The sequence below is a fragment of the Rhodococcus sp. PSi06 genome (assembly GCF_054960675.1).
This window is the reverse complement of record NZ_JBHNYO010000013.1, coordinates 56,993-114,663: the sequence shown is the minus strand read 5'-3', so window position 1 is coordinate 114,663 and position 57,671 is coordinate 56,993. Positions and strand designations below refer to the sequence as shown.

The window sequence follows — 57,671 nt, the reverse complement described above, 5'->3', positions numbered from 1 at the left end:
CGATCGTGTGCTGTCGGAACACCCCGACCTCGACGTCGTCGTGACGATGGCAGGAGTGATGATCCCCGAAGACATCCGAGATCCGGCACACCTGGCAGACGCGGAGACCACGATTCGAATCAATCTGCTGGGCACCATTCGAGTGGTCGATGCCTTTCTCCCCCCACCTGATGTCTCGCGCCGACGGTGACATCGTCACCGTCTCCTCAGGAATTGGTTTCCTCCCGTTCCCGCTGATGCCGACCTACGGGGCGTCCAAAGCAGGCGTTCATTCGTACACCGAATCTTTACGAGCACACCTGAACGGCACCGGCATTCGAGTCACCGAACTCATCCCACCCGCAGTCGCGAACGCGGGACAGGAGAAGCTGAACCCGGCTGCATTGCCACTGCACGATTTCCTGGACGAAGTCATGGCAATCTTCGCAGAGAACCCACAGCCGAACGAGGTCATCGTCGAAGCTGCCGAACGACTGCGGTGGGCAGAACGCGATGGGATCTACCCGGAGTTGCTGCAGCAACGATCGCGGTCGCTCGATACTCTCGCCGGGCACCAGTAGGTGTTCCTGAGTTCCGGTGTCGGTTTCCGCGGAGTGGCAGCATCTCGGTTGGCGAAATCTAACCTACGACACAGCGTTTCATTCGATCGAATGTCACCCAGGTTCTTCTCCAGCGCGTCGATCACGGCGCTGTTGCCCAGGATCAACCAGCGTTGCGGCCGGTCCTGGGCAGTGAGGACCACACGGTCCCCGCCTCCAGCGCTGCTCGGCGCACGCCATTTCGGAGCCGACGGGTGTACCGCCGGTGATGAACCATCGTCTGGTCATGGCTCGATCACCAACCGGTCGATCAGAGCGCCATCCAGAGTGAAGCGGTAGTGCAGATCTGCAACTCCCCCAGGGAAATTGCCTTCCAGGTGCTGTGTGAGGTCGACAGTCGTCCCGGTCATGGTCGCTCCGGTGAACTGTGTTGTGTATGTGTACTCGCTCTCACTGACCGAAGCGGTCAGCCAGGCCTCGATCTCGTCGCGGCCCGAGTGGTCACGGCCCTCATCCGTCACCACGGCATCGACGGTGAACACGGTCAGGGCTCGAGCACCGTGACGGGCGTCGAGTGCTGTCATGAAGCGCTGTACGTTATCCGGGAGGCTGTCCCATTCTGTGGTCATGGCATCACGATGGAGCTTCCCCCAGGGGGAGGGTCAACACCGAGTGGGCACACTGATGTCCTCGGCCGACAAATGCCTTCACGTGCTCTTGTAGATGCTCACCGGTGTAGCCGGGACAGACCGCAGGAAGCACCGAGCGGACTCCAGCCGATCGGCATCGTAGTAATTCCATTTCGCAGCAGGCACATCCTGGCGCGATACCTCCGCGAATCCCCGTCGCACGAAGAAATTTGCAGCTTCGCCGCTGACGGTTACCGCAAACAGGTTCGCGATCTCCCGCTCGCGACAGAGATCCAACAATCCGTCGATCAGCAGGCCACCAGCTCCGAGGCCTGAAAACTCCGCGACCGTGATCAAGCCCGAGACCTCGCCGAATCCCGTGCCGGCATATCGGTCGACCTCGAGTCCGACGATGCCGGCCAGGTGTCCGGTGCGTAGGACCCGAGCGCCGAGACCACCGGCAGCCATCCTCGCGATCTCGATTCGGCTGCGCCGCTTCAGAACGCCTTCTCGAACTCCCTGAGCGACCAGCGCCTCGATTGCCGGAAAATCGTCCACTTGAAGCGAGGCCAGGTGAAGGTATCTCCCCTGGGTCAGTACGGTACCGCGACCATCGAAGGTGAACAGCTCGAATTCGAGATCCTCTGCGCGGCAAAGGTTCACGCTGTATGCGCCACCCGCGAGAGCTACCTGCGCCGCGTGCGGAAATTCGTCCAGGCCGCGTGTTGTCAGATGACGGGAGAGCCGCTCACGGTGCACGTCGATATCCGCGAAGCTACGAGTCGGAGTCCCCCAGCCGCCGCCCGGATCGGTGAGCACCATCTTGGACGCTCGAACGCTTGCCGCTACCGACCCGGCGGTGCGTGCGACGCCGGAGGCATCGGTTCCGATCACGACGCATTCCGAGTCCGCGATGGCTAGCCACAGACGAGCAACCGCCTCGCCGGTCCACGCCGTCGAACCGTCCATAGTCAGTCCACCGACCGCAAGGGTGGTTTCCGGAACGTATTCGGACGGCACGACGAAGATGAACCGCGTGTCCCCCGCACCGAACTGACCTACCGTGCGGCTGACGGCGTCCAGGCCATTGGCGCTCACTACGGGTAGCGCGACCACGATGGTGACCCCGCGGAACTCTTCGATGAAGAAGTCCCGCTCGGAGACAGGCACGCCACTGGCAGTCAGCTCGACCGCCGCTTCCAGCGGTGCCGTCCGCCTCGCCCTCGCGGTGCGTGGATTCGCTCGAAAGTCATCGTTCGTCATGATCGCTTCAGTCTTTACTGTTTTTGTCGGACACCGCAACGCGCACGAAAGTCAGGTGCCGCGTTCGCGATGTCTCGATCGATCACTGCACCACCCCGGCCTGGCTATGCTCCGCTGATGACGACACGCGGGATCGTGTTCTTCGACATCGACGGGACGCTCGTCCCAGCGATGTCCAGCAGTAGTTTTCTCGCGTCACGCCTCGGCCATCAGCGAGAACTCGATCGTGCAGAGCAGCGGCACGCCGTCGGTGAGCTGACCAACGAAGAGGTGAGTGTCATCGACGCCGCAGGGTGGCGTGGCATGAACACCAGGACGGTCGACGGGTGGCTCGATGACCTCCCGCTGATCGACGGCATCGAAGAGGTGATGTCCTGGTGCCATGACCACCGGATCGAGCCGGCCCTTGCCTCGCTGGCGTGGCAACCCGTAAGTAGTTCGCTCGCACGACGGTACGGCTTCACCACCACGGGCGGACCGCAAGTCGGCAGCGTCGAAACCGTCTACGACGGGACTGTGGCCCAACACTTCGACGAATACGACAAACGCGATCGTGCGCTCGCTCTCGCGGCCGAGCGACGCATCTCACTGCAGCAGTGCTGTGCGATCGGTGACAGCCGGTCGGATGTTCCGTTGTTCGAGGCTCTTCCCGCGGCGCTCGCCCTGAACGCGAGCCCAGCCGCGCGAGAGGCTGCTACCGCTTCGATGACCACCCAGAATCTGATCGCAGTCATACCGTGGCTGGAGGAGTGGCAGCACGGATTCGACCGCCGCGGGGACACCCGATCGTGAGTCTGGACCGCCTATCAGTGATCGACCCGCTGTCGGACGGTGACTCTCAGCGCGAGGTGTTACGCCGCAGCCTCCGCTCGACCCGACCCGATGCCGCGTCGACCTGGGTCAGGTCCGTTTTGCGCCATCCTGCGCCTTCGTACACGCCGATGGCGCGTTCGTTGTCGTCGATCAGCCACAGCTCGCACGTCTCGCAACCGAGGGAATTGGCAAGTCCGTCGTCTGCGTGCAACAGGCCTGTAGCAATACCCCTGCCCCACATCTCCGGATCGACGGCAAGATAGAACACTTCCAAGTGATCGCTTCGAGCTGCACACAGTACGAAACCGACACTGTCTCCGGCACACTCGGCCACGAGTACACGGGCACCGTCCAGTTCGCACCGCCGCCGGATACCGTCCACCGCCGAGGACACGGAAGTCGGAAATATACGTCCGTCGCGCAGGGCCGTCGATCGAACCCAGGTAGACGCCAACTTCTCAAAATTGACGACATTCTCGGCGTCGACAGTGCGGATGACGACGTCGACGGATTCCATAAGGTGAGAATAGGTGCCGCTGACGCGGCCTGCGCGATACTCTCGGGCAATGGCAATCGATCACGCAGTCAGAATCTCCCGGCTGCGAACGTTGATCGATCACCCTCGTACGGGCATCTCGGAACGGGACACAGCGCAGCGCATGCTGAATCGGATGCTACGAACGTCGCGGCCGATCTCGGACGCTCGTCGACAGTCGGTTCCAACCACGGCCGTGTCGGTCGGCATTCGAGCCTGGGCAGCATCGCCGAGATGATTCGCAACGACATCGCGATGGCCCGTGCCGACAGTCCGTCCACTGCCGAATCCGTCGATGTTGCCACTATCGATCCAATTGCAAACTCACCCAAAGACATTCGGATCGACGTCGACGTACACCATGGCTGCGAGATCGTCGTCGTCATCAGCTGCATCCCACCCGCGTCGGGTTGGATTCGCGACGGCGGAATCGAGGTCCACTCCCCTGCGCTCAACGCTCTGGTGGACGAGCTCACCGTGATCGTCCGCAGCTTCGACCATTCCGGGGACGACATCACGAACAGATTCTTCGGTCGAGTTCGCGTCGAGGACACAACTGTGGTGTGGTGACAGTCCGTAACTCCCGGATGTTCTGAGAGGCGCCCGACCACATGACGACGCTGTCCACCCGAGCCGGTGCTGCTCCGTACAGCAGACTGTTCCTCAACGTGTACGACCTGTGGGTCGTGAAAATCTCGAATAGCTTTGGATGGCGTTGCAACAGAAAACATTTCGTCGATCTCTACCGGCAGTACATCGGGCACCGCCATCTCGAGGTCGGCCCTGGATCGGGCTGGGCCCTCGCGAACATCGACCTGCCCGCCGATATCGACCTCACCCTCCTCGATCTCAACGCCAACTCGCTCACGCATACGGCGTCCCGACTGGATGTCGCGGTCACTCGGATCCAGCACGACGTGCTGGCACCGCTGCACACGCGCGTCGACACGTTCGATTCGGTATCGATCAACTACGTTCTGCATTGCCTCCCCGGCGACTGGTCCACCAAGGCTGCTGCTCTGACGAACCTTGCGCGGATGCTGAAGCCGGAGGGCGTCTTGTTCGGATCCACCGTTATCGGTGTCGACCAGAGCTTCACAGTCCTCGGTGCCGCGCTGATGTTCGCGTACAACAAGATCGGAGCGTTCGATAACCGCCGCGACGACGTGCCCGGTCTTCGTCGGCTTCTGTCCGACGGATTCGAACACGTCGAGGTGACGATGGTCGGCAATGTCGCGATTTTCGTTGCTCGACGGCCGCGAACGACGACGTCGACACAGTAGGTTCCCCACGACACCGGCAGGCCGACTGTTCGCGGGCCGACCCGTCCCGCTGCGCCATTCGTGCACACGGATCGCACCTGCGGAATAACATCGGACCGGAGCCGCTCACATGACGAGCGAGTTGGATCGGAGGACCGGTGAACGATCTCACGGGCGATCCGGTGAGCCTACGGTTGTTTCTCGATCGCTTCCCGGACTTCGTTTCCCTCTCCGACTTCTCGGGAACGGTCCTGTACATCAATCCTGCCGGCTTGGACCTCATCGGATCGACAAGTCTTTCCGCTGCACTGGAAATGAGTGCGCTCGACTTCCTCACGCCGGGCGGTCTCGATCTCGCGGCGGATATAGGTACGGGTCTGCGCGCCGATGGAAAGTGGGAGGGTTACTGCGAATTACGCCATCAAGTGACCGGTGCAGGAATTCCGGTGATAGTGACCGCCTATTCGATCGATTCCGACGACGGCGGGCCCGAGGTGATTGCTTCCACCATTCGCCATCGTCACACCGCTGAACAACGCAATGCTCGGATGGCAGCCGATGCACTCGTTGCAGACAGGCATGCGCTCGAGCAGAAGGCTCTGGCCGATCTCAGTCGATTCGCCGTCATCGCCGAGCTACCGAAGCTGCTCACGGCCGCTACCGACACCGCAGCAACCCTGATCGGTGTCGGAAACTCCGCCATTGCCCATCTCGAGCGCCCTGACGATCCTTATCTCACCATGGACGCCGCAAGCGGTGTCCTCGGCAAACGGCGCGACGTTCCATCCGGAGACGGTTCGTTGATGGGATACGTACTGGCGAACTCCGAGCCCGCCGTGTGCAACGACCGCACTGTGGAGACTCGTTTTCGCACCGAGACGATGGCTGCTTTCGGGCTCCGCAGCGGAGTCGGAGTTCCGATCTTCGACGTCGCCGGCGACGCTTGGGGAGTGCTCTCGATCCACAGCGTGGAGGACCGTCTCTACCGCGACGAGGAAGTGTCGTTTCTCGGTTCCGTCGCCGGGATCGTGTCCGCGGCGGTTCGAAGAATCGATCTGGAACATCAGTTGAGACGACGCAGTACCCATGACGACCTCACCGGTCTGCCGAACCGCACGCTGGCCTACGACGTCATCGACGCTGCGCTGGCCCGCGCCCGTCGACAGATCGGCACCGTCGCGCTGCTGTTGCTCGATATCGACGACTTCAAGATCATCAACGACAGCCTGGGCCACGAAGCCGGCGACCGCGCATTGGTCGCATTCGTCGACCGACTCGCCTCGGCAATCCGCGATGCAGATACCGTCGCGCGCCTGGGCGGAGACGAATTTCTGATCGTCTGTGAGGGCGTGGACAGCGTCGAGCATGCGGAAGAACTTGCGCGGCACATCTCGAGTACGATCGCGGTCCCGTTTTCTGCCGTCGATGTTCCGATCCCGCTCAGCGCGAGTATCGGCATAGCTGTGTCCGATCGAAATTCGACACGACAGGACCTCATTCACCGTGCGGACCTCGCCATGTATCGCGCGAAGGACAGCGGTACGGGCGGCCATGCCGTCTTCGATCCCACCGATCTCTACGATGCAGATCGCATCAGGTCGCTCTCGATAGATCTCAGAGCGGCCCTCAAAGCGAACGAACTCACGCTGGCCTATCAACCGCTGGTGGAAATCTCGACTCGGAAGATCGTTGCAGTCGAGGCGTTGGCCCGTTGGAATCACCGTCACCTGGGTCCGATCGAACCCAGCGAATTCGTCAGCGTTGCCGAACGAACCGGACTTGCAACACCATTGGGTACATGGGCGCTTCGCACCGCATGCGCTGCCGCGGCGCGATGGCGAGCGTTCTCGGACATCGTCGTACGCGTCAACGTCAGCGCACTACAACTTCGCGATCCGGATTTTCCGAAGGAGGTTGCGTCCGTGTTGTCGGACTCCGGCCTTCCTGCTCACGCCCTCGGTCTGGAAGTCACCGAAACCGTCTGGGTCGCGGACACCGAACGAGTCGCCGACACCGTCTCCGCCCTGCATTCGATGGGGGTCGCTCTGCTGCTCGACGACATGGGAAAGGGTCACAGCTCCATGTCGTATCTCGACCGCTACCCCATGTTCGAGAGCTTCAAGATCGACAGGTCGTACATCGCCCGACTACCGGCTCCGCGGGCCTGCGCCATCATCGCGGCGATCGTTGCGCTCGCTCGAGCATTCGACGTGACCGTCGTCGGGGAAGGGGTCGAGACCGAGGACCAACTCGAGGCATTGGCCGCCGCGGGATGCGACTTCGCCCAGGGCTTCTTGTTGGGACGACCGGTCGACGCCGGCGCGATCGAGAGTCTGCTGCTCACCGATCGCTAGCCACTCTCTCGTGGGATCAATGAGAAACCGAATCAGTTCTCCGAGAGGCTATTTCGACGATAGTCCCTACCGACGACGACCAGTCCTGGGATTCCGGCCACTGTCCATGGCACCACTGCGCCCAGCGTCGACACGACCTGGACCACTCCGAGACCGCAGAAATCGGACGAGTTGTCGCACACGATTGCGTCGTACGGAGCTGCCGCCAGAAAGACGAACAGGGCCGTGGTCAGAAATGACAGCACTGCCGTCGATGCTGCGGCTCCGATCGCTATCCGCGGGGCGGACAATCTCGACCAGCACCAGGCGAGTATCGCCGTGCAGCCGCTGAGACCGATGACCGCGATAACAGCACCGACTTCGCCGCCGTGGCCGTCGACGGTCGGGCCGAGAAGAAAGCCCAGTTGGACTGCGCCACCGGCCAGCACGCCGGTTCCGGCGAGAGGAATACATCCACGCACGAGCACAATGTTGCGATCGAACGAAGGGGGCGGAAAGCGACGGCGACCTCTTTCCACTTTCAATGTATAGCGCACCCCAGGGCTTGCGGCAAGACCCCGTACCGGGCTCAGAATGGCTCGCTGTAGTTGGGAATCAATCGATCGGAGTTCTGTGAAACCTGAACACCCGTCCGTCTGCCACCTGCCGGAAACCCTTGCTCGCAAGCGCGATCCCGTTGCGATCGGACATGACAGAGAACAGTTTTCGGCTATCCGTTCCAGCATCGAGCAGTCTCGAGCCGACACGATCGAACGGCTGACCGCCATGCAGAAGTCATCGGGCCGGATGGGCCAGGAGGTGATGGAGCGCGACTTCGAGATCCATCGCCTCAACGGGCGACTTCGATCATTGGGTCGTTTCGGTGTCGATCTGTGCCTGGGTCGAATGGTTCCCGCCGGCTCGGCCAAGCCGGTGTACATCGGACGCCTCGGGCTGCTGGGAAGCTCGGGCGAGCAACTTCTGGTGGATTGGCGCTCCCCCGCTGCCGAACCCTTCTTCGGTGAGACTCACGCGAAACCCATGGGATTGACGAGTCGGCGACGCTACCGCTGGACGAACGGCCTCATCACAGACTATTGGGACGAGGTGTTCGACTCGGCGGAGCTCGCAACCGATGCTGCACTGGACGATCAGTCGGAATTCATCGCCAGCTTGGGTGCCGATAGGTCGGCGCGAATGCGAGATGTGCTCGGTACGGTGCAAGCAGACCAGGACGCAATCATTCGAGCCGATGCGCGCGGAGCTCTCGTTGTCGACGGAGGGCCGGGTACCGGGAAAACAGTTGTGGCGCTGCATCGTACGGCGTACCTCCTGTACACGGATTCACGGATCGGACACAATCGCGGTGGAGTACTGTTCGTGGGCCCGCACGAGCCGTACCTCGCCTATGTCTCCGACGTCCTGCCGACTCTCGGCGAAGACGGCGTCCATACCTGCACACTCCGGGACCTCGTCGCAGAAGGAACGGACGCCACAGAAGAGTCCGATCCCAGGGTGGCGCAACTGAAGTCCACTCTCGATATGGTCGACGCGATCGACGCGGCCGTCGCGTTCTACGAGCAGCCGCCCAACCAGACCACGATCGTGGAAACAGAATGGGGCGACCTGCGACTGACCCCGGACGATTGGATCGACGCGTTCGGGGCAGCGGACCCCGGCACTCCGCACAACGAGGCTCGCGAACAGATCTGGGACCTACTGATCACGATCCTCACGGAGCGATACAACGGCGGCGAGTCCACCCGAGAAGTACGACAGTCTCTGCAGCGCAACAAGTATCTACGTCGGATGCTCGAAACGGCCTGGACAATCATCGACGCCGCCGACCTCGTCGGCGACTTGTGGACCGTGCCGGCGTATCTCCGCCGTTGCGCACCCTGGCTGAGCGCCGAGGAGGTACGCATGCTGCAACGAACCGACCCGACGCGATGGACACTGGCAGATCTACCCCTGCTCGATGCCGCGCGCAGACGGCTCGGAGACCCCGGACACGAGCGGCGCATACGGCGTCGAGAACGTGCCGCGACAAGCGAGCGGACTCGGATGGATCGCGTCGTCGAGGAACTCATGGCTGCCGACGACGACGACATGATGGCCTCGCAATTTCGGCAGGAAGCGATTCGCGATGCCCTCGTCGATCACTCGGGATTCGAGGAGGTGTCCACCGATCCTCTGGCCGGCCCGTTTGCACACATCGTCGTGGACGAAGCGCACGAGCTGACCGACGCGCAGTGGCAGATGGTGCGGCAACGCTCCCCGTCGGGCAGCGTCACAGTCGTCGGAGACCGCGCACAGTCGCGTCGGGGATTTTCCGAATCCTGGACCGACCGGCTCGGACGAGTGGGATTCGACCGGGTCGACATTGCCACACTCGGCGTGAACTACCGCACGCCGCGAGAAGTGATGGCAGTGGCCGAGCCGGTGATCCGAGCAGTGTTGCCGGACGCCAACGTTCCGGTGTCGATCCGCAGCACCGGTGTGCCTGTCGAATACGGAAACTCCGCGGATCTGTCGTCGATCCTCGAGCGGTGGTCGACGTCGAACATCAACGGAATCGGATGTGTCATAGGCGATCCTACGTTCTCGGGTTCGGAGAGAATCCGCTCTCTGACTCCGCAACTGAGCAAGGGACTCGAATACGACCTCGTCGTTCTCGTCGACCCGGATTCGTTCGGGTCCGGCATCGCCGGCGCCGTCGACCGGTACGTAGCGATGACGCGAGCAACGGGACAGCTTGTCGTTCTGACCTAACGGGCCGACGCCGGGCAGAGGACATCGAGCACCGCATGAATTGCCGGGCTTGCGTCAGCGCTGTGCCTCCAGGCCGCATGCACCTCGCGCACCGGAATGTGCGCAGGTGCAACGGCGACCAAACCCGCAGGGAGGACGGGCCGCGCGAGACGAGGAACGAGCGCGAGTACATCGTCCCCCGCGACCAATGCGAGCTGGGTGGAGAAGTCGTCGACCAGATGGCGAACATCGGCCTCGGTGGGTGACTCGGCGAACAATCGGCGGAACCATTGATGACACACCGTTCCGGCCGGACTGGTGACCCACGGATAGCGGGCGAGGTCGGTATGGGTCGGTGCTCTCCCCAGCGCGGCCAGGGGGTGGCTCCGTTTCATGATCACATCGCCGTGATCGGTGTGGATCGGTCGCTGGACGATCGAGGGCGGTGCCGTCGCCGGTACGCCATCGGCATCGTGCACCAATGCCACGTCGGCCGCACCCGCGTGGACACTGTGCAAGGCGCGGTCGGGATCCTCCTCGCTGATACGAACGGTCAGCTCGGGGTACTGCCGGTGCAGCCTGTCCATGGCCGGTGCAATCAGACCGCGAAGGGCAGTGGAGAAGCCGACGACGCGAACGACACCACGTGCCACACCCTCGTCCGCGGATCTTGCCGCCTCCACACAGCGTTCGAGGGCCTGGAACACCTCGTCCGCCGACTCGACGACCGCGCGACCGGCCGGGGTGAGTACGACGCCTCGGCCGGCCTGCGCCAGAACAGAGGTTCCGACCTGTCGTTCGAGTCGTTTGATCTGCTGGGAGATCGCCGACGAGGTGTATCCGAGCTCGTCGGCTGCTCTGGCCAGGGTGCCCAGCGCAGCCACGGCGCGCAGCGCGTGTAGCGCACTCACATCGATCATGAAGCAACACTACGTAATAATGCTGAAATTGCGTCGCTGGACCGAATGTTTCCGACGGTTCACACTCGGCTGGTGACCATCACCGCGACCACGCCCTCGTCGATTTTCGGAACCAACCTCGTCGCCATGGCAACCCCGATGCAGCCCACCGGAGCAGTCGACCGGCGCGGAGTCGACGCTCTGTTGGCGCATCTACTGTCGACCGGTTGCGACGGAGTCGTCGTCGCTGGCACCACCGGCGAAGCACCGACCCTGACCTCCCACGAGATTTCGGAGCTGATCACGGTGGCCCGAGGGCACTCGGACCATGCCCTTCGGGTGATTGCCGGGATCGGTACCAACGACACGGCGGCGGGTGAGGACATGGCTCGGTCCGCCGCGGCGGGCGGGGCCGATGCCCTTCTGATCAGCGCTCCCCACTATTCGCGTCCCACCCAGGCAGGAATTGCGGCGCACATCGTCGACATCGCGGAGGCCGGTGGGCTTCCCGTCATGGTGTACGACGTCCCGGCGCGCACGGGCGTCGCGATCGAGGGGGCGACGCTGATCGAATTGGCCCAATATCCCTCGATCATGGCTGTCAAGGACGCGAAGGGCGACCTCTACGAGGCCATGACCGTCATGGCCTCGACAGAGCTCGCATACTACTGCGGGATCGACGAGCTGGCGCTCCCCTATCTCTGTTGCGGTGCAACAGGGTTGGTCAGCGTCACCGGCAACGTTGTGGCCGAACGCTACGCCGAACTGATCGATGCGGTCCGATCCGGCGACCTGGATCGGGCGAAGGCAGTGCAGCGATCCTTGCTGCCGCTTACCGACGCCATCATGCGCACGACGCAGGGCGCCATCATGGCCAAGGCAGCACTGGCCCGAATCGGCATACTGTCCCACGCAACCGTGCGCCGTCCACTTCTCGAGTCCTCGGCGGCAGACCTGAGCCGACTGGACGAGGCGCTGTGCGCCACCGGAATCGATCAGGAATCGAGAAGCACAGGTGTCCCGGTGCGACTAGCCTGACTGCTCATGGCGACGAAGAAGGTCACGCAGGTCTCCGAACCGCATGCTGCCGACAGTCACGATCTGATTCGCGTGCAGGGCGCGCGGCAGAACAATCTCCAGGACATCAGTGTCGATCTGCCCAAGCGACGCCTCACCGTGTTCACCGGAGTGTCGGGCTCGGGCAAGAGCTCGCTGGTCTTCAGCACTATTGCCGCGGAGTCACAGCGGATGATCAACGAGACCTACAGCGCCTTCGTTCAGGGTTTCATGCCCACACTTGCACGACCGGACGTCGACGTCATGGACGGGCTCACTACTGCGATCATCGTCGATCAGCAGCGTATGGGTGCCAATCCTCATTCGACGGTCGGTACCGCCACCGATGCCAACGCCATGCTTCGCATTCTGTTCAGCCGAGTGGGTAAGCCGTATATCGGCTCGGCGCAAGCATTTTCGTTCAATGTGGCATCGGTCTCGGGTGCGGGTGCATACAAGGTGGACAAGGGCGGCCGCCAGACCACCGAGAAGAAGTCCTTCTCCGTCACCGGCGGCATGTGCCCACGCTGCGAGGGCCGAGGTTCGGTCAGTGACTTCGATCTCAGCGCCCTATACGACGCGAGCAAGTCCCTCAACGAGAACGCCATCACCATTCCCGGCTACAGCATGGAAGGGTGGTACGGCCGAATTTTCCGCGGCTGCGGTTACTTCGACCCGGACAAGCCCATCGCGAAGTACACGAAAAAGGAACTCGACGACCTCCTGTACCGCGAACCGACGAAGATCAAGGTCGAAGGCATCAACCTGACCTACTCGGGACTCGTACCTCAGATTCAGAAGTCGTTCCTGTCCAAGGACGTCGACGCGATGCAGCCGCACATTCGCGCCTTCGTCGAGCGCGCGATCACCTTCACCACCTGTCCGGACTGCGACGGCACCCGACTCAACGAGGGAGCGCGGTCTTCGAAGATCAAGGGCATCAACATCGCCGATGCGTGCTCGATGCAGATCAGCGATCTGGCCGCGTGGGTCGCAGGCCTGAAGGAACCGTCGGTGGCACCACTCCTGACGACGCTGAGCGAAACGCTGGACTCCTTCGTGGAAATCGGACTCGGATACCTGAGCCTGGATCGTCCGTCGGGAACGCTGTCGGGTGGAGAAGCGCAGCGCACCAAAATGATTCGCCACCTCGGCTCCTCGTTGACCGACGTGACGTATGTGTTCGACGAGCCCACGACCGGCCTGCATCCCCATGACATCGAACGGATGAACAATCTGCTGTTGCAGTTGCGGGACAAGGGAAATACGGTCCTGGTCGTCGAGCACAAGCCCGAGACGATCGCCATCGCCGATCACGTCGTGGATCTGGGCCCGGGTGCCGGCAGCGCAGGCGGGCATGTCTGCTTCGAAGGCACCGTCGAAGGACTGCGCCACAGCGACACCGTCACCGGTCGACATTTCGACGATCGCGCGTCGCTCAAGCTGTCGGTGCGTGAGTTCTCGGAGGTGCTCGAAATTCGCGGAGCGGACTCACACAACCTGCGCGATGTGGACGTCGACATTCCACTGGGGGTGTTGGTCGTCGTCACCGGCGTCGCCGGCTCCGGCAAGAGCTCGTTGATCCACGGGTCGCTCTCGGGCACGGACGATGTGGTGTCGGTGGACCAGGGTGCAATCCGCGGTTCGCGTCGAAGCAACCCCGCGACGTACACCGGGCTGCTGGAGCCGATCCGGAAGGCCTTCGCCAAAGAAAATGCTGTCAAACCGGCACTGTTCAGCTCCAACTCCGAAGGCGCGTGCCCGACATGCAACGGGGCAGGCGTCATCTACAGCGATCTCGCCATGATGGCCGGGGTCGCCACGCCGTGTGAAGTGTGCGAGGGCAAGCGGTTCCAAGCTTCGGTGCTCGAATACCACTTCGGCGGTCGCAACATCGACGAAGTGTTGTCCATGTCGGTGGCCGAGGCCGAGGACTTCTTCTCCGATGGAGCAGCGAAATTGCTGCCTGCACACAAGATTCTGCAGCGCCTGAACGACGTCGGACTCGGTTACCTCAAGATCGGCCAACCGCTGACGACGCTCTCGGGCGGCGAACGCCAGCGCCTCAAGCTCGCCACCCATATGGCAGGCAAGGGTGGGGTCTACGTATTGGACGAACCCACTACCGGGCTGCACCTGGCCGATGTCGACAAGCTGCTCGGGCTCCTCGACCGGCTGGTCGACTCGGGCAAGTCGGTAATCGTCATCGAGCACCATCAAGCCGTCATGGCACATGCCGATTGGATCATCGATCTGGGGCCCGGTGCCGGGCACGACGGCGGGCTGGTGGTGTTCGAGGGAACGCCGTCCGATCTGGTGGCGGACGGCTCCACTCTGACGGCGCAGCATCTGGCCGCATACGTCGCGAACTGATCCAAAGGCATTCGGTCGAAGCAACTTTCGGAAGGAGTCGGCGTGACTACCCTGCCCGACCGGCCCGCAACAGCTCTACTCGTCGTCGACGTACAGAAGGACGTGATGATGGGCGTGCACGAGCGAGAACGAGTGATCGACAACATCGTGTCCCTGGTGACCCGAGCACGCGAGACGGACACACCGGTCATATGGGTGCAGCACTCGGCCGACCACGAACTGCGCTTCGGCACGGACGGGTGGGAGCTTCACGATGCATTGCCTACTGCTTCGAGCGATCCGGTCGTGCACAAGAAGCACGGGGACGCCTTCGAGGACACGACGTTGGAGGAGGAACTGACAGCGGCCGAGGTTGGGCATCTCATCGTTGCAGGCGCACAAACCGATTTCTGCGTGCGATCCACCCTTCACGGTGCTCTCGTCCGCGGATACGACGTGACGCTCGTGAGCGACGCGCACACGACCCAGGATCTCACGCAATGGGGAGCTCCACTCCCCGAGCAGGTCATTGCACACACGAACATGTACTGGGACAACCAGACCGCGCCCGGACGCACCGCGGCGGCGGTAGCGACGGTAGATATTCGATTCACCTGACCGACACTCCGTCGCCGTAAGATCCTGCGCATGGCACTCGATCACGGCGACCCCGGTGACGCTCCGTCCGTTCCCCCGCCCCTGTCCCCGGTCGTCGACGACCGGAGGCCCTCGGCAGCGGAAGAGGCACGCACGATCGCCGCGTCCACCAATATCGCGACACTTGCGAGCCTCACCGCGGACGGCGATCCCTGGGCATCGTTCGTCACCTATGGACTGCACGGCGGCGCTCCGGTCCTGTGTGTCTCACGGATGGCCGAGCACGGTCGCAACCTCGCGGGTGATCAGCGCGCAAGCCTGTCGATCGTGGCACCGCAATCGCAGACCGATCCGCTCGCGTCGGGCAGAATCACTCTGGCCGGCGTGGTCGAACGGCCCGAGGGAGACGAGCTGGCGGCGGCGCGCGAAGCGCACTTGGCAGGGGTGCCCGCGGCGAAGTACTACGTGGACTACAGCGACTTCACGCTGTGGGTCATGCGCGTACAGCGGGTCCGATGGGTCGGCGGATACGGACGGATGGATTCGGCAACCGCAGAGGACTACGCCGGGGCAGCGCCCGATCCGGTGTCTCCCACATCGGCTTACGCAATCGAACACCTCAACGCCGACCACTCGACGTCACTGACGGCGATGGCACGCGAACTGGGTGGCTACCCCGACGCCACCTCCGCCGAATGCACCGCCGCGGACCGCTACGGACTCGACTTGAAGGTGCTCTCGCCCCGCGGAGTCGCGTACACCAGGGTCGGCTACGCAGCTCCGATCGATTCGTCCGACGAACTGCGCGCGGCGACCGTGGAACTGGCGAGACGAGCGGGACGCCGGGGCTAGTTTCCGCTGCGCTGCCCGCTCTGAACCGGTACAGCCACCTCGCCGAGACGCCACAGACGATGGCAGCTACCGTTGTGCGTACATCTCAACGTCTAGGGAGCAGGTAATGAGCATCCAACCGGTCGAATCGAAGCGTCATCGTGTCGTCGTCATCGGTTCCGGGTTCGGAGGTCTGTTCGGCGTCAAGGCGCTCAAAAGGGCCGACGTCGACATCACCCTCGTCGCGAAGACGACGCACCACCTCTTTCAGCCGCTTCTCTACCAGGTCGCGACGGGCATCCTTTCCGTCGGCGAGATCGCTCCTACGACCCGCGTCATTCTTCGCAAGCAGAAGAACGCCGAGGTGCTCCTCGGTGACGTGCTGAACATCGATCTCGAGGCAAAGACCGTGACGTCCAAGCTGCTCGAGCGCGTCACCGTCACCCCGTTCGACAGCCTGATCGTGGCCGCGGGTGCCCAGCAGTCGTACTTCGGCAACGATCACTTCGCCGAGTTCGCACCCGGCATGAAGACCATCGACGACGCGCTCGAACTACGCGGACGCATCCTCGGTGCCTTCGAGCAGGCCGAGCTCTCCGACGACCAAGAAGAAAAGGACCGGCTGATGACCTTCGTGGTCGTCGGGGCCGGCCCCACCGGTGTGGAGCTCGCCGGGCAGATCGCCGAGCTCGCCGACCGGACGCTCGACGGTGCCTTCCGCAACATCGATCCCCGTGATGCCCGCGTCATCCTCCTCGACGCAGCGCCCGCCGTTCTTCCGCCGATGGGCGAGAAACTCGGCCGCAAGGCAGCCGAACGGCTCGAGAAGCTCGGTGTCGAGATTCAGCTCAACGCAATGGTCACCGATGTCGACAACGACGGCTTGACCGTCAAGGAGAAGGACGGCACGACGCGTCGCATCGAAGCGCAGTGCAAGGTCTGGTCGGCGGGTGTTCAGGGCAGCCCCCTCGGCAAGCAGCTCGCGGATCAGTCCGAGTCGGAGACGGACCGCGCCGGACGTGTGCTCGTCGAGCCCGACCTGACCGTGAAGGGCCACCCGAACGTCTTCGTCATCGGCGACCTGATGTCGGTCAAGGACGTTCCCGGCATGGCTCAGGGAGCGATACAGGGAGCGACGTACGCGGCCAAGCTGATCAAGGCGACGGTGAAGGGCGAAGACGACCCTGCTCAGCGTGCGCCGTTCAAGTACTTCGACAAGGGCTCGATGGCAACGGTGTCGCGGTTCAACGCGGTGGCCAAGGTGGGCAAGCTCGAGTTCGGCGGCTTCATCGCGTGGCTGATGTGGCTGGCATTGCACCTGTACTACCTGGTGGGCTACCGCAGCCGAATCACGACCGTGATCTCGTGGTTCGTGACCTTCCTCGGCCGCGGCCGCGCTCAGATGGCCTCGACCGAACAGCAGGTGTTCGCGAGATTGGCCATCGAGCAACTGAACTCGATCGAACGCGCCGGCGACGTGAACAAGCGCACCGCAGAGGTGGAAGAGCAACGTGAAGAGGCAGCAGGCTGATCGGTAGCTGACACGCACCTATCGACAACGCACCGACCGACGGAAGCCCGTCGGTCGGTGCGTTGTCATATGAGGAGGCTTCGATCCGGCGAATCCGGTCCAGTGGGCTGCAGGCGGCGTCCCACCGACGTACTCAGCGAGCCGCCTCCCGCCAGAGCCAGCCGAACGGTGCCGCCGCGGAGATCGACGTCGGACGCGCGAGCATCCGGGTACTGCAACGTACTCGACATCGACAATGGAGTGGACAGCACGTCGTGGGAAATCGATCCCTGTCCCAGTTCTACGCGGTGGCGTAACAACGGTCGTTGTCCGACGTCGCATCGCATCGCACTGCTCCACTGCCCGGACGATTCCTCGAAGCGACCGATCTGCGTCCGCTCACGCAGCCACAGCTTGGAATCCTGCTGCAGGACAATGGTATTGACCACAGAATGCGAGGCGTCGGACACGACGACCATCGGCTCCGGGTCGAAGATCAGCGACGCACCCGCACCGACCTCGAAGTGCCACTGCGCCGACGAATGACGCAGTTGCCCACCGGGCATAGCCAACGACGCCGCGACGCTGCGAACCTCCAGGTGCGCCCCTGCTGCCACCGAAATTCTGACGGTGATGGTGTCACCACCGAGAGGCGTTGCCGCCGTTCCGATCAGGTGAACCGTATCGGGCCCTGTTTGGCGGCCGGCGAGTCCGCCCACCGACGTGATGCGCGGACTGCGATGCAGGCTCGCATCGATGCAGAGCTCGGTGTGCATCGACGCTCAGTGGGTGTGGGCATGCACGTCGGCGTCGGCAATGACCTTCAGCTGCTCACGAATCCACGCGAGGACCGTGGTTGCGGCCGGATCGTCGGTGAGGGAAATGAGCGCTGTCGGTCGCCCCTCGCGCACCTGTGCCGCATCGCGCTCCATGACTCCCAGATCGGCTCCGACGTACGGAGCCAGGTCTGTTTTGTTGACCACCAACAGATCGGAGAACGTGACGCCGGGGCCGCCCTTGCGCGGCACCTTGTCCCCGCCCGCGACGTCGACGACGAAGATCTGTACATCGATGAGTCCGGACGAGAACGTAGCGGTGAGATTGTCTCCGCCCGACTCGACCAGTATCAGGTCCAGGGGCGGGTTGTTTTCGATCAGGTCGTCGATCGCGTCGAGGTTGGCGGTGATGTCGTCGCGAATGGCGGTGTGCGGGCAGCCACCTGTTTGTACGGCCGTGATTCGCTCGTCCGGCAGTACTGCGTGCCGGCGTAGGAAGTCCGCGTCCTCGGTGGTGTAGATATCGTTGGTCAGTACGGCCAGCGACAGCTCCTCGCGCAGCTGGCGACACAGAGCCGCCACCAACGCGGTCTTCCCGGAACCGACCGGTCCGCCGATTCCCACACGCAACGCCTCCCCCGCAACCCGTGTGCGTTTGGGGCGATCCAGGCCGTGGTCGTGCGGTTCACCGTCGATCAGGTGCGGGGGCATGGTGTCTCCTTCATTGTTCGAGAACAGCGGTCGAAATCATGGATGGAATTTCTACGATACGAACAGCGGGCGATCGCGGACGGCGTGGGCTTCGGCGAACATGTCCAGCAACGGATCCGACAACTCCATCAGCTCGGGCAGGCACGCACACACCGCGGCAGTCACGTCGTCGCAGAAGTCGCCCAACCGAATGGTGCATGCGGCAACCTCGGCCGGATCGAGGGCGAGCAGACGCTGCGCGGCGATCGCCGAGCCGGTCATCGTGATGTACACCTGCACTGCCGCGGTGTCGACGACCGACAGTCCGGCCGCGAGTCCCACCTCGCCCGCGGCGACGGCGAGATGCGGTTTGCGTCCGATCGACGTCCAATCATGCTGCGGCCACGCCGATTTCGCCAGGCGAAGCAGACCTCGCCCCTGTGCGCGAGAAGCAGCCCTGGCCGCCGGAGATGGCGTTCGAGCGTCGCATTCCGTGTCGGCGCCGTCCGCGGCGAGCGACCCGTGAACGATGGCAGCAGCAACCGACGCCGTGGTGGCACCGGAGGTCCTGACACGACGCCGCAAGAACGACTCGAGTGTCGCGATGTCCCGTACGAAGCCCGAGGCTATCGCCTCCTCCACGCCACCGGAATGCACGTGTCCGCCAGTGGGCAGGCGTGAATCGGCCAGCGAGAGAAGCGTTGTCACCTGCAGACGAGCAGCCGTCATCAGAAGAGGAAGTATCGCTGCGCCATCGGCAGTTCGGTTGCCGGCTGTTCTTTCCACACGTCGCCGTCGATACGCACGGTGAAGGTATCCGGATCCACCTCGATGTCGGGCAGGGCGTCGTTGAGCGCCATGTCGGACTTTCTGACGCCGCGGACGTTCTTGACCGGAACGAGCCGTCGATCGCAGTTCAGGCGTCCGGCAAGCCCATCCTCAATTGCTTGTGGAGCCACGAAGTGAAGGGATGTGGCTGCTGCCGCCTTGGGAGCTGCACCGAACATCGGACGCGGAAGCTCGGGTTGCGGGGTCGGAATCGACGCGTTCGCATCGCCCATCGCCGCCCAGGCGATCATGCCGCCCTTGATGACCATGTGGGGGCGGACGCCGAAGAATGCCGGGTCCCACAGCACCAGATCGGCCAGTTTCCCCGGCTCGATCGAACCGATCTCGTCGTCCAATCCGTGGGCCACGGCCGGGCAGATCGTGTATTTGGCGACGTACCGCATGACGCGATTGTTGTCGGCCCCGTTGTCTCCGGCCAGAAAGCCCCTCCGTGATTTCATCACGTGCGCCGTCTGCCAGGTCCGCAGGACGACCTCGCCGATGCGGCCCATTGCCTGCGCATCGCTTCCGATCATCGAGATCGCACCCATGTCGTGCAGCAGATCCTCCGCCGCAATGGTCGACGGCCGAATGCGGCTCTCGGCGAACGCCAGATCCTCCGGAATCGACGGACTGAGGTGATGGCACACCATCAGCATGTCGAGATGTTCGTCGAGGGTGTTGACGGTATGGGGACGCGTCGGGTTGGTCGAGCTGGGCAACACGTGCCCCTGCGCTGCGACGGTGATGATGTCGGGTGCGTGTCCGCCGCCCGCGCCTTCCGTGTGATAGGCGTGAATTCCCCGACCGTCGATGGCGGCCAGCGTCGTCTCGACGAACCCGGCCTCGTTCAACGTGTCCGAGTGGAGCGCGGCCTGCACCCCAGCGTCCTCGCACACCCGCAGGCACGCATCGATCGCGGCGGGAGTCGAACCCCAGTCCTCGTGCAGTTTGAATCCCGATGCGCCCCCACGCAATTGCTCCCACATCGAGTCCGGGTTGACGGTATTACCCTTGCCCAGGAGCACGATGTTCATTGGCCAGTCGTCGAGGGCTTCGAGCATCCGCGACAGGTGCCACGCACCCGGGGTGACGGTGGTGGCCTTGCTCCCCTCGGCCGGCCCGGTTCCGCCGGCGATGACGGTGGTGATACCGCCGCCGAGAGCTTCCTCTTTGATCTGCGGGCAGATCAGGTGAACGTGACAGTCGATACCGCCTGCGGTGACGATCTTTCCGTTACCCGCGATGATTTCGGTCGAGGGTCCGATCACCAGATCGGGATGGACCCCGGTCATCGTGTCGGGATTGCCGGCCTTACCCAATGCCACGATTCGACCGTCGCGAATGCCGATGTCTGCCTTGATGACTCCCCAGTAGTCGACAACAACCACCCCGGTGATCACCGTGTCCGGTGCTCCATCGGCGCGGGTGGCACGCGATTGACCCATCGATTCACGGATTACCTTGCCCCCGCCGAACACAGCCTCCTCGCCTGCGTTTCCGGGACCACCACTGCGGTCCTCGGTGACCTCGATCAGAAGATCTGTGTCTGCCAAACGAATTCGGTCACCCGTAGTGGGGCCGAACAACTGCGCGTATCTACTGCGACTCAGACGCGCCATCAGCTGTCCAACTTTCCGGGAGGTGTCATGCTCAATCCGTGGACCTCGCGCGTACCACCGAGGGGCACGAGCCGAACTGTCTGTTCGATACCGGGCTCGAAACGCACTGCTGTACCCGCCGGAATATCGAGGCGGTGGCCGTGTGCCCGTTCGCGATCGAAGCGTAAAGCGTCGTTCGATTGCGGAAAGTGCACATGAGAGCCCACCTGAACCGGCCGATCGCCACCGTTGACGACGGTCATCGTGACCACCTCGGCACCCTCGTTGATCTCGATGTCCCCTGCAACAGTGATGATCTCGCCCGGAACGAGGTGCCCGTCACCTCGCTTCGGAGAGATCGGCTCGTGCACCGTGATCAGCTTCGTACCGTCGGGAAAGGTCGCTTCGACCATCACCTCGGGAAGCAACTCGGGAACGCCACCGAGTACATCGTCGGCGGTGAGGATCTCGCGTCCCGAGGACATGAGGTCGGCAACGGACCGTCCGTCCCTGGCACCCTCGAGAAGATGATCGGTGATGACCGCGATCGCCTCGGGGTGATTGAGCTTCAGTCCGCGAGCCCGACGACGGCGAGCGAGCTCGGCCGCATAGCTGACGAGCAGTCGATCCTGCTCGTGCGGAGACAATCGCATTGGAGCTCTCCGTCCCGATCGGTGATGGTGCTCGGCAATTCTGACACGCTCGAGGCGACCCGGCAGCGGAGCGCGCCACTGTGCCTCATCCGAGGGGCACGGTCACCGACCGATCGAGAAGTCCGCGCAGAACGTCGCGGTCGATTCCCGATGCGACACTCTGCAGTTCGGCGAGGCCGAAGGCTCCTGCATCGAGGCCTCGCACCAACACCCCTGCCAGTGCCTGCGCGGTAGCGGGCTCGTCCATCACTTCGCCGCCCTGACGATCGAGATAGTTTCCCAGCCGAGTGGCAGCGACAGGCATGGCGTGGCGGAAGAATCCGAAGGTGGCCAACCACCGCGTCACCAGATGCCCGGGATGCATGTCCCAGCCTTGGTAGAAGCCACGTTCGAGAGACCTCGTCACCAGCTCGAAGTGGCGCTGCGCGGACGCCGCGACCTGTTCCGGACTGCCGGTGGGAACGACTTGGGTCGAGCCGTCGCACACCCACACCCCGGTCTGCGCAGCTGCCACCAACATCACGTTCTTCGCATGGTCCGCCACGGGATGCGCCAGCGACTGCTGCGCGGACGTGATGCCGCAGGCGGCGCTGTAGTCGTATGTTCCGTAATGCAGGGACGTGCAGCGACCGTCGGCGCGGGTGATCGCCCGAGCGAGGGTCGTCGTACCGTCCGCCCCGATCACCGCTTGAGGACTTTCGATCTGCAGCTCGAAACGCAGGGCGCGATCGGGCAGGCCGTGCGCGCGCTCGACCTCCTCGCACAACGCGACCACCGCTTGCACCTGCGAGGCGGCGCGCAGCTTGGGCACGGTGAACACGAAACCGTCGGGCACTCCCCCGGCCCCGTTCAGAACGAGCTCGAGGGTTCGAATACCACGCTTACGCTCGTGTGCGGCAAGCCCTTTGGAGCGAATACCCAGCCAGGTGGGACCCTCGGCATCGTTCGCCAACGCCGCCAACGTGGCACCCGCGGCCGTTGCGTGACGGTCCTCGACGGCGTCGGACCGCCACCCGTAACCATCCTCGAAGTCGATGCGGAGGTCCTGGATCGGAGCCGTGCTCAATCGCTCCCGAACCAGAGGCAGAACGTTCGCCGTGTCGAGTTCGGCAAACGCCTGGGAGTGCGCCTCCAAGATCGCCGAGGATGCGGTGCCCCACTCGGCCGGCACAGTCGCCGAGGCGTCCGCAGCCGACACGTACACGGTGTGCGACGGCTGCCCGCCGACTCGGTCCCCGGGATAGTGCCGCGCGAGATCTTCGTCGATGGGACCGAAGAGTGATTCGAGTCGATCGACAGCCTCGGGGGTCAGCGCAGTGACCGGGGAATCCGAATGCTCGTTGTGGCCCGTCATGGGCATCACTGTCCCAGATGTGCGGTGTTTTCGATATTTGCCAGTCGGACCTTGCCCTGAGCTACCAGGCGCCCGGTCTCGTCAGAGATATCGACCTGCCACAACTGCTGGGTACGTCCACGATGAATCGGATGTCCGTGTGCAGTCAGGGTTCCCGACCGTGTGGCTCGGAGGAAGTCGGTGTTGTTGTTGACGCCGACCACGTGCCCACGAGACCCGAACCACGCCGATCCGGCGATGCTGGCCACCGATTCGACCACCGCGCACAGCACGCCGCCATGCATGATGCCGGCAGGTTGATGGAGCTGCGGGGTCACTGTCCATTCCGCGCGTACGGCATCGCCGGACACCTCGAGGTACTTCAGACCGACGACTCCGTCGAATCCGCGGTGACACAGCTCGGTGAACTGCTCGGGCGTCAGAGCCTCGAAGGGCGTCTGCTCGGTGGTGCCGTTCGAGTCCGTCATTGCATGCCTCCGGTCACAGTGAACAATCGGGCCGACTGTCATGACCAGAGATACACGACGCACACCCCACGAAAATCGGTGGGCCTCACGTTCATGGAGAACGTGAGGCCCACCGTGGCAAGGACCGGGAGTCACTGCAGCCCTCAGGACTCCGGCGCGATCCGTTGGTATGAGATCAGCCTAGGCAAACCTTAGTTGGATGGCAAGGGCTTCACGATGCTCGTAGTCTCGCGCGCCCCGGAACTCCGACGCGAGACCGAACAGGAGCGCCGGCATCGACCATCGCGTCGAGCAACATCTGTCCGCGGCGTGCCCCTGCCGACGCGCTGGCCGCCGCCAGAATCGGAACGTACGTCGACGCGCCGAGAATTGCGTCACCGACCAGGGCCCAGAACACACGCTCGTCGAGCGGAGCGCGCTCGGATATCGCACGAAACACTGCATCGAGCGAGGTCGTGCAGCGATGCGCCGTCCAGATCAGCAAAGCCCGTTCACACGGAAGCGTGACGGTTCCGGGCTCACCCGCGCTCGGATCCTCCGGTAGCACTCTCAGAATCGGCGACGCGACACCGGCCCAGTCGATTCCGCCGTCACTGTCCATGTGAATCCATACATTGTCGATCCCCGGGTCCCAGGCACGAGCCTCCAAGACCAGCAGCGCAGACACTCGGCCGACCACGGCGTGAATCAATGCCGTGGCCACCTGAACCGCAGCGGCCTCCGGCACGTCGAGATCCTCGAGCGATCGGCTGTACATCTGCTCGACGCGTCCGTCCGTCAGACCGACGGCCAGCTGCCACCACCGGCGCTTACCTTCGTTCGCCATGGCAGCCACCGCGTACATGCGTGGGTAATCGGGATTGAGCGAGCGCAGGGTCTCGCACGAGTCGGCCAAGAGTTCCGTCCCATCGGACCGGCTGGAGAATCGCCGAACATCGGCCCAACCCGAGTATGTCGCCGTTGCTACTGACACCTGATCGCTCCTTCACATCGACGGCGGGTGAGTACGTCGGCACCCGGCTCGCTATGTAGGTTAGCCTAACCAGATATTTTTGGGAATCAGGTTCCGCTACCCTTACCTCACCGCACACCGAAGGCAAGGGTTCCGTAACCTAAACGAGTCCCTTCGATACAGCGAGGAGTCACGAGCACTGTGACCACAGCTCCGCTACTCGGCCCTCACGGCGCTCGCCGGTCCCCCGACGAGCAGTACGGGACCGACAACGTGCCCGACGGCCCGCCGCCACGGAGCTCCCTTGTCGCGGCCGGCACGATCGACGCCCTGATCGTTCTGGTCCCGTTGTTCGTCGGATGGTCGATCGTCGACGCTCTTCGCGACGACAACGGTGGCGGACAAGCCGACCGGTTCGTGTTCGGCGCGATTGCGGTCTGCGTGGCGTTGGCGCTGTTCGTCTGGAACCGTGGGTACCGCGACGGCAACGATGGCCAGAGCACCGGCAAGCGATGGCTCGGGCTGACCCTGCGCGATACCGTCGAGCACGGCCCCATCGGTCCCCGTCGAGCACTGCGTCGTCAGTTCCGGCTCGGTGCCGGCTCGTCCGAGGTGGTCCGCGAGAAGACCGCCGCCGCAGCCGGATTCGAGCCCATTGCCAAGGACGGTTCGGTCGCTGCCATCAGGCGGCGGAGACTGCTCGGCCTGGCCGTACTGGTCGTAGCCCTGGTGGCCGGCATCCTTGCCAGCATCGCCATCGGCGCACGCCCGCTGACCTTCGCCGAAATTGCTCACGCCCTGCTGAATTCCTCGGGTACCGACACCGACATCATCGTGCGCACGCTGCGGGTTCCCCGCACACTGCTCGCACTGGTCGTGGGTATCGCGCTCGGCATCGCGGGCGCTCTCATCCAGGGACACACCCGCAATCCGCTGGCCGATGCCAGTCTGCTCGGCCTCAACTCCGGCGCGGCGTTCTTCGTCGTCATGGCCATCTACCTTTTCCGGTTCACGTCGCCGAGCCAGTACCTGTGGTTCGCGTTCGCCGGTTCGGCGGTAGCGAGTGTGGTCGTGTTCGGTTTGTCGTCGATCGGGTCGGGTAGATCGAGTCCGGTCAATCTCGCGCTGGCCGGGGCAGGCGTCGCGTTCTTCCTGTCGGCGATGACCAACGCCGTCGTGCTGCTGGATCAGACCAGCCTGGACGGCTACCGCTTCTGGGTGGTCGGATCCGTTGCAGGACGCGGCCTCGACGTGCTCTGGCAGGTATTGCCGTTCCTGGTGCTCGGAGTCGTGATCGCAGTCGCGAGCACCCCCGGCCTGAACATCATGAGTCTGGGTGAGGATGTCGCCCGCTCGCTGGGGACCAACATCGCGGTCACCCGTACCGTCGGAATCCTTGCCATCACGCTGCTGACCGGCGCAGCGACCGCGGCATGTGGGCCGATCGCGTTCGTCGGCCTCGTCGTACCGCATATCGCGCGAGCGGTCACCGGCCCCGACTACCGCTGGCTCGTCCCCTACGCGGGCCTCATGGGTGGTGTGATGCTCATGATCGCCGACGTCGTCGGACGGGTCGTCGTGCGCCCGGGCGAGCTCCAGGTGGGCATCGTCCTGGCTCTGATCGGCGCGCCGTTCTTCATCGCGCTCATCCGGCGCCGGAAGTTGGTCGGCCTGTGACCATCGATCTTCGGTCGACTCCGCAGTCGGCGGACAGGGGTGTCGTTCGCGCCCGGCCCGCGTTTCGTCTCGGCCCGATCTCACTGGTCCGCCGACCGCTGATGGTGATCGTCACGCTGCTGTTGGCGGCGGCGTTGGTGCTGGTCATGTGCATCAACATCGGACGCGGCGATTTCCCGTTGTCGATCGCACAGGTTCTGGACGTCCTTCTCGGAGGCGGTTCGCGGATCGAGCGGTTCATCGTCATGGATCTGCGGCTGCCTCGATCTCTCACCGGCCTTCTAGTCGGAGCCGCACTCGGAATCTCCGGAGCCATCACCCAGTCGATTTCTCGCAACGCGCTCGCCAGCCCCGACATTCTCGGTATCACCGCCGGCTCCAGTGCCGCTGCCGTCGCCTTGATCGTGCTCGGCGGAGGCGGCAGCTTCACCGGTCTGCTCGCCACCTTGGGCCTGCCGCTCGCGGCCCTCATCGGCGGTGTGCTCACCGCGATCGCGATCTACACATTGGCGTGGAAGAAGGGGGTCGACGGTTTCCGATTGATTCTGGTGGGAATTGCCGTCAACGCCATGCTCACTGCCGTCATCGGCTGGCTGCTGATCAGCGCAGACATCAACGACGTCACGCGCGCCCAGGTCTGGCTCAACGGCTCTCTCAACGGTGCCAATTGGGCCTCGGTCTGGCCCGTCGCGGGTGCCGTCGTACTCGTCGGCGGTGGCACAGTCATCGCTACGTTCACGTTGGGTGCCCTACGCCTGGGTGACGACAACGCACGGTCGCTCGGAGTGCGCCTGCAACACAGCCAGGCCATGATGCTGTTGGCGGCCGTCGCTCTCGCGGCCATCGCGACCGCCGCGGCCGGCCCGATCGGATTCGTTGCGCTGGCAGCGCCGCAGATCGCCCTCCGTGTGTTGCGCACGCCCGGCCCGCCGATCATCGCGTCGGCACTACTCGGCGGATTGCTCGTCGTAGCAAGCGATCTGATCGCTCGAACGATTCTGCCGGTGGAACTTCCGGTAGGCATCGTCACCTCGGCTCTCGGCGGGCCGTTCCTTCTGTACCTTCTCGTTCGCAGTAATCGAAAGGCTTCCGTATGACCACCATCGAGCCCTCGCGTCTGATCGCGGATGATCTCAGCCTCGGTTACGGCGATCGCACCATCGTCGAACACCTCGACCTCCAGATCCACACCGGAGTCATCACCACGGTCATCGGACCCAACGGGTGCGGGAAGTCGACCCTCCTGCGTTCACTGGGGCGCCTACTAAAACCCAAGGCCGGCAGCGTGATGCTCGACGGCCGAGCGATCTCGTCGATGAAGACGAAAGAGGTTGCCCGGACCTTGGGCATGCTGCCGCAGGCACCGACCGCTCCCGAAGGATTGACCGTCGCCGATCTCGTCTCACGCGGTCGTCATCCGCATCAATCGTGGATCAGGCAGTGGAGCTCCGACGACGAGGCCGAGGTGGCGAACGCACTCGAGTTGACCGGAGTCGGCGACCTCGCCGACCGACCCGTCGACGAACTCTCGGGCGGTCAGCGTCAGAGGGCCTGGATCTCCATGGCGTTGGCCCAGGGCACCGATATCCTGCTGCTGGACGAGCCGACCACGTATCTCGATCTGGCCCACTCCATCGAGGTGCTGGATCTGGTCGACCGGCTGCACGACGAATTGGGCCGGACGATCGTCATGGTGCTGCACGACCTCAATCTGGCCCTTCGCTACAGCGACCGACTGATCGTCATGAAGCAGGGACAGATCGTCGCCTCCGGCCGGCCTCAGGACGTCATATCCGAACAGTTGCTGCTCGACGTGTTCGGCCTCGAGGCAGCCGTGATCGAAGACCCGATGTCCGACCGTCCCCTCATCGTCCCGATCGGGACGCGACATGTGTACGGGTCGGTCGGCGGGCCGGTGAAAGCCGGAAATGGTTCTGCAGCACAAACTTTCAAAGCGGTCTGACCGCCGTCACCGCTCGATCATGGTGCGTACCAACTTGAGACCCTGACCGATAGAGACGTCGGGCAAGTAGGCACGACCGATCGCGTTACCGATACTGGGCAGCGCGGCCGGATCCGCGAACGTCATGTGCATCGATTCGTAGCGCGGCTGGAACTTGGATTTGAAGGCCAGCAGAGAACGGAAGCCGTAGACGGGTTCGAGTGTGCGTCCGAGCACGTCGAGCAACCGCTCGAGCAGCCCGGACAAAGTCGATTGCTCAGCGCTGGAAACGTGTTCGGGCTGCTTCTCGTCGACCTTGGCCAGCGGCGCACCGGACAAGCTGAGGAATCTTGCACCCTCCTGCTCGAGCAGCAGAGCTGCCGACGCGATGAGGAATTCCATGGTCGGTCGAAAACCTTCCGACCGGCGTCGCATGAAGTCGAGTGTCCATCCGACAATGACGCCGTCCTCGTACACCGGCATCCACGAGGTGACGCCGTGCACGGTCCGATGCTCGTCGACGGCTATCAGGCACCGAACGTTCTCGTCGTCGACCTCCTCCAGACCGCCGAGAGTGAACCCCATCTCGGGCATACCCTTGTCGGCAACCCATTCCTCCGAAATCGCGGTGATCTGGTCCGTGATGGCCAACGGCGCCGATGGGAAGCGAATCCACTCGGCTACGACACCCGCCTTCTTCGCCCGATTGAGCGCCGTCCGCACATCCTGGAAACGTTTACCCGTGAAGGCAATTCCGTCCAAGTCCAGCACCGTCTCCTCACCCACCTGAATCCCGCCCCAGCCCAGGGAATCGGTGATACGGCGAACGTCGGGGGTCACGGAGTAGAAACACGGTATCCAGCCGTTCTTCGACGCGAACTCGGCGAACTCGACCACGTTGTCCCGCAGTGTTTCTCGCGGACCCACCGGATCGCCGGTCGTCAGAGCCACACCCGAAATGACTCGATAGGCGACGTAGCTGCGGCCGTCGGGACCGAACCAGTACTTGTTTCCGCGCCACGTTGTCATCCACGACAGCGCAGAGCCGCTGCTGGACATCAGCAATGTGCGCGCTCGCTCCGTCGCGTCGGTCTCCGTCCCGTACACCGGGGTCAGGAAGGTACTGGCGGCGAAGACACAGACCACCGACCAGAACACCACGCCGGTCCACTCGAACAACAATGTGGTGGGAATGCTCTGCGGTAGGAGCGCAGGTTCGAGCCACTGCAGGTAGACGGGCGGAACCAAACGCTGCGGGAAGTCCGCTATCAGGCCGCCGAACGACGCCGAATCGGCGAAGCCGCCGCGCGCCAGGTACCCGCCGATCGCGTACAGCACGCCGAGTCCCAGCCCGACTCCGATCACCGACGCCGCCCACCGCCGGTAGGTGCCCGACGGTGCCGACACGTCGAAGAACTTCCGAGTCACCAACAGAACGACCAGCACGATCAGCGGCAGCAGGAACGGCACAGCGGTGCGATACGCGGTGGGTGATTCGAGCCCGTAGAAGAGCGACTCGTCGTCGCCCGCTTCCAGGAACCGAATTGCGAAGTTGCCCACCGACAATGCCAGCAGGATCAGTTGTGAGACCACGGCCAGCACCCAGGCGAATCGCCTGCCGCGCCGGAGGCCGTCGCTGACCACCAGTAAGAACAGGGAGGGCATGATGCTCAGGATGGTCGGGCCGACACCGCCGAGCCGGAGATCGAGCAGACCGCGACGGCATTCCACCGGATCGGTGGTCGCGTCCGCGCATATCTCACGCACCTCTGCCGCCGTGTAGGGAACTCCGCGAACCACGTCACGCAGGACGGCGAACGGGCCGACAGCGTTGGGGCTCAGGGCCGCCAGCACCGGACCCAAGGCGCTCGCAGCAACGATGAGCGCGACCAGCACGCGGCCTTCGCGTTGGGTACCGGCCAATCGAGGTCCGCGGGCCGATCGACCGACGATCCATGGACCCGCCACGAGACCGACCACCGCAGCGGCCAATCGGACCACGTCCTGCAGGTGCCCACCGAACAACGCCAACGTCACGAGTAGGGCAAGTACGCCGACGCGGATCCGTCTACGCCACAACGTATCCATCCGCGAGGTCGCCACGAGCACCACGCCGACGATCCACGTCGTCGGCCCCACCGCGGTTCCGACGTGCAACCGGAAACCCCAGTCGGCATCGACAGTCTTTGCCAGCGCGGCGAGACCGAGACCGAGTAGCGATCCGGCCACCTGGGTGACGAGTGCAGCGATCGCGAATCGGCGGGAACCCATCCGGCGCTCGATCGGCGCAGCGGCGAGCAGCACTGCCGCGGTGGCCACCACACAACCGGCGATGTTGGGTGCCGTCAATCCGGAGGTCAGCGGAGTCCACAGGTGCCAGTGCTCGAACGGCATGATGCCCACGGCGAAGTACTTGTCCATTTGGCCGCGGTCGTCGAGCAGGGCTGCAGCGATTCCGGTCGACCACACGATGCCGAGCAGAACGAAGCTGACCGGGGCTCCGACTGCTCCGAACACGATGAGCGACCACAACCTGCGAATCTGACGCATCGCCGCAGACGCGCCCTGTGCCAACGCCGTAGAACGTCGAGAGACCCACGACGGTGCGGTTGGTGGTGAGTCGTGCACCGCGGTCGATGTCGGTGACTCGCTGTTCGCCGGGGTCGGTCGGTCGGACTCGGTCACGACGTCAGTCCTGTTCTCGTCGCCAGCCATGGGAGTTCACGGCGTAAGCCTTCCGACCACACCGCGAAGCTGTGTCCGCCAGGTACCTCCACGTACTGCACATCCATTCCAGCGGCTTTCGCCGCGTTGTACATCTCTTGTTGACCCGGCTTGTAGTCCTTGTCGTCCGCGCCCACGACGAAAATACCGGCCGAATCGGGGTACCGACGCGAATCGAGTAGGTCCAGCGGGTTGACAGCGGTGAATGCTGCCGCATTCCCACCGAAGGCCTGTTGCACGGTTCGATCCCGATCTCCGAGGGTCGGCTCGCGTTGACCCGACAGGTCGAGGAAAGTGGGATAGACGTCGGGGTGATTGGTCGCCATCTGTATCGAGCAGGTGCCACCGTAGGACAGACCACCGATCGCCCAATGTGCGCGATTTCGGTCCACTTGCAGGGTGTCGTCTATCCAATCGGGAACGTCCTTGGAGAGGTACGTGTCCACGTTCCCCAGAGGCGAATCGACACAGAGCGGATTGGCTATCGAGGACCCGGTGCCGTCCGCGACCACGACGACCGGTGCCAGTCCCGAGTTGTCACGGGCGAAGTTGTCCATGGTCTGGGCGAGTTTCCCGCCGTTGAGCCAGTCCTCGGGCGCGCCTGGCTGGCCGGCGAGCAACACGAGAACCGGAAGCAACGGACGAGGATCGGCGAAGTACGCGGGTGGGAGATAGATTTCCGCGTCGCGGGCCGAGAAGTTGGACGCGGCGGCCGGAATGGTGACCGAGGTGACGCGTCCTGCGGTCGCCAGCCCGGCGGGCGCGGTCCACACCGAGTCCAGCGGTGTGCCGGTCACGGTCTGTGCCGTTGCGCCCGGCACATCGGTGAACTGAATACGAGCAGCGGACTCGATGCCGAGTGCGTTGCCCACTGTGGGATACGCGTCGAATTCGAGGTTGACGTGCAGTGCTGCTGCTGCCACCACGAGAACCGCTGCCAGCACCGACGCTACTTTTCCCACAACTCCACGGGCCGCCGACAGCCGGGGTATCACCGCGAACAACGCTGTGAGTCCGACTCCTATCCACACGTAGATCGAGGTGGCTACCGGATCCGGAAACGGTCGCCACACCTTCTCGACCACCACGTACCCGACGGCCGTCACGACGATCGCCACAGTAGCGGCGATCGGCAGCGCACGGCGCGAGTATCGCCGCGACGTCGAGAGGACCAACCACACGCCCCCGAGTGCACCGAGAACGGACACGATCACCGGTACCGGGCCGTCGATCAACGACAGAGAATCGAACCACTCCACGCTTGCGTCTCCGCTCACTTCTGGAAAGTCGGGCCACGGGGCGGCGCGATCACGAGAAGGATATTCGCCTCGAGGCTCGCGCGGTCGCGGCCCGTCGATTCGCGACTGCACAACTATGACCGAACCCACACTGGCGGAACGGCTGTTACTACTACGGGTAGTACGCATGCGCGTCGGACTAGCCGTAGAGTACGAAGAATGGCTGGTCTTGGTGAACTAGAGCGCGCAGTGATGGACCATCTGTGGGAGTCGTCGGACCCCCAGACCGTGCGACAGGTGCACGAAGCACTCGCGACCCATCGCGAGCTCGCGTACACGACCGTGATGACGGTATTGCAGCGGCTCGCGAAGAAGAAGTTGGTCGTCCAGCAACGCGACGATCGCGCGCATCGATATGCGCCGGTGCACGGGCGCGACGAACTGGTTGCCAGCCTGATGGTCGACGCACTGTCGCAGGCTCCCGCGTCGGGTGGACGTGCAGCGGCACTCGTACATTTCGTCGGTCAGGTGGGGGCAGACGAGGCCGCTGCACTCCGTGAGGCGCTGGCGGCGCTGGAAGTGGCACAATCGACAACGAAGTCCCCTTCGGCTGGAGAACGCCGTCCGACGGACTGACGCTCGCCGTAGTAAGTGAGGACATGAACTCCACCACTGCGTTGGTATTCGCGGTACTCGCGCTCGTTCTGGCGGGGCCGGTACCCGCCGTGCTCGCTCGCGCCAGTTGGCCGTACCGGTCCCCGCGTGCAGCGTTGGTGTTGTGGCAGGCAATAGCGCTGGCCGCCGTTCTCTCTGCGTTCAGCTCGGGTCTCGCCATCGGCGGACTTCTTCTCGTTCCCGGCCCGGACGGTCGTCCCACCACCGCCCCCACCGACGAGATCGACGCGCTCGGCCTCCCCCTCTGGATTCTGTACGTGGTCGTTCTCGCGATCACCCTCGGCATCGGTGCCAAGCTCATGTTCTCGGTGGTGCAGGTAGCGGTCAGAACCCGTCGGCGTCGTGCGAGACACCGCGTGCTCGTCGATCTGCTGGACCGAAACAACTCGGACGAGAATCTTTTTCGGGGTCTGCGCGATGCGGACATCCGCGTGCTCGACGCCGCCGAGCCGATCGCATACTGCCTGCCCGGTCTACGGCAGAGGGTGGTTCTGAGCCGCGGAACGCTCGCGAGCCTCTCCGAGGACGAAGTAACCGCAATTCTCAGCCACGAGCGGTCACATCTGCGATCCCGCCACGACCTGGTGCTCGAAGCATTCACAGCCGTCAACGAGGCATTCCCCCGAATCGTTCGTAGCAAGTCCGCCCTGGGCAGCGTCCAGCTGTTGGTCGAACTACTGGCCGATGACACTGCGGTCAAGGTCACCGGACCCACACCGCTCGCCCGCGCACTCGTCACGTGTGCCGGATCCACTGCACCTCGTGGTGCGATGGCAGCCGGCGGACCGCACACCCTCATCCGGGTGCAGCGATTGAGCGGACCGGGTAGCGACATCCGCATCGCCGCGGTTGCCTACGCGGCCGCTGGGGTGATCCTCGTTCTGCCGACCATCTACGTCGCGATGCCATGGCTCGTGGAGCTGAGCAAGCTCGTCGGATGAGCCGGCCGGCGGCCGGGGTCGCACAGGTCACATCGACTCGGGGCGAACATTCTGCGATGCATCCCGTACAGTGAAGGCCGGTCGCCATCGCGACCTAGCAATCGAAATGGCACAAACAGCCCCACTTTATGCAGCTGAGTCTGCATTTTGATGGCCAGGTGACAGTGCCCTGGCTCGTATCAATGTGTTCTGGCTGTTTTTTGTGTTTCCCGGTTCTTCAGGGTCTCTCAGCTTCGGGCTTATTGGCGTGCCCGTAATCCGGAGAGGCTTTACTGCGTGACCCACGCTGTTTCCAACACACCCGTTTCCACCACGTCCGACACCACGGCAGTTCCGACGCCCGCAGCGGCACCGGCATTCACCTTCGCCGAGCTCGGACTGCCCGAGGCCGTCGTCGCCGCGTTGGCGCGTAACTCGATCACCGTGCCGTCTCCTATCCAGGAGAAGGCGCTTCCCGACGCCATTGCCGGCAAGAACGTCCTCGGCCGCGCACAGACAGGCTCGGGCAAGACCCTCGCCTTCGGCCTGCCGATTCTTCAGCGCCTGTCGCTGCACACCGACCGGCCCGCTGCCAAGCGCCCGCGTTCGCTCGTGCTGGTACCTACTCGCGAGCTCGCGTTCCAGGTCGTCGAGTCGCTCGCTCCCTACGCGAACGCCCAAGGCCTGCGCGTCATGCCCGCCGTCGGCGGCACCCCGTTCAACAAGCAGGTCGAGCAGCTCCGTCGCGGAGTCGACGTACTGGTCGCCACGCCCGGCCGCCTCGCCGATCACCTTCGTCAGGGCACCTGCATCCTCGACTCGATCGAGATCACCGCACTCGACGAGGCCGACCAGATGGCCGACATGGGCTTCCTGCCCGAGGTGCGCGCCGTCCTCGCCGACACCCCGGCAGACGGACAGCGCATGCTGTTCTCGGCCACCCTCGACCGCGAGGTTCAGTCGCTCGTTCGCCAGTTCCTGCCGGACCACGTCGAGCACTCCACTCAGGACGGCAAGGCCAGCGTTCGCACCATGGACCACTACGTCCTCATGGTCGACCGTGGTCAGAAGGATCTGGTTCTCTCCGAGATCGGCGCCCGCGAAGGTGGCCGCACCATCATGTTCGCGCGTACCAAGCTGGGCTGCGACGGAATCACCGATCGCCTGCGTGCGCTCGGCATCGCCGCAGAGTCCCTGCACGGTGGCAAAGCACAGAACCAGCGCACCCGCGTACTGGAGCGCTTCAAGAACGGCCGCACCCCCGTTCTCGTCGCCACGGACGTTGCGGCTCGCGGAATCCACGTCGACGGTATCGACCTGGTCGTTCACGTCGATCCGCCCGCAGACCACAAGGACTACCTGCACCGCGCAGGACGTACGGCACGCGCCGGCGAAAAGGGCACCGTCGTCGCGATCGTGCTCCCCAACCAGCGTCGTCAGGTTCTGCGTCTGACCGGTATGGCCGGCGTCAAGGCCACGGCCGTCAACGTCTCCCCCGGTTCGGCCGAGCTCAACAGCATCACCGGCGCGAAGAAGCCCACCGGCGAGCCGTTGCGCGCCGAGTCCGCTCCCCGCGACCGGAACAGCCGTCCCGGCTACCAGGGCTCCAACCCCCGCAGCGGCGGCGGCTACCAGGGCTCCAACCCGCGCAGCAGCGGCGGATACCAGGGATCGAATCCCCGCAGTAGCGGTGGCTACCAGGGCTCCAACCCCCGCAGCGCCGGCGGATACCAGGGATCGAACCCTCGCAGCGAGGGCGGCTACCAGGGTGAGCGTCCCCGCACCGGATACCAGGGCTCGAACCCCCGCAGCAGCGGCGGATACCAAGGCTCGAACCCCCGCAGTGAGGGTGGCTACCAGGGTGACCGCCCGCGTCGCACCGACTCGAGCTCGTACCGGGGCTCCGAGGGCCGCAGCTACGAGGGCCGGGGCTACGAAGGTCGCAGCTCGGACAACCGGGGCTCGGACAACCGACGCCCGGCATCCGCACCCCGCCAGGACGAGCATCGGTCCGGTGGCTTCCGCAGCCGCACGGAACGTCGCTCGTACGACGGCTTCGAAGGCCCGGCTCGCAACCACTGATCGCTTCGCAACCAGCGATCTGTTCATGACCACTGATCGGTTCATGACCGTTCGGTCGTGACCGGCAGGAACATTTTTCGACGACACGAGGTGTCGCATTCTTCGCGAATGCGACACCTCGTGTCGTTGTGTACCGGCATGTTTGGGACTTGCTCGGGGGTTGGGTCGCGCTCCGTGGCCCGGCAGGGAAAGCTGTCTGTATGACCTCAGCAGCAGAACCGACAGAACTGGCTCAGATCGGAGTCACCGGACTCGCCGTCATGGGCTCCAACATCGCACGCAACTTCGCCCATCACGGGCACACCGTCGCGTTGCACAATCGCAGTATCGCCAAGACCGATGCACTGATCGCCGAGCACGGTGGCGAGGGCTCGTTCATTCGCACCGAGACCATCGAGGAGTTCGTCGCTGCCCTCGCGAAACCGCGCCGGGTTCTCATCATGGTCAAGGCGGGCGACCCGACGGACGCTGTGATCGAGGAACTGGCAAGCGTGATGGAAGAGGGCGACATCATCATCGATGGTGGCAACGCGCTCTACACCGACACCATCCGCCGTGAGGCGGCCATGAAGGATCGCGGCCTGCTCTTCGTCGGTGCCGGCATTTCGGGGGGCGAGGAGGGTGCCCTCAACGGCCCGTCGATCATGCCCGGCGGCCCGGCCGAGTCCTACAAGGCACTCGGCCCGCTGCTCGAGTCCATTGCGGCACAGGTGGACGGCACACCGTGCTGCACTCACATCGGACCCGACGGCTCCGGCCACTTCGTGAAGATGGTGCACAACGGCATCGAATACGCCGACATGCAGCTGATCGGCGAGGCGTACAACCTGTTCCGCGACGCCCTCGGTTACACCCCGTCTCAGGTTGCCGACGTGTTCACCGAGTGGAACAACGGCGATCTGGAGAGCTACCTGGTGGAGATCACCGCAGAGGTGCTCCGCCAGGTCGACGCCAAGACAGGTCAGCCGTTGGTGGACGTCATCGTCGACGCCGCCGAGCAGAAAGGCACCGGACGCTGGACCGTCAAGGCGGCACTCGATCTCGGTGTTCCCGTCACCGGTATCGCCGAAGCGGTCTTCGCGCGGGCTCTGTCCGGGTCGCGAGCGCAGCGCAAGGCAGCCGTCGGGCTGGCCTCGGGTGCTCTTGCCGACAAGCCCACCGATGCGGAGCAGTTCACCCACGACATCAGTCGGGCACTCTATGCATCGAAGATTGTTGCTTACGCTCAGGGCTTCGACCAGATCGCTGCGGGCAGTGCCGAATACGACTGGAATCTGCATCCCGGAGACCTGGCCACCATCTGGCGAGGCGGTTGTATCATTCGCGCGCGGTTCCTCAACCGCATCAAGGACGCGTACGACGACAACGCCGAGCTGCCCAGTTTGATCCTGGCACCGTACTTCCGTGACGCCATCGAGAACGCCATCGACAGCTGGCGTCGCGTCGTCATCACCGCAGCCTCGCTGGGCATTCCGGTCCCCGCATTCGCGTCGTCTCTCTCGTACTACGACGCGTTGCGGGCAGAACGCCTGCCCGCGGCGTTGACTCAGGGGCAGCGCGATTTCTTCGGTGCCCACACCTACGAGCGCACCGACTCGGAAGGCAAGTTCCATACCCTCTGGAGTGGCGATCGGTCCGAGATCGAGGCCTGACCGACCCTCTTTCTCCGGTGGCGCGGCGCACGTCGCGCAGCGCCACCGGACAATGGGCACCCGCAGTCAGGAGGGTGCAGTCAGGAGGGCACCGGACCGAGCACCGGTTGCACCACCGTCGAGGGAATACCCTCCCACGGCAACGAACCCCCGCAGTCCTTCCAGACGGCTTGGACGGCGCTGTAACACCCTCTGCCGTATACGTCCGATGCTGCGTGAAGGATGTCGGCGCACTCCGGCACGTCTATGGTGAACAGCTCGAATCCTGCGGCCCAGCAGCCGATTCCAGCTTCGACCTCCAAGAGCCCCGACGCTACCGACGTGCCGAGTGCGTTCAGTATTCGTGAGGATTCGTTCGGATCACGGCCCGTCACGACGATCTCCGGACTTCCGAACCCGGTGAGACCGACGGTGTAGCAGAACGCCGGGTGGATACCGTCCCGGTCGACCTCCGATTCGACGTACTGCAACGCCCATCCGAATCGATCGATGGCGCTCTTCACATCTCCGATGTACTCGTCGACGCCGTAGCCCTCGCACAATCTGCACATAGCTCCCCCGCTCTGCGAGCGGTCGCCCCCACGGCGACCGCGATGTAGAACGCATTCGAACATGCGTTCTACATCCGAGTATGACGCTCGGCACCGACAAGAAGATTCCGTGCGCACTCGGCGCGGCGGTAAGGTCACAGCTATGCCGGGTCAATTACCGAAGGGTCGTTCCGCAGGCTCCACTCCACCCGCTTCATCCTTCGCAGACCTCGGACTCCCGGTAGTTCTCGTGCACTCCCTGACGAATGCGGGTGTATCTCAGCCCTTTCCGATTCAAATCGCGGCTGTCCCCGACGCACTTGCCGGCCGCGACGTACTCGGGCGCGCGCCGACAGGATCGGGAAAGACCCTTGCGTTCGGACTTCCACTACTCGTACGTCTGGCAGGTCGTCGAAGCAGGCCGACGGCGCCGCGCGGGCTCGTGCTCGCGCCGACTCGAGAACTGGCACTACAGATCCACGACGTTCTCGACCTACACGGTGCCACGTTCGGCTTGCGCACGATCGGTGTCGTGGGTGGTGTCCCCCTCGAACGAAATGTTCGCGAAATTCAGCGCGGAGTCGACATCGTGGTCGCCACCCCCGGTCGTCTCATCGATCTGCTCGAGCGGCGTTCGATCGCCCTCGATTGCGTCGAGATGACCGTGATCGACGAAGCGGACCGGATGGTGGACATGGGATTTCTGCCTCAGATCGAAACGCTTCTGGCCGCGACGCCGCCCGACGGTCAGCGGTTGCTGTTCTCGGCAACCCTCGACCAGGACACCGACCGCCTCGTCGAAAGGTTCATGACCGATCCGGCGGAGCACTCCACTGCCGAATCGGTGAGCGAGCCCGACATCGCGCACTACGTATTCGAAGTCGACGCCGCGCGAAAGACCGCCGTGGCTGCCGCACTCGCCAACAGGGACGGCCGGACATTGCTGTTCGTGCGTACCACCCACGCAGTCGATCGACTCACCGAGGAGTGTCACGAACTGGGCGTACCCGTGATGTCGTTGCACGGCAACAAGACTCAGGCGCACCGCACTCGCTCCTTGGCTGCCTTCGCGGACGGAAGCGCGGCGGCACTGATCGCAACCGACGTCGCGGCTCGCGGTGTTCACGTCGACGACGTCACTCTGGTGGTGCATGTCGATCCGCCGATGGACTCCAAGGACTACGTGCACCGCGCAGGCCGAACTGCCCGTGCCGGGGCCAGCGGAATCGTCGTGACCCTGGCCACCCGCGATCAGATGGCGCAAGTACGAGCCATGGCGGACCAGGCGGGGATTTCGCCCACCGTCGTCGATACCGAAGCGGACTACGTCTCGTGGCGCCGCATGACCGGTGCTCGCACCCCCGTCGGCAGGCCACTGGCGACTCCGGTCGGCACCTCGACAACCGCTCGCGGCGATCAGCCGGAGCGAGGGACACGGCGGGGGTCAGGCGCCCCGCGGGGAGAACGACGGGGCCGAGCCGGAGGTAATCGGGGCTCGGGCCGAGGACGACGCGGGTGACCTCGCCCTGGTTGTCGGTTGCACTCGCTTTACTGTCGGCATTCTTGTTCGCGTGCGCGGCAGTCGCGCAGCAGAGCGCCGCTGCATCCGTTCCGGAGGGAACATCGCTGGTGTCGGCCCTCGTTCGCAGTCCGAGATGGTGGATGGGCGTGGTCGGAGACGGGGGCGGCTACGCAGTACAGATTGCGGCCCTGTGGGTCGGGTCGGTCCTCGTCGTGCAGCCGCTGCTCGTCACCGCTCTGCTGTTCGCACTACCCATGTCGGCAAAATTCGCGCGCCGCTCCCTGCCTCGATCGACCTGGCCACTCGCTGTTCTCCTCGCCGCAGCGCTCGCGGTCTTCATCGTGGTCGGTGACCCGAGCGAAGGCACAACCGACGCTCCTCTCGCCGCGTGGATCGTGCCGCTGGCCGTCGCCGCTGTGGTGATCGGCAGCGCAGCAGTGGGTGGTCTGGTGCTGGCCTCCCCCGGCCTACGGGCCCTGCTGTTCGGAGCTGCCGGAGGTCTGTTGTTCGGCCTGGCTGCAGCTCTCACCAAGTTCGTGACCGATCTCGTCGACGCCGATCCATTGGCAGCACTGACGGCGTGGCAGACCTACACCCTGATCGGGTCCGGCGTTCTCGGTTTCTATCTGCAACAGCGCGCGTTCCAGGTGGGGCCACTGTCTGCATCGATGCCCGCAGTGACGATCTGCGAACCCCTCGGGGCAGCGTTCATCGGAGTGACGGTCTTGGACGAGCGAATCAGAACCGAGGGTGCAGCCCTGGCGATCATCGTGGTCGCGGTCGCCGTCATGATCGCCACGACCGTCTTCCTCTCGCGCACTCAGGCAGCGAACACCGCCGATTCGACGGCGTAGGACCCGGGCGTAGAACACAGAACCTTCGTCCGACCGGTAGTCTCGATCAACGTGCAGTTTCTCGATGGTCATCAGCCGCCCTACGATCTCACCTACGACGATGTCTTCCTCGTCCCCAACCGAACCGACGTCACCTCGCGCTTCGATGTCGACCTGAGCACGGTGGACGGCTCGGGAACGACCATTCCTATCGTGGTGTCGAACATGACGGCAGTGTCGGGTCGGCGAATGGCCGAGACCGTCGCGCGCCGGGGAGCCATCGCCGTCATCCCCCAGGACTTGCCGACCGAGGCCGTCGCCGACACCGTCGCATTCGTCAAGAGCCGTGACCTGATTGCCGACACACCGGTCGTGCTCGGGCCCAACGCATCGGTGTCCGACGCGCTGGCGCTGGTACACAAGCGAGCTCATGGATCGGTCGTCATCGTCGAACACGGCAAGCCCATCGGTGTCGTCACTGAAAGCGCGTGCACCGATGTCGACCGGTTCGCTCGGCTCAGTTCTGTGGCGTCCGCCGACTTCGTTCGCGTTCCCCGCAACGCGTCCCCCAAGGAAGTGTTCGAGCAGATCGAGGCAGCACATGCGCACCTTGCTGTCGTCGTGGAGGACGACGGCTCGCTGGCGGGTGTGGTGACGAGGACCGGCGCGGTTCGAACGGGAATCTATGCCCCCGCCGTGGACGCGTCGGGTCGCCTGCGGATCGCCGCTGCTGTCGGCATCAACGGCAACGTGGCCGAGAAGGCAACGGCACTCGTCGAGGCCGGAGCCGACGTTCTGGTGATGGACACCGCTCACGGGCATCAGCAGAAGATGCTCGAAGCTCTGTCCGCAGTCCGCGCACTCGATCTCGGAGTGCCCCTCGCTGCCGGAAACGTCGTGTCCGCGCAGGGCACACGCGACCTGGTGGAGGCCGGCGCGGACATCGTCAAGGTCGGGGTCGGACCGGGTGCGATGTGTACGACGCGGATGATGACCGGCGTCGGGCGTCCCCAGTTCTCGGCGGTAGCCGACTGTTCGGCTGCGGCCTCAGAACTCGGCGCATCGGTGTGGGCCGACGGCGGAGTGCGGCACCCCCGAGACGTCGCGCTCGCCCTGGCCGCAGGAGCGGCGAACGTCATGATCGGCTCGTGGTTCGCCGGAACCTACGAGTCTCCGGGTGACCTACGAGTGGACGCATCGGGCAATCGCTACAAGGAAAGCTTCGGCATGGCGTCCAAGCGAGCAGTGGCCGCCCGCACCGCCACGGACGGCGCGTTCGATCGGGCACGCAAAGCGCTGTTCGAAGAAGGCATTTCCAGTTCGCGGATGCGTCTGGATCCCGATCGCCCCGGCGTCGAAGATCTGATCGATCACATCTGCGCCGGTGTTCGCAGCACCTGCACCTACGCAGGGGCCCGCACTCTGCCGGAGTTGGCACAGCGAGCGGTTCTCGGTGTCCAGTCCGCTGCAGGATTCGCCGAAGGGCGGCCCCTGCCCTCCGGGTGGTGACGAACAAGCACGGTTAGACTCACCTACAGCAAACACAGAAGTTCGCGCTCGCCACTCGCTCGGCAATACAGCATTCGTTTCGTCGAATGCGCGGGCGAGTCGTCGGTACCTCGCACGGAGGTGCCGCGGCGCGAACCAGACAGAAGGGAAACAGGTGCCCGAGGCACCCACTGTCTCGGTTGCCGGTTCGGCAACCGAAGATCAGCACGACGAGAGTTCCACTTCGGAGGGCTCCTCTATCGAGCCGGGAGAGAAACCCGGCGACAACACATTCGGCGACGGCGCGCACTCCGGTGGCGCGATGCTTCTGTCCCAGCTTCGGCGGCCCCGGCCTCGCCGTCCTCAGTTCGGGCGGGGCTGAGTGTGGCCACTGTCCTCACGATCGTCAGCCTGCTCGGTTTCGTGGCACTGACAGCCGGTACGGCGCTCTTCGTCGCGGCCGAATTCTCCCTCACGGCCCTCGAACGCAGTGCGGTCGAGTCGCAGGCCGCGAACGGCGACATGCGCTCGCGCCAGGTTCTGCATGCTCACAAGACGCTGTCGTTCCAATTGTCCGGCGCGCAGCTGGGTATCACCATCACCACTCTGATCACCGGCTATCTCGCCGAACCGGTGTTGGCAGGCTTCATCCGCCCGGTGGCCGATGCATTGGGCGCGTCCGAAACGCTCGCGTCGGGCATCTCCTTGGCCGTGGCGCTGATCCTCGCCACCTCGTTCTCGATGATTTTCGGTGAGCTGGTCCCCAAGAACATTGCGATCGCGAAACCGATGTCGACGGCCCGTGTCACCGCGGGCGCAATGGCCGGATTCTCGTTGATCTTCAAATGGGCGATCAACGGCCTCAACGGCTCGGCCAACTGGCTCGTTCGTCGGCTCGGAATCGAACCGGCCGAGGAACTGAGATCGGCGCGTTCGCCACAGGAACTGGGTTCGCTCGTGCGTACGTCGGCACAGCAGGGATCGATCGACGAGAACACGGCTCGACTGGTGGATCGGTCGTTGCAGTTCGGCGATCGTACGGCCGAGGAGTTGATGACTCCGCGAGTGAAGATCGAGACTCTCGCGACCGATGCGACCGTCGCCGACCTCATCGCAACCGCTGCCCGTACCGGCTTCTCGCGGTTCCCGGTGGTCGACGGCGATCTGGACGACACCGTCGGCGTCGTCCACATCAAGCACGCGTTCACCGTGACCGGGGCGCTCCGGCGTTCGACGACGGTCGAGTCTCTGGCCCGCGATGTTCCCGTCGTACCGTCGAGCCTCGACGGTGACGCGGTGATGGAACGGGTACGTGCCGACGGCATGCAGGTGGCGCTCGTCGTGGACGAGTACGGCGGTACCGCGGGCATGGTCACGATGGAGGACCTCATCGAGGAGATCGTCGGTGACGTGCGTGACGAACACGACGAGCCGGAACTCGATGTGTCGCGCTCCGGCGAGGGATGGGACTGCGCCGGACTGCTGCGTATCGACGAAATCGCCTCGGCTACAGGCTATTACGCACCCGAGGGTGAGTACGAGACCATCGGCGGTTTGGTGCTGTCCGAGCTGGCCCGGATTCCGAGTGAGGGAGACGCAGTCCTCCTGCCGCCACCGTCGAGCGAAGATCCTCTCGATGGCGACGGCGGCTGGGTAGCACGGGTGATGCGTATGGACGGCCGCCGGATCGACCGGGTGTTACTGCTGCCTGTGGACGCCGAAACAGTGGCTCGAATGAGATCGGAGGGAGAGATCGATGGGTGACCTCTTCGGAGTCGGTCTCGCCGTTCTCCTGCTGGCGGGCAACGCATTCTTCGTCGGAGCCGAGTTCGCACTGATCTCCGCTCGGCGCGATCGACTCGAAGCGCTGCTCGCGCAGGGCAAGAAGCGCGCTCAGAGCGTCATCGAGGCCGGTCAGAATCTGTCGCAGATGCTCGCCGCGGCCCAACTCGGCATTACGATCTGCTCGATTCTTCTGGGCCGGGTGGCCGAGCCCGCGGTAGCTCACCTGATCGAGGTTCCCCTCGACGCAGTCGGAATACCCGAGTCGTTCCTGCACCCGATCGCCTTCGCAATCGCGTTGACGCTCGTGGTCGTACTGCACATCCTGATCGGCGAAATGGTTCCCAAGAACATCGCGATCGCGGGTCCCGAGAGCACCGCCATGATTCTGGTGCCGATCCATCTGGTGTTCATCAAGGTTGCGTTGCCGCTCATCTCGTTCTACAACCTGTGCGCCAACCTGACGCTTCGGATGCTGCGAATCGAGCCCAAGGACGAGCTCAGTTCCTCGGTCTCGGCCGTGGAGTTGTCACAGATGATCGGCGAATCGCGATCCGAGGGACTGATCGACGCCGAGGAACACCGCAGACTGCGGCAGGCACTCGAGACGTCGGGTCGTACGGTCGGCGAGGTGTTGATCCCGTCCCACCAGGTTCGCAGCATCGAGTTGTCGGGGCCCGATCACACTCTCGGACCCACCTTGGGCTCCGTCGAACGTGCCGTCATCGAGACCGGCTTCTCGCGTTACCCGGTGCGCGACGCAGCGGGCGCGCTGGTGGGTTACCTGCATTTGAAGGACGTCCTCGACGATATGGCCGACGAGTCGGCCGGACCGGACACGGTCATCCCCCGAAGCGACGTTCGGGCGCTGCCCGTGGTGTCGATCGACACGGTGCTCGACGACGCCCTCACCAAGTTGCGACGTGCCAGTAGCCATCTCGGAGCCGTGCACGACGCGACGGGAGCGACGGTCGGGATCGTTGCTCTCGAAGACCTCGTCGAGGAGTTCGTCGGCACCGTTCGAGACGGCACGCACCGGGTGACCGGTCCTCGGCCGGGTCAATCCGCGTCGAGCGCATCGCGCGTGCCGCCGCGGAACAGCTAGATGTCGGCGCTGACCGAAGCGGAATGGACCACCCGACGCGCCGCACACACGGCGCGGGTCGAGGGGCTCGTCGGTGACTATCTGACCGACCGAGGCCACGGCAACACCCATCCTGTACTCGATTTCCTGTTCACGTACTACAGCCACCGTCCCGGTCAACTTCGGCGATGGAATCCGGGTCACGGCATCGTCTTGATCGGCGACCGCGCACGTGACTACGCCGAGTTCGCAACGTACGAACAGGTGCAGACCGCCGAGGGTGTCGGCTACCGGGTGCAGTCCGATCTTGTCGAGCGCCGCCGCTCGAGTATCGAATTCATCCTCGGTCTGCTGACCGCCACCTCCGAGCGGGCACCCCTGCTCGGCTGCTTCGGGCTGCACGAGTGGGCGATGGTCTACCGAGGTGGCGACTCGGCAGTGCGGCACAACCAGGTACCGCTTCGACTCGGTCACGAAGGAACCGACGCCGTGGTGGACTCGATGACGCTGCGCTGCACCCACTACGACGCATACCGCTTCTTCACCGAGGATGCGGTGCCGCGCAACGCGCTCGCGTTGTCGCCGGAGTCTCGCCTGGGGTCGGAGCAGCCCGGATGCATTCACGCGTCGATGGACTTGTACAAGTGGTGTTACAAATTGGGTCCGTTGATCGACTCCGAGTTCGTGACCGACTGCTTCGAGTTGGCATTGGAGGCTCGGACGATCGACATGCGCGCCAGTCCATACGACTTGGCCGAGTACGATCTCGATCCCATCCCGATCGAGACTGCAGCTGGACGGGCGGAGTACGTCCGCGCCCAGGGTGAACTGTCGACCAAAGCGGCACCTCTACGCGCTACGTTGATCACTCGATGCCAGAATCTGCTCATCGGCAGCGGGTTCGGCGTCGGACCTACCGCCGAGTAACATCGACAGCGTTGTCGTGGGGACACCGTCACCGGTGTCCGTGACCGGAAAGAGTGAGGAATTCATGACCGATCGTGTGCAGGCTGGTGGACTTCAGGTCGCCAAGGTCCTATTCGATTTCGTCGAGAAGGAGGCGCTGCCGGGTACCGACGTAGATTCGGAGACCTTCTGGGCCGGTGCCGCGTCCGTGATCGCCGATCTCGCTCCGAAGAACAAAGCGCTGCTGGCCGTGCGCGACGAGATTCAGGGCAAGGTCGACGCGTGGCACGGTGAACATGCCGGTGCCGACTACGACCGCGCTGCATACAAGTCGTTCCTGAAAGAGATCGGGTACCTGCTCGACGAGCCTGCCGACTTCCAGATCACCACGTCCGGTGTGGACACCGAGATCACCACCACGGCCGGTCCGCAGCTCGTGGTTCCTGTTCTCAATGCGCGCTTCGCGATCAACGCGTCCAACGCACGATGGGGCTCGCTGTACGACGCCCTCTACGGAACGGACGCCATTCCGGAGACCGACGGAGCCGAGAAGGGCACCAGCTACAACAAGGTCCGCGGCGACAAGGTCATCGCATTCGCGCGTGACTTCCTGGACGAGGCACTGCCGCTGAGCACCGGCTCGCATGTGGGCACCACCGGATACGTCGTCGACGCTGCGTCCTTGACGGTGACGTTGGCCGACGGCAGCACAGTGGGTCTGAAGGAGCCGGCACAGCTTCTGGGTTATCAGGGCACACCCGACGCACCGACAGCGATCCTGTTCGTGCACAACGGTTTGCACTTCGAGATCCAGATCGATCCCGAAAGCCCGATCGGCAAGACCGACGGAGCAGGCGTCAAGGACGTGCTCCTGGAGTCGGCGGTCACCACCATCATGGACTTCGAGGATTCCGTCGCCGCAGTCGATGCCGACGACAAGGTTCTGGGCTACCGCAACTGGTTGGGCCTGATGAAGGGTGATCTCACCGAGGAGGTCTCCAAGGGCGGCAAGACCTTCACACGCGCGCTGAACCAGGACCGCACGTACACGTCGGTCGACGGCTCCGAGCTGACGTTGCACGGCCGCTCCCTGCTGTTCGTGCGCAACGTCGGCCACTTGATGACGTCCGACGCGATTCTCGATCCCGAGGGCAACGAGGTCCCCGAGGGCATCCTCGATGCGCTGTTCACCTCGCTCGCCGGACTGCACTCCCTCACTCCGGACAACGTTCTGTCCAATTCGCGCACGGGCTCGCTCTACATCGTCAAGCCCAAGATGCACGGACCGGACGAGGTCGCCTTCACCGCCGAACTGTTCGGTCGTGTCGAGCAGGTTCTCGGCCTGCCCACCAACACGCTCAAGGTCGGCATCATGGACGAGGAGCGCCGCACGACGGTCAACCTCAAGGCCTGCATCCAGGCTGCGTCCGAGCGGGTCGTCTTCATCAACACCGGCTTCCTCGACCGCACCGGCGACGAGATTCACACCTCGATGGAGGCAGGGCCCGTCGTGCGTAAGGGCGCGATGAAGGGTGAGAAGTGGATCGCCGCTTACGAGGACTTCAATGTCGACACCGGCCTGGCCGCCGGTCTCGAGGGCAAGGCGCAGATCGGTAAGGGCATGTGGGCGATGCCCGATCTGATGCACGACATGCTCGAGCAGAAGATCGGTCACCCCAAGGCCGGAGCGAACACCGCGTGGGTTCCCTCCCCCACCGCAGCGACCCTGCACGCCTTGCACTATCACAAGGTCGACGTGTTCGCCCGGCAGCACGAGATCGCGAAAGCCAAGCGCGCCACCGTCGACGAGATTCTCGAGATCCCACTCGCGCCGTCCACGGACTGGACCGACGAGGAGAAGCAGAACGAACTCGACAACAACTCGCAGTCGATTCTCGGTTACGTCGTGCGCTGGATCGACCATGGTGTCGGATGCTCCAAGGTGCCCGACATCAATGACATCGCGCTCATGGAAGACCGTGCGACGCTGCGTATTTCGAGCCAGTTCATCGCGAACTGGTTGCGGCACGGGATCGTCACCGAGGAGCAGGTGCGCGAGTCGCTGAAGCGGATGGCACCGGTGGTGGACCGCCAGAACGCGTCCGATCCGACGTACAAGCCCTTGGCACCCGATTTCGATACCAACATCGCATTCCAGGCCGCGAGCGATCTGATCTTCCAGGGCACGAGCCAGCCCAACGGTTACACGGAGCCGATCCTCCATCGCCGCCGACGGGAGTACAAGGCCGTCAACGCCTGACGGACTTGTCGACCACGTGGGTGAACATCGAAACTCTGGGCGCGCACGTTCCATAGCCGCTGGGCCCGTGATCGTCGTACTGACGATCGCGGTCCTGACGGCGGCCGTGTTCGGGTGGTTTGCGCTGCGTGATCGAATTTCCGATCAGGGGGTCGAGGCGGCGAGCACCTGCGTGGAGGGGCCGGCGGTGCTCACCGTGGCGGCCGATCCCGACATCTCCGCCGCGATCGAACAGCTCGCCACGCGGTTCGACGACACCGGTCCGGTGATCAGGGATCACTGTGTGTCGGTGCAGGTTCGAGCCATTGCATCGGATGCGGTGCGGTCGGCCTTGAACTCCGGGATCGCCGAGTGGGACGACGGCGCACTCGGTGGCCGGCCGGGTCTCTGGGTACCTCAGTCCTCGGCCGATGTCGAGGCCGTCAGCGACCGCGGCACCATCGACGGCACCCCGCGTCCGATCGCATCCAGTCCGATCGTTCTCGCCGCACCGGCCCCGGTTGCCGAGGCACTCGACGCCGCGGGCTCGACGTGGGCCGATCTGGTCGAGCTGCAACGCAACCCGCAGGCCCTCGGTTTGGGTGACTGGGGCGGGCTCCGTCTCGGATTGCCGACGGGATCCGACACCGGCTCCACCACCCTCGCTGTGGCTGCGGTCGCGGCGGGCGTGCGGGGCGACTCGGCCACCCCGCTCACCATCGAGCAGACGTCGTCGAGAGAGCTGGTCTCCGCGATGTCGGAGTTGGCCGTCACCGACACCGGAGCCGCCGCGCTGTCCACGTCCACCACGTACGACGCACTCTCGAGTCTCGAGAACGCAGCAGGACCGGACGCCGCTGTCCATGCCGTTCCGGTCACCGAACAGCAACTGGCGTCGACCGATTCGTCGACGTTGACCGGAGTTCGACCGCAGGGGCCCACCCCCGTCGCCGATCATCCGGCCGTAGTCCTCACCGGTGACGAGACCTCCACCCGAGCCGCTGCGACGTTCGTCGAGTTCGTGCGCCAGGCGGACGGCGCGCAGACACTGCGAGACGCCGGATTCGACGTGGACGAGGCCGATGACGCGGGGGTCGTGGCCCCACCTTCGGGACCGGTCGCCGACGCGTTGCTCGCGGTGCTGCGCAACCCCATCCTGCCTCGGCGCGCCACTGTTCTGCTCGACGTATCCGAGTCGATGGGCACCACCGAAGGCGGGGCGACGAGATTGCAGAACACCGTTCGCGCATTGGACACACAATTCGAGCGTGTACCCGACTCGACCGAACTGGGTCTGTGGAGTTTCAGCGAGAACCTCGACAATTCGCTTCCGTTTCGAGTGAACGTCCCGACCGGACCGATGACGGCCTCGGTCGGCAACACACCGAGACGAGACGCGCTCGACTCCTTCGCAGCTGCGTCACCGGCATCCGGGTCGTTCACGTACGCATCCGTGCTGGCTGCGTATCGCGACGCCGTGGCCGGGTACGTTCCCGGCCGCGTCAATTCCGTCGTGCTGATCACCGACGGATCGGACGACTCCTCCATGTCCGAAGAAGAGCTACTCACCGACCTGGCCTCCGCCGCGGATCCGACGCGGCCGGTAGCGGTCGACGTCGTGCGGATCGGGGCCATCCCCGACGCTTCCGCCCCCGACGCTTCCGCCTACGCGGACATCGCAGCCCGGACCGGCGGCACTGTGGAGGCAGTGTCGACATCGGATTCACCCGACCTCATCGCTCTACTCGGAAAGTTGCTGTACTAGAACATGTCTCGCGTACTCTTTGTCGGCGTCTTCCTACTTCTTCTTACACTCTTCCTGCATTGGCGGTTCCTGTCGGTCACCAGGGCACCGACTCGTCTGAAGCGGCCCGCAGATGTGGCACTGCTCTTGCTGTGGTTGTGCGCGGTGATCGGGTTCGGCAGCGGCGTCGTCCTCGATCCGTCCTGGGCTCGCGGTCCGGCGTTCGTGGGCCTCACCTGGCTCGCCGTGGTGCTGTATCTGTTCCTCGGCACTGTTGTCGTTGCTCTGACGACCACCGTTGTGCGCGTGATATTCGCGCTGTCGCACCGAGATTCGACTGCTGTTCGTCTGCGCATCTCGCGCGTCGGCTCGGCGATCGTTGCCCTCGTCAGCGTCGTCGCAGTGGGGTACGGACTCGTCGAGGCAGCGACACCACGGGTGACGAACACAGTCGTTTCGCTGGGCGGGCTACCTGCCGAATTCGACGGATTGAAAGTGGCATTGGTTTCGGATATCCACGCGGGCCCGTCTCGCGGTGCGGGATTCGTGCGTAAGGTCGTCGATTCGGTCAACGCACAGAAACCGGATGTTGTGCTTCTCGACGGCGATCTGATCGACGGGACGGTTGCTCTGGTCGGAGAAGACCTCGAACCGCTGCGCGACCTCGAAGCCCCGCTCGGAGTCTTCGCCGTCAGCGGTAACCACGAGTTCTATGCGGGCGACGGCGGAGAGTGGCTCGACTTCTGGTCGACGCTCGGCATCGACGTCCTACGTAACGAGCGCACCACGATCACCCGTGGCGGCGCTGCCATCGACATCGCAGGCATCAACGACGCCACCGCCCCGGCACCGTACGAGCCGAACCTCGGTGCCGCGCTCGACGGGATCGATCCCGAACGCTTCGTGCTGCTGATGGCTCATCAGCCCAAGCAAGCCGTGGAGGCATCGGAGCTGGGGGTGGACATGCAGGTGTCGGGGCACACACACGGCGGTCAGATCTGGCCGATCCGCTATCTGGTTCCGCTGCAGCAACCGAGTGTCGAGGGGTTGGACACCATCGGTACCACCACGCTCTACACCACTCGCGGTGCCGGCGCGTGGGGTCCGCCGGTGCGGGTGGCCGCCCCGCCCGAGATCGCGATGCTCGAGCTCACGCGGGGCTGACCCCCTTCCCGATCAGGCGAACAGCGGGTCAGGCGAACGCCTCGATCGGTGGGCACGAGCACACCAGGTTGCGGTCGCCGTGGGCACCGTCGATGCGCCGTACCGCCGGCCATACCTTGGGACGGTCGTGCCCGGCCGGGAATACTGCCAGCTCGCGCGAGTACGGATGATCCCAGTCGGCAACCAGGCATTGGGCGGTGTGGGGTGCGCCCCGAAGTGGGTTGTCGTCCACGGTCCACTCCCCGGATCCGACTCGATCGATCTCGCCCCTGATCGCGATCATGGCGTCGCAGAACGCGTCGATCTCTTCGAGGTTCTCGCTCTCCGTTGGTTCGACCATCAGAGTTCCCGGCACCGGAAAACTCATGGTGGGTGCATGGAACCCGTAGTCCGCCAACCGTTTCGCGACGTCGTCGACGGTGACGCCGGTGTCCTTGGTCAGACCACGAAGATCGAGAATGCACTCGTGGGCAACCATGCCGTTGTCGCCGGTGTAGAGCACCGGGAAGTATTCGTCGAGGCGGCGCGCGATGTAGTTGGCCGACGCGATCGCCGTCAACGTCGCCTGCCGAAGGCCCGTCGCGCCCATCATGGCGATGTAGGCCCAGGTGATGGTCAGGATCGAGGCGCTACCGTACGGGGCACCGGACACTGTCGGTCCCCCTCCGAGCGCAGGCGCCATCGGGTGTCCCGGCAAGTGCGGCTGTAGGTGTGACCGAACACCGATGGGCCCGACGCCGGGACCGCCGCCGCCGTGCGGGATGCAGAAGGTCTTGTGCAGGTTCAGGTGGCTGACATCGCCGCCGAATCGCCCGGGGCGCGCCAGTCCGACAAGGGCATTGAGGTTGGCACCGTCGACGTACACCTGACCGCCGGCGTCGTGTACCGCCGCACAGATCTCGGAGATCTCGTGTTCGTAGACACCGTGGGTGGAGGGATACGTGATCATGATCGCTGCGAGGGTGTCGGCGTGCTCGGAGATCTTCGACCTGAGGTCGTCGACATCGACGTCACCGTTGGGCCGGCAGGCCACCACCACGACACGCATACCCACCATCACGGCCGATGCCGCGTTGGTGCCGTGTGCGCTCGACGGGATCAGACACACCACGCGCTCGGCGTCACCGTTGGCGAGGTGGTACCGGCGAATGGCCAGCAGACCCGCATACTCGCCCTGACTACCCGCGTTCGGCTGCAGACTCACCGCGTCGTAGCCGGTGATGTCCACGAGCCACCGTTCGAGGTCCTCGATCACGCGCAGCAGGCCGGGCACGTCCGACGCCGGAGCGAAGGGATGCTGCCGAGCGAACTGCGGCCAGGTGATCGACTCCATCTCCGCGGTAGCGTTCAATTTCATCGTGCACGATCCCAGCGGGATCATGCTGCGGTCGAGGGCAATGTCCTTGTCGGACAACGCGCGTAGGTAACGGAGCATTGCCGTCTCGGTGCGGTATCGAGTGAATGCCGGGTGCGTGAGGTACTCGGACGTGCGAGCCATGATTACCGGCAACGACTCGGCACCCGAACCGGCGGGCTCGGCACCGAACGCCGTGAGCACGCCCGTGATGATGTCGGATGTCGTCGCCTCGTCGCACGCCACTGCCACGTGATCGGCGTCGACCAGACGCACATTGATCCCGCGCTGCTTGGCGTCGTCGGTGACGGCCTGCGCCCGACCTGGAACTGCCGCGAGGACGGTATCGAAGAAGTCGGCGTGCACCACCTCGATACCTGCTTCTCGCAGGCCTGCCGCCAGCGATCGAGCGTGCGAGTTGACCCGAGTTGCCATGGCGCGCAAACCGTCTGCACCGTGGTAGCTGGCGTACATCGCCGCGACGATGGCCAGCAGCACCTGAGCGGTACAGATGTTCGACGTCGCCTTCTCGCGCCGAATGTGCTGCTCACGGGTTTGCAACGCCAATCGATATGCCCGGTGGCCGTCGGCGTCGAGAGACACGCCGACGAGGCGTCCGGGGAGCTGACGGGAATGACCGGAGCGGACCGCGAGGTACCCGGCATGTGGCCCGCCGTATCCCATCGGAACTCCGAACCTTTGGGTGGTACCGAAGCAGACGTCCGCGCCGATTTCACCGGGCGGAGTCACCACAGTGGCGGCCAACAGATCGACTCCGACTGCTACCAGCGCACCACGCTCGTGTGCGGCCTCGATGGTGGCGGCGTGGTCGACCAGGCGGCCGGACGCTCCCGGCAGCTGCGCCAACACTCCGAAGAAGTCGCCCCCGGGCAGGCCGTCGGAAAGATCGGCGTACACCAACTCGATACCGAGCGGTTCTGCGCGCGTGGCAAGGACGGCTTTCGTCTGGGGAAAAATATCGGAATCCACGACGAGGCGAGGAGACTTCGAGCTGCGGTTGGCGCGACGCATCAGCGTCATGGATTCTGCTGCCGCAGTGGACTCGTCGAGCATCGACGCGTTTGCCATATCCATGCCGGTGAGGTCGGCGACCATGGTCTGGAAGTTCAGCAGCGCTTCGAGTCGACCCTGACTGATTTCGGGCTGATACGGCGTGTACGCGGTGTACCAGGCCGGGTTCTCCAAGATCCCTCGGGTCAGCACCGGTGGAGTGAGTGTGTCGTAGTAGCCCAGACCGATCATCGACGTCGCAACAGTGTTCTGTCCGGCGAGTTCCGCCAACGCAGCCAGTGCCTCGTGCTCGCTCAGAGCCGGCGGAAGCGTCGCCAATCCCTCTGGTACGCCGTCGACCACGGTATCGAGAATCGACGACGGCACGGCTTTGCGGGCCAGCTCGTCGAGGTTGTCGACGCCGATCGTGTGGAGGATGCGATCCAGCTCGGTGGCGTCGGGCCCGATGTGCCTATCGACGAACGTGCGTGCGGGCGAGACGATTCGGACGGTCACGATGTACTCCCAGGTGCCGGAAAGACGAGGCGTCGGACGACCGAGGCATACGCGCCGGCCGCTCCTCCCCCTCTGTCGTGTGCTCGCTGACGCGGGCGCCTGAGAGATTCGGTCGAACACAGCGCGCTCGGGTGACGTGCGCCGGTACCTTTCCCCTTGGGCGGGTGGGTGCTCCCACCACTTTCCAGAGTTGTCGAAGCCCACACGGTCCGTGTGCCTGAGAGATTGACGGGGAGGTATTGCTCCTTCGGCGTCCGAGACTGGATGCCTCGGAACTCTCCCGCACGGGCGCGACGATGAAAGTCTAGCCGGTCTTGCGGCTCGCGCGATTCTTGCGGCGCGAGGCCAGCTCGTCCTCGGGGCTCGGCTGGCTTTCGCCGCCGTCTGCTCGTTCGGCCGGGAAGTCGGCGATGGTGCCGGTGAGCTCACGCATCGCGCCGTTCACGGCGATGCCGAACACGCCCTGACCGCCCTGTAGCAGGTCGACGACCTCTTCGGCGGACGTGCACTCGTACACGGTCGTGCCGTCGGAGAACAGGGTGATGTTGGCAAGGTCTCCCACACCGCGCTGGCGCAGGTGATCGACCGCGACGCGGATGTTCTGCAACGAGATACCGGTGTCGAGCAGGCGCTTGACTATCTTGAGAACCAGCATGTCCTTGAAGGAGTACAGCCGCTGACTGCCCGAACCTGCTGCGCCGCGAATGGATGGAACCACCAAACCTGTGCGGGCCCAGTAGTCGAGCTGGCGGTAGGTGATGCCGGCGATCTGGCACGCGCTGGGCACGCGATATCCCACGAGCTCGTCCGGCACCGAATCGTCGGGGAACAAGCCCGGCTGAATGTCCTGAGGCGAATCGACCCGGGTGCTCGACGCCTGGTCGGGGGTGTCGACCCGAGCATCGGCAGCGGACGCGTCCTCGGTCCGGCCTGCGGCTTCGGACTCTCGACTTCCGTGATGCTGCTGCGGCTGATCTCCCACTGACTGCTCCCTCTCGGATGTCTCACTGCGTTCGGATCGAGTCAGTACTGCGATCCGTCCGGGGCACGTGAGCGCCTCGGTGTACTCGCGTGAAGTCATACCGTGTACCAGGCCAGAGTACGCCTCGCCAGGTCTGCGAGAGGCGCGAAACTGCACCGAATCCGACCAGCGGCGGCGATGAACTTCACTGGCACGAACGTTATGGGGGCAATCGCGCAGATTCAACGCAACGCGCCGTAAACCTGAACCTAAAGTTGAGGTTGAGACTCTTCCGTTACCCGTCGGTGGCCTTGAAGTCGTCGGGCGACACCGATTCGAGGAATTCCTTGAACTTCTCGACCTCGTCCTCGCGCTCGTCGGGCATGATCAGCCCGGCCTCGGCCAACACCGGTTCCTCGGCGAAGATCGGCACCCCGGCACGCAACGCAATGGCCACGGAATCCGACGGCCGAGCGGAGACACGGACGTTCTTGTCGAACACGAGATCTGCGTAGAAGGTGCCTTCCTGCAGGTCCACGATGCGCACTTCCTTGAGCTCGTGTCCCAGAGCCGAAATCAGATTCTTGACGAGATCGTGGGTGAGCGGCCGGGCAGGTTGAACACCCTGCTGCTCCAAAGCTATTGCAGCAGCCTCTGTTTGACCGATCCAAATCGGCAGGTATCGATCACCGTCGGCCTCACGCAACAGCAGCACGGGCTGGTTCTGCGGCTGTTCGACACGAATACCGACCACACGCATCTCACTCATCGTGTCTGCCTCTCACCTCGAGAAATCCGGGCTGCACTTCGTTCGTTCAGCTCGTCGCAGCCGAGTCTATTGGAATTCGAGCAGGCACGAGCGAGCGTCACCGATCGAGCGCGCCACGCACCGCCGCTTTGACGAGACAGGTGTGCAGTGTCAACGACAACGCTGCCAGCTCCCGGATCATTTCCTCCGCACGATCACGCGCACCGGCGTCGCGGCCCTTGGCCACCGGCCCGGCAATCTGTGCAACCAAACCGGCTTCACGGTCCGCTGCAAGCTTGAAGGCGCGTAGGTGGCGCACTTCGAGACCGAATTGCAACATCGTGTGGGCCGTGCGGGCAAGCGTGACGGCACCGTCGTCGTAGAAGCCGGCCTGCCCTGGAGTGATCAACCCGCTGCGCAACAGCTCGGTCAGGAACGCATCGTCGATTCCGGCCTGCGCCAGCAAGTCGGCCTTGCTGATCCGCACCTCCCGGTCCGGTAGGAACTCCTCCGGCGATACCTCGCCGGGGGCGACCTTCAGCGACCGAGGCCGAGTGACCGATGCATCGGCACGCTCGACGGTGGCCACGCCGTGATCGATGGCTTCGAGTTGTTCCTTGATCACCTTGAGCGGTAAGTACTGATCACGCTGAGCGGTCAGGACGAATCGCAGCCGCTCGCAGTCCGCGATCGAGAAACGCCGGTAACCCGACGGCGTTCGCTCCGGCGAGATCAGACCCTCGGCTTCGAGGAATCTGATCTTCGAGATTGTCACATCGGGGAAGTCGGGCCGGAGTCGATCGAGGACGGAGCCAATCGACATCCCCCCGTTGGACTGCTGCCCGACGGCGGTCACTGGCTTCCTGCACCCGCAGACGCGTCGCCGACCTGAGATCCGTTGCCGCCGCGAGGTCCGGTCAGGAACACCAACCGGAACTTGCCGATCTGCACCTCGTCGCCGTTCGCCAGTACGGCGGAATCGACCGGCTCACGGTTGACGTAGGTGCCGTTGAGGCTGCCGACGTCGACGACCTGGAAGTCGTCCTCGTCCTGACGAAACTCGGCATGGCGACGGCTCACGGTGACGTCGTCCAGAAAGATGTCGCTGTCCGGATGCCGTCCGGCGGAAGTGGTCGGCTGATCGAGCAGGAAACGTGATCCGGCGTTGGGGCCACGCTTGACGACGAGCAGAGCGGCTCCGACAGGCAGCCCCTCGACACCCGAGACCGGAGCTTCGGTGCTCTGGGCGGCCGCGGAGTTATCCAGCTCCTGGAGGAAATCTGCACGGAAGACCGAGGTGGTCTCTGCCGGCGACTCCCCGTAGTTGCTGTCGTTGTCGTTCTGGCTCACCGTTACTCCTTCTCAGTCCGTTCACCCGGGCAGAAAACGCCGTGGGTAACGCAGTACGTGGTCTTCACATCTGGTGTTGCGTTGCGCCTGGTTCTTCTTACGTCTGTACAGCTTGCTGGACCTTCGGCCCCGACAGGGTATTCGCTCGGTGTCGACCGTACCCTGCGCAGTAGGGACAGTGTGGCCGGTTGGCCGGTGTCGACAGCCGGCCGATCACTCGGCCGTGATGAGAGCATATCCGGCTGCATCGAGCATCTGCGCCAGCGCCGCATCCAATTCCTCGGGCGACGAAACCTCGAGGTCGATCAGCCATCCCCCGGTGTACGGTCCCGAGTTGACCTTCTCCGGTTCGCCGTCCAAATCCTGGTTCACGCCAATCACTTTCGCGGTCAGCGGGCTGAAGACGTCGGACACGCTCTTGGTCGACTCGACCTCTCCGAGGGACTCACCCGCGGTGACCGTGTCGCCGACCGCCGGAAGCTGAACGAACACCACGTCCCCCAGCTGAGCCTGTGCGTAATCGGTGATGCCGATGCGCACTGCCGCCGGGCCAGTGCGCTGCACCCACTCGTGCTCGGGCGTGTAGTACAGATCAGCTGGTGTGTCGATGTCGCTCAACGCGGCATTCCCTTCGATCGTGGCCCGGGCGGTCGGGCGGTCAGTTACCGGGCTGAGCGTATTGACGCGGGCGCGGATCCCGCAAGGCGGAGACCGTGACCTGGTCCGACCGAGTGATGTTCGACGACGCTCCGTTACGGGTGACGGTATCCACCACTCCGCCGGGGATGTTCAGCGCCGCCTCGAGCGTCGCCGAGTCGCCGATTGCCGTGAACGTGTA

51 protein-coding genes and 1 riboswitch (2 of these 52 running past the window's edge) are annotated in these 57,671 nt (G+C 64.3%); of the genes, 28 read left to right on the top strand and 23 right to left on the bottom strand.

The features are described from left to right. On the top strand, positions 1 to 190 hold the 3' portion of the coding sequence (locus tag ACFI9K_RS17825) for an SDR family NAD(P)-dependent oxidoreductase (RefSeq protein ID WP_462664729.1). 185 nt of this gene lie to the left of the window's left edge; 190 of the gene's 375 nt are visible here — the last part of the coding sequence; the start codon falls outside the window, past its left edge; the stop codon is at positions 188 to 190. Beyond that, positions 150 to 560, top strand: coding sequence for an SDR family NAD(P)-dependent oxidoreductase (locus tag ACFI9K_RS17820; RefSeq protein ID WP_462664728.1), 411 nt, complete (start codon positions 150 to 152; stop codon positions 558 to 560). The genes ACFI9K_RS17825 and ACFI9K_RS17820 overlap by 41 nt, the downstream gene beginning before the upstream one ends. 263 nt (positions 561 to 823) lie before the next feature. On the opposite strand, the gene ACFI9K_RS17815 is transcribed toward ACFI9K_RS17820, so the two are convergent. Continuing rightward, positions 824 to 1,168, bottom strand: coding sequence for a nuclear transport factor 2 family protein (locus ACFI9K_RS17815; protein WP_462664727.1), 345 nt, complete (start codon positions 1,166 to 1,168; stop codon positions 824 to 826). Positions 1,169 to 1,246: 78 nt separating this feature from the next. After that, positions 1,247 to 2,431 carry a GNAT family N-acetyltransferase gene (locus tag ACFI9K_RS17810; RefSeq protein WP_462664726.1) on the bottom strand — a complete coding sequence of 395 codons (1,185 nt, stop codon included), beginning with the start codon at positions 2,429 to 2,431 and terminating at the stop codon, positions 1,247 to 1,249. A gap of 117 nt (positions 2,432 to 2,548) precedes the next feature. On the opposite strand from ACFI9K_RS17810, the gene ACFI9K_RS17805 reads away from it, so the two are divergent. After that, positions 2,549 to 3,223: an HAD family hydrolase gene (locus ACFI9K_RS17805; protein ID WP_462664725.1), complete on the top strand. Its 675-nt coding sequence runs from the start codon at positions 2,549 to 2,551 to the stop codon at positions 3,221 to 3,223. Positions 3,224 to 3,269: 46 nt separating this feature from the next. Here ACFI9K_RS17805 and ACFI9K_RS17800 read toward each other — a convergent pair whose 3' ends face one another. Beyond that, entirely contained in the window at positions 3,270 to 3,761 is a 492-nt protein-coding gene (locus ACFI9K_RS17800; RefSeq protein WP_462664724.1) for a GNAT family N-acetyltransferase, read from the bottom strand. 252 nt (positions 3,762 to 4,013) lie between these two features. On the opposite strand from ACFI9K_RS17800, the gene ACFI9K_RS17795 reads away from it, so the two are divergent. The 3 genes from ACFI9K_RS17795 (at position 4,014) to ACFI9K_RS17785 (ending at position 7,395) form a co-directional block, all read left to right on the top strand. Further along, entirely contained in the window at positions 4,014 to 4,349 is a 336-nt protein-coding gene (locus ACFI9K_RS17795) for a hypothetical protein (RefSeq protein ID WP_462664723.1), read from the top strand. A 41-nt stretch (positions 4,350 to 4,390) separates the two neighbouring features. Next, a complete protein-coding gene (locus ACFI9K_RS17790; protein ID WP_462664722.1) occupies positions 4,391 to 5,062 on the top strand; it encodes a class I SAM-dependent methyltransferase in 672 nt (223 codons plus the stop codon). Between the two features lie 137 nt (positions 5,063 to 5,199). Continuing rightward, a complete protein-coding gene (locus tag ACFI9K_RS17785) occupies positions 5,200 to 7,395 on the top strand; it encodes a sensor domain-containing protein (protein WP_462664721.1) in 2,196 nt (731 codons plus the stop codon). A gap of 32 nt (positions 7,396 to 7,427) precedes the next feature. On the opposite strand, the gene ACFI9K_RS17780 is transcribed toward ACFI9K_RS17785, so the two are convergent. Continuing rightward, on the bottom strand, positions 7,428 to 7,856 hold the full coding sequence (locus ACFI9K_RS17780; protein WP_462664720.1) for a hypothetical protein: 429 nt from the start codon (positions 7,854 to 7,856) through the stop codon (positions 7,428 to 7,430). A 112-nt stretch (positions 7,857 to 7,968) separates the two neighbouring features. Here ACFI9K_RS17780 and helR point away from each other — a divergent pair, with 112 nt between their 5' ends. Next, positions 7,969 to 10,146, top strand: coding sequence for an RNA polymerase recycling motor ATPase HelR (gene helR, locus ACFI9K_RS17775; RefSeq protein ID WP_462664719.1), 2,178 nt, complete (start codon positions 7,969 to 7,971; stop codon positions 10,144 to 10,146). On the opposite strand, the gene ACFI9K_RS17770 is transcribed toward helR, so the two are convergent. Beyond that, positions 10,143 to 11,045 (bottom strand): LysR family transcriptional regulator, encoded by a 903-nt coding sequence (locus tag ACFI9K_RS17770; protein ID WP_462664718.1) that lies wholly within the window; start codon positions 11,043 to 11,045, stop codon positions 10,143 to 10,145. The genes helR and ACFI9K_RS17770 overlap by 4 nt on opposite strands. A 72-nt stretch (positions 11,046 to 11,117) precedes the next feature. Here ACFI9K_RS17770 and dapA point away from each other — a divergent pair, with 72 nt between their 5' ends. From dapA to ACFI9K_RS17745, 5 genes are all read left to right on the top strand, one after another. Continuing rightward, positions 11,118 to 12,062, top strand: coding sequence for a 4-hydroxy-tetrahydrodipicolinate synthase (gene dapA, locus ACFI9K_RS17765; protein ID WP_462664717.1), 945 nt, complete (start codon positions 11,118 to 11,120; stop codon positions 12,060 to 12,062). Positions 12,063 to 12,068: 6 nt separating this feature from the next. Beyond that, the gene (locus ACFI9K_RS17760) at positions 12,069 to 14,453 is read left to right on the top strand and encodes an ATP-binding cassette domain-containing protein (protein WP_462664716.1); all 2,385 of its coding nucleotides are present in this window, start codon (positions 12,069 to 12,071) and stop codon (positions 14,451 to 14,453) included. A 42-nt stretch (positions 14,454 to 14,495) separates the two neighbouring features. Next, positions 14,496 to 15,050 (top strand): cysteine hydrolase family protein, encoded by a 555-nt coding sequence (locus ACFI9K_RS17755; protein WP_462664715.1) that lies wholly within the window; start codon positions 14,496 to 14,498, stop codon positions 15,048 to 15,050. A gap of 30 nt (positions 15,051 to 15,080) precedes the next feature. Beyond that, entirely contained in the window at positions 15,081 to 15,881 is an 801-nt protein-coding gene (locus ACFI9K_RS17750; protein WP_462664714.1) for a HugZ family pyridoxamine 5'-phosphate oxidase, read from the top strand. 106 nt (positions 15,882 to 15,987) lie between these two features. Next, the gene (locus ACFI9K_RS17745; protein ID WP_462664713.1) at positions 15,988 to 17,391 is read left to right on the top strand and encodes an NAD(P)/FAD-dependent oxidoreductase; all 1,404 of its coding nucleotides are present in this window, start codon (positions 15,988 to 15,990) and stop codon (positions 17,389 to 17,391) included. 65 nt (positions 17,392 to 17,456) lie between these two features. On the opposite strand, the gene ACFI9K_RS17740 is transcribed toward ACFI9K_RS17745, so the two are convergent. The 8 genes from ACFI9K_RS17740 to ACFI9K_RS17705 form a co-directional block, all read right to left on the bottom strand. Next, positions 17,457 to 18,146 (bottom strand): urease accessory protein UreD, encoded by a 690-nt coding sequence (locus ACFI9K_RS17740; protein ID WP_462664712.1) that lies wholly within the window; start codon positions 18,144 to 18,146, stop codon positions 17,457 to 17,459. 6 nt (positions 18,147 to 18,152) lie between these two features. Further along, positions 18,153 to 18,857 carry an urease accessory protein UreG gene (gene ureG, locus ACFI9K_RS17735; RefSeq protein WP_462664711.1) on the bottom strand — a complete coding sequence of 235 codons (705 nt, stop codon included), beginning with the start codon at positions 18,855 to 18,857 and terminating at the stop codon, positions 18,153 to 18,155. A 51-nt stretch (positions 18,858 to 18,908) separates the two neighbouring features. Then, positions 18,909 to 19,565 (bottom strand): urease accessory protein UreF, encoded by a 657-nt coding sequence (locus ACFI9K_RS17730; protein WP_462664710.1) that lies wholly within the window; start codon positions 19,563 to 19,565, stop codon positions 18,909 to 18,911. Continuing rightward, the gene (locus tag ACFI9K_RS17725) at positions 19,565 to 21,286 is read right to left on the bottom strand and encodes an urease subunit alpha (RefSeq protein ID WP_462664709.1); all 1,722 of its coding nucleotides are present in this window, start codon (positions 21,284 to 21,286) and stop codon (positions 19,565 to 19,567) included. Before ACFI9K_RS17725 ends, ACFI9K_RS17730 begins: the two co-directional genes overlap by 1 nt. Next, the gene (locus tag ACFI9K_RS17720) at positions 21,286 to 21,918 is read right to left on the bottom strand and encodes an urease subunit gamma (protein WP_462664708.1); all 633 of its coding nucleotides are present in this window, start codon (positions 21,916 to 21,918) and stop codon (positions 21,286 to 21,288) included. Before ACFI9K_RS17720 ends, ACFI9K_RS17725 begins: the two co-directional genes overlap by 1 nt. 85 nt (positions 21,919 to 22,003) lie before the next feature. Further along, the gene (locus ACFI9K_RS17715) at positions 22,004 to 23,272 is read right to left on the bottom strand and encodes a DUF6986 family protein (protein ID WP_462664707.1); all 1,269 of its coding nucleotides are present in this window, start codon (positions 23,270 to 23,272) and stop codon (positions 22,004 to 22,006) included. A gap of 5 nt (positions 23,273 to 23,277) precedes the next feature. Further along, positions 23,278 to 23,739 (bottom strand): PaaI family thioesterase, encoded by a 462-nt coding sequence (locus tag ACFI9K_RS17710; RefSeq protein WP_462664706.1) that lies wholly within the window; start codon positions 23,737 to 23,739, stop codon positions 23,278 to 23,280. Between the two features lie 211 nt (positions 23,740 to 23,950). Beyond that, entirely contained in the window at positions 23,951 to 24,712 is a 762-nt protein-coding gene (locus ACFI9K_RS17705; RefSeq protein WP_462664705.1) for a hypothetical protein, read from the bottom strand. A 180-nt stretch (positions 24,713 to 24,892) separates the two neighbouring features. On the opposite strand from ACFI9K_RS17705, the gene ACFI9K_RS17700 reads away from it, so the two are divergent. From ACFI9K_RS17700 to ACFI9K_RS17690, 3 genes are all read left to right on the top strand, one after another. Further along, positions 24,893 to 26,368, top strand: coding sequence for a FecCD family ABC transporter permease (locus ACFI9K_RS17700; protein WP_462664704.1), 1,476 nt, complete (start codon positions 24,893 to 24,895; stop codon positions 26,366 to 26,368). 101 nt (positions 26,369 to 26,469) lie between these two features. Continuing rightward, the gene (locus ACFI9K_RS17695; RefSeq protein ID WP_462664773.1) at positions 26,470 to 27,465 is read left to right on the top strand and encodes a FecCD family ABC transporter permease; all 996 of its coding nucleotides are present in this window, start codon (positions 26,470 to 26,472) and stop codon (positions 27,463 to 27,465) included. Then, positions 27,462 to 28,331, top strand: coding sequence for an ABC transporter ATP-binding protein (locus ACFI9K_RS17690; RefSeq protein WP_462664703.1), 870 nt, complete (start codon positions 27,462 to 27,464; stop codon positions 28,329 to 28,331). Before ACFI9K_RS17695 ends, ACFI9K_RS17690 begins: the two co-directional genes overlap by 4 nt. 6 nt (positions 28,332 to 28,337) lie before the next feature. On the opposite strand, the gene ACFI9K_RS17685 is transcribed toward ACFI9K_RS17690, so the two are convergent. Both ACFI9K_RS17685 and ACFI9K_RS17680 read right to left on the bottom strand, forming a co-directional pair. Beyond that, the gene (locus ACFI9K_RS17685) at positions 28,338 to 30,860 is read right to left on the bottom strand and encodes a bifunctional lysylphosphatidylglycerol flippase/synthetase MprF (RefSeq protein ID WP_462664772.1); all 2,523 of its coding nucleotides are present in this window, start codon (positions 30,858 to 30,860) and stop codon (positions 28,338 to 28,340) included. 131 nt (positions 30,861 to 30,991) lie between these two features. Then, the gene (locus ACFI9K_RS17680) at positions 30,992 to 32,293 is read right to left on the bottom strand and encodes an alpha/beta hydrolase (protein ID WP_462664771.1); all 1,302 of its coding nucleotides are present in this window, start codon (positions 32,291 to 32,293) and stop codon (positions 30,992 to 30,994) included. 198 nt (positions 32,294 to 32,491) lie between these two features. On the opposite strand from ACFI9K_RS17680, the gene ACFI9K_RS17675 reads away from it, so the two are divergent. From ACFI9K_RS17675 to gndA, 4 genes are all read left to right on the top strand, one after another. Further along, entirely contained in the window at positions 32,492 to 32,908 is a 417-nt protein-coding gene (locus ACFI9K_RS17675) for a BlaI/MecI/CopY family transcriptional regulator (RefSeq protein ID WP_222094719.1), read from the top strand. A gap of 23 nt (positions 32,909 to 32,931) precedes the next feature. Further along, positions 32,932 to 33,888, top strand: a complete 957-nt coding sequence (locus ACFI9K_RS17670; protein ID WP_462664702.1) for a M56 family metallopeptidase — start codon at positions 32,932 to 32,934, stop codon at positions 33,886 to 33,888. Positions 33,889 to 34,164: 276 nt separating this feature from the next. After that, complete coding sequence (locus ACFI9K_RS17665; RefSeq protein ID WP_462664701.1) at positions 34,165 to 35,949, top strand: DEAD/DEAH box helicase; 1,785 nt, start codon at positions 34,165 to 34,167, stop codon at positions 35,947 to 35,949. A gap of 200 nt (positions 35,950 to 36,149) precedes the next feature. Beyond that, positions 36,150 to 37,601 carry an NADP-dependent phosphogluconate dehydrogenase gene (gene gndA, locus ACFI9K_RS17660; RefSeq protein ID WP_462664700.1) on the top strand — a complete coding sequence of 484 codons (1,452 nt, stop codon included), beginning with the start codon at positions 36,150 to 36,152 and terminating at the stop codon, positions 37,599 to 37,601. 80 nt (positions 37,602 to 37,681) lie between these two features. Here gndA and ACFI9K_RS17655 read toward each other — a convergent pair whose 3' ends face one another. After that, positions 37,682 to 38,152 (bottom strand): DUF4262 domain-containing protein, encoded by a 471-nt coding sequence (locus ACFI9K_RS17655; RefSeq protein ID WP_462664699.1) that lies wholly within the window; start codon positions 38,150 to 38,152, stop codon positions 37,682 to 37,684. 229 nt (positions 38,153 to 38,381) lie between these two features. On the opposite strand from ACFI9K_RS17655, the gene ACFI9K_RS17650 reads away from it, so the two are divergent. From ACFI9K_RS17650 to ACFI9K_RS17610, 9 genes are all read left to right on the top strand, one after another. Continuing rightward, positions 38,382 to 39,650, top strand: a complete 1,269-nt coding sequence (locus ACFI9K_RS17650) for a DEAD/DEAH box helicase (RefSeq protein ID WP_462664698.1) — start codon at positions 38,382 to 38,384, stop codon at positions 39,648 to 39,650. Further along, positions 39,647 to 40,507 (top strand): DMT family transporter, encoded by an 861-nt coding sequence (locus ACFI9K_RS17645; protein ID WP_462664697.1) that lies wholly within the window; start codon positions 39,647 to 39,649, stop codon positions 40,505 to 40,507. Before ACFI9K_RS17650 ends, ACFI9K_RS17645 begins: the two co-directional genes overlap by 4 nt. A 51-nt stretch (positions 40,508 to 40,558) precedes the next feature. Continuing rightward, complete coding sequence (gene guaB1, locus ACFI9K_RS17640; RefSeq protein ID WP_462664696.1) at positions 40,559 to 41,995, top strand: GMP reductase; 1,437 nt, start codon at positions 40,559 to 40,561, stop codon at positions 41,993 to 41,995. A gap of 363 nt (positions 41,996 to 42,358) precedes the next feature. After that, on the top strand, positions 42,359 to 43,738 hold the full coding sequence (locus ACFI9K_RS17635; RefSeq protein ID WP_462664695.1) for a hemolysin family protein: 1,380 nt from the start codon (positions 42,359 to 42,361) through the stop codon (positions 43,736 to 43,738). After that, complete coding sequence (locus ACFI9K_RS17630; RefSeq protein WP_222094710.1) at positions 43,731 to 44,861, top strand: hemolysin family protein; 1,131 nt, start codon at positions 43,731 to 43,733, stop codon at positions 44,859 to 44,861. Before ACFI9K_RS17635 ends, ACFI9K_RS17630 begins: the two co-directional genes overlap by 8 nt. Further along, positions 44,862 to 45,767, top strand: coding sequence for a 3-methyladenine DNA glycosylase (locus tag ACFI9K_RS17625; RefSeq protein WP_462664694.1), 906 nt, complete (start codon positions 44,862 to 44,864; stop codon positions 45,765 to 45,767). It abuts the gene before it with no gap. A gap of 64 nt (positions 45,768 to 45,831) precedes the next feature. Continuing rightward, positions 45,832 to 48,006 carry a malate synthase G gene (locus ACFI9K_RS17620; protein ID WP_222094708.1) on the top strand — a complete coding sequence of 725 codons (2,175 nt, stop codon included), beginning with the start codon at positions 45,832 to 45,834 and terminating at the stop codon, positions 48,004 to 48,006. Positions 48,007 to 48,073: 67 nt separating this feature from the next. After that, on the top strand, positions 48,074 to 49,750 hold the full coding sequence (locus ACFI9K_RS17615; RefSeq protein WP_462664693.1) for a substrate-binding domain-containing protein: 1,677 nt from the start codon (positions 48,074 to 48,076) through the stop codon (positions 49,748 to 49,750). A gap of 3 nt (positions 49,751 to 49,753) precedes the next feature. After that, positions 49,754 to 50,893, top strand: a complete 1,140-nt coding sequence (locus ACFI9K_RS17610) for a metallophosphoesterase (RefSeq protein ID WP_462664692.1) — start codon at positions 49,754 to 49,756, stop codon at positions 50,891 to 50,893. A 28-nt stretch (positions 50,894 to 50,921) separates the two neighbouring features. Here the strand turns inward: ACFI9K_RS17610 and gcvP are convergent, their stop codons facing one another. The 7 genes from gcvP to ACFI9K_RS17575 form a co-directional block, all read right to left on the bottom strand. Beyond that, positions 50,922 to 53,774, bottom strand: a complete 2,853-nt coding sequence (gene gcvP / locus ACFI9K_RS17605; protein ID WP_462664691.1) for an aminomethyl-transferring glycine dehydrogenase — start codon at positions 53,772 to 53,774, stop codon at positions 50,922 to 50,924. Positions 53,775 to 53,969: 195 nt separating this feature from the next. Then, positions 53,970 to 54,067: riboswitch (glycine riboswitch) on the bottom strand. A gap of 11 nt (positions 54,068 to 54,078) precedes the next feature. Then, positions 54,079 to 54,618, bottom strand: a complete 540-nt coding sequence (locus ACFI9K_RS17600; protein WP_157226114.1) for a MerR family transcriptional regulator — start codon at positions 54,616 to 54,618, stop codon at positions 54,079 to 54,081. Positions 54,619 to 55,030: 412 nt separating this feature from the next. Then, positions 55,031 to 55,504: a bifunctional nuclease family protein gene (locus ACFI9K_RS17595; protein ID WP_462664690.1), complete on the bottom strand. Its 474-nt coding sequence runs from the start codon at positions 55,502 to 55,504 to the stop codon at positions 55,031 to 55,033. Between the two features lie 97 nt (positions 55,505 to 55,601). Continuing rightward, a complete protein-coding gene (ftsR, locus tag ACFI9K_RS17590; protein ID WP_462664689.1) occupies positions 55,602 to 56,339 on the bottom strand; it encodes a transcriptional regulator FtsR in 738 nt (245 codons plus the stop codon). Further along, positions 56,336 to 56,833 (bottom strand): oxoglutarate dehydrogenase inhibitor Odhl, encoded by a 498-nt coding sequence (gene odhI / locus ACFI9K_RS17585; protein ID WP_032377955.1) that lies wholly within the window; start codon positions 56,831 to 56,833, stop codon positions 56,336 to 56,338. The genes ftsR and odhI overlap by 4 nt, the downstream gene beginning before the upstream one ends. Before the next feature lie 213 nt (positions 56,834 to 57,046). Further along, the gene (gcvH, locus tag ACFI9K_RS17580; protein WP_222094701.1) at positions 57,047 to 57,451 is read right to left on the bottom strand and encodes a glycine cleavage system protein GcvH; all 405 of its coding nucleotides are present in this window, start codon (positions 57,449 to 57,451) and stop codon (positions 57,047 to 57,049) included. A 40-nt stretch (positions 57,452 to 57,491) separates the two neighbouring features. Next, positions 57,492 to 57,671, bottom strand: the end of a protein-coding gene (locus tag ACFI9K_RS17575) for a DUF881 domain-containing protein (protein ID WP_462664688.1). Its footprint extends 570 nt past the window's final position; the window shows 180 of its 750 coding nt (coding positions 571–750); the start codon falls outside the window, past its right edge — the gene reads right to left on this strand; it ends in the stop codon at positions 57,492 to 57,494.

Bases quoted from the DNA above. Each gene is read 5' to 3' on its own strand.
- ACFI9K_RS17820 (WP_462664728.1), top strand. From the start codon at position 150: ATGCCTTTCTCCCCCCACCTGATGTCTCGCGCCGACGGTGACATCGTC.
- ACFI9K_RS17815 (WP_462664727.1), bottom strand. From the start codon at position 1,168: ATGACCACAGAATGGGACAGCCTCCCGGATAACGTACAGCGCTTCATG.
- ACFI9K_RS17810 (WP_462664726.1), bottom strand. From the start codon at position 2,431: ATGACGAACGATGACTTTCGAGCGAATCCACGCACCGCGAGGGCGAGG.
- ACFI9K_RS17805 (WP_462664725.1), top strand. From the start codon at position 2,549: ATGACGACACGCGGGATCGTGTTCTTCGACATCGACGGGACGCTCGTC.
- ACFI9K_RS17800 (WP_462664724.1), bottom strand. From the start codon at position 3,761: ATGGAATCCGTCGACGTCGTCATCCGCACTGTCGACGCCGAGAATGTC.
- ACFI9K_RS17795 (WP_462664723.1), top strand. From the start codon at position 4,014: ATGATTCGCAACGACATCGCGATGGCCCGTGCCGACAGTCCGTCCACT.
- ACFI9K_RS17790 (WP_462664722.1), top strand. From the start codon at position 4,391: ATGACGACGCTGTCCACCCGAGCCGGTGCTGCTCCGTACAGCAGACTG.
- helR (WP_462664719.1), top strand. From the start codon at position 7,969: ATGGCTCGCTGTAGTTGGGAATCAATCGATCGGAGTTCTGTGAAACCT.
- ACFI9K_RS17770 (WP_462664718.1), bottom strand. From the start codon at position 11,045: ATGATCGATGTGAGTGCGCTACACGCGCTGCGCGCCGTGGCTGCGCTG.
- ACFI9K_RS17760 (WP_462664716.1), top strand. From the start codon at position 12,069: ATGGCGACGAAGAAGGTCACGCAGGTCTCCGAACCGCATGCTGCCGAC.
- ACFI9K_RS17750 (WP_462664714.1), top strand. From the start codon at position 15,081: ATGGCACTCGATCACGGCGACCCCGGTGACGCTCCGTCCGTTCCCCCG.
- ACFI9K_RS17745 (WP_462664713.1), top strand. From the start codon at position 15,988: ATGAGCATCCAACCGGTCGAATCGAAGCGTCATCGTGTCGTCGTCATC.
- ACFI9K_RS17740 (WP_462664712.1), bottom strand. From the start codon at position 18,146: ATGCACACCGAGCTCTGCATCGATGCGAGCCTGCATCGCAGTCCGCGC.
- ureG (WP_462664711.1), bottom strand. From the start codon at position 18,857: ATGCCCCCGCACCTGATCGACGGTGAACCGCACGACCACGGCCTGGAT.
- ACFI9K_RS17730 (WP_462664710.1), bottom strand. From the start codon at position 19,565: ATGACGGCTGCTCGTCTGCAGGTGACAACGCTTCTCTCGCTGGCCGAT.
- ACFI9K_RS17725 (WP_462664709.1), bottom strand. From the start codon at position 21,286: ATGGCGCGTCTGAGTCGCAGTAGATACGCGCAGTTGTTCGGCCCCACT.
- ACFI9K_RS17720 (WP_462664708.1), bottom strand. From the start codon at position 21,918: ATGCGATTGTCTCCGCACGAGCAGGATCGACTGCTCGTCAGCTATGCG.
- ACFI9K_RS17715 (WP_462664707.1), bottom strand. From the start codon at position 23,272: ATGACGGGCCACAACGAGCATTCGGATTCCCCGGTCACTGCGCTGACC.
- ACFI9K_RS17710 (WP_462664706.1), bottom strand. From the start codon at position 23,739: ATGACGGACTCGAACGGCACCACCGAGCAGACGCCCTTCGAGGCTCTG.
- ACFI9K_RS17695 (WP_462664773.1), top strand. From the start codon at position 26,470: ATGGTGATCGTCACGCTGCTGTTGGCGGCGGCGTTGGTGCTGGTCATG.
- ACFI9K_RS17690 (WP_462664703.1), top strand. From the start codon at position 27,462: ATGACCACCATCGAGCCCTCGCGTCTGATCGCGGATGATCTCAGCCTC.
- ACFI9K_RS17685 (WP_462664772.1), bottom strand. From the start codon at position 30,860: ATGCGTCAGATTCGCAGGTTGTGGTCGCTCATCGTGTTCGGAGCAGTC.
- ACFI9K_RS17675 (WP_222094719.1), top strand. From the start codon at position 32,492: ATGGCTGGTCTTGGTGAACTAGAGCGCGCAGTGATGGACCATCTGTGG.
- ACFI9K_RS17670 (WP_462664702.1), top strand. From the start codon at position 32,932: ATGAACTCCACCACTGCGTTGGTATTCGCGGTACTCGCGCTCGTTCTG.
- gndA (WP_462664700.1), top strand. From the start codon at position 36,150: ATGACCTCAGCAGCAGAACCGACAGAACTGGCTCAGATCGGAGTCACC.
- ACFI9K_RS17655 (WP_462664699.1), bottom strand. From the start codon at position 38,152: ATGTGCAGATTGTGCGAGGGCTACGGCGTCGACGAGTACATCGGAGAT.
- ACFI9K_RS17630 (WP_222094710.1), top strand. From the start codon at position 43,731: ATGGGTGACCTCTTCGGAGTCGGTCTCGCCGTTCTCCTGCTGGCGGGC.
- ACFI9K_RS17625 (WP_462664694.1), top strand. From the start codon at position 44,862: ATGTCGGCGCTGACCGAAGCGGAATGGACCACCCGACGCGCCGCACAC.
- ACFI9K_RS17620 (WP_222094708.1), top strand. From the start codon at position 45,832: ATGACCGATCGTGTGCAGGCTGGTGGACTTCAGGTCGCCAAGGTCCTA.
- ACFI9K_RS17610 (WP_462664692.1), top strand. From the start codon at position 49,754: ATGTCTCGCGTACTCTTTGTCGGCGTCTTCCTACTTCTTCTTACACTC.
- ACFI9K_RS17595 (WP_462664690.1), bottom strand. From the start codon at position 55,504: ATGAGTGAGATGCGTGTGGTCGGTATTCGTGTCGAACAGCCGCAGAAC.